This is a genomic window from Pseudomonas sp. IPO3747 (assembly GCF_013385245.1).
Classification (GTDB): domain Bacteria; phylum Pseudomonadota; class Gammaproteobacteria; order Pseudomonadales; family Pseudomonadaceae; genus Aquipseudomonas; species Aquipseudomonas edaphica.
Genome location: NZ_JACAQL010000022.1, coordinates 492,092 through 541,187, shown reverse-complemented (window position 1 = coordinate 541,187; position 49,096 = coordinate 492,092). Strand labels below are relative to the sequence as shown.

Here is a 49,096-nt window from a genome sequence, read left to right as displayed (position 1 = left end):
CACAGATCAAAAGACCGCTGACTTCGTCATCGAAAAGGATGTAAGGGCCACTGCAACAGCAAAGCCATACTCGGACTAATGTGGGAGCTGGCTTGTCGAATCGTCGCACCGCTGCGATGCCATCAACTCTGTGTACCTGACACACCGAGGTGTCTGCATCGCAGGCAAGCCAGCTCCCACATTAACCAGCTCCCACATTGATGTGTGGGAGCCTGCTCAATGCATCAGTTGATGCGCGGCCCACCACCGCCCGGCGGGTGCGGCTGCGGTTTGTCCGGTGGCGCATCGCTGGGCAGGTTCTTTGGCGGTGTGTTTGGGTCTTCGTAGTGCTTGTGCAAATCCCCATCCAGCCGATTGCTCGAGGAGCCACCTTTGCTCGGCGTCTCCTCAAAGTGCTGCCATTCCGATTGCTGGAAGCGAAAGATGCTGTCATCGGTCGGCGTGTCGCGGCCGTGATAGTGGTGGATTTCGTAGTGGGCGTACTCGACCTTTTCCGCCCAGTCGTTTTGCAATAAACCGTCGTTGGCCAAGCCGCGATACCAATCGTTTTCCGCGTTGGTGGCCTTCTGCTTTTTGTTGTGGTCGACAAAGTAGCCGATGATCCCGCCCACCACCGCCAGCACCACGCCGACCAGAAACAGCGGCCCGGTCAATGCCGCTGCGGTGCCTGCGCCAAACAGTGCCGCCGCCCCGAGGACCCCGGCCGAGGCACCGAACGCGCCCCCGGCTACTTGCAGGCCACCGGCGGCCTGAGCCAGCGGGTCTTTGCTGTCGACGCCGCTCTTGATCGCCAAGGCGCCGAGCACGATATCGGCAAACCCTCCGACGATGTCCGTGGCCGGGCCGAGCACCTTGATCACGGAACCGGCGATTTTCGCAGACTTGGACGCGCCCAACTTGGCCGCACCGGCGGCAGCCAGGCCGTCATCCAGGTGCGTGGCCAGGCCATCGGTGGCTTGCTTGACCGCCGTATCGCCTTCGCCAAACAACTTGCCGATGCCGTCGTACTGACTGTCAGGCACCGCATCCAGCGCCGCGGAGATTTCCTTGCTGACCTTGGCGTCGATCTCGCCGCCGGGGCCAAAATCCAGCATTTTGCCGGTCACGCCTTCCTTGCCCCAGATTTCCGGCAAGGTTTTGTCCAGGCCCAGGAAGTCCACCAGGCCGCCCTTGCCCAGGGTCTCGCCGATCTTGTCACCCAGGCGCACGAAGTGGCTGGAACCACCGGCAAAACTCAGGAAGTCCTTGGCGATGCTCATGCGCTGCGCCGGGGTTTCGCCGAGTTTGCCGCCTTTGCCCACCAGTTGGTAAATCGCCGAAAACAGCGTCACACCCGCGCCAAGGGAGCCCAGGATGCCTTTGCTGTTAAGGGTGTTGAACACCTCACCGAGCATGCCGCGATCCGCTACCGCAATATAGGGTTTGCTCAGGGCCTTTTTGACGTCGGCTTCGCTGATGGTGCCGCTGTTCTTGTAGACCTCGCCGAGTTCTTCCAGGGCCTTGGTGACACCGGCCGATTTCTCCTTGCCTTGCAGCCCCTCGTTGAGGAACTTCTCCAGGGTTTCCTGGGTGCGGCGCGGCAGGTCGAGCAGGTTGCCCTTGAGCACGCCCTTGAGCAGGCCGAACAAGTCTTTGGTCGCCAGCTCCTTGTTGTCGTCGGAGATTTTGCTCGGGTCCGAGAGGATCGCATTAAGGTCGGTGGTCAAGCCGTCGGCCTGGATATTTTGCGCGGCCTTGCTGGCGGCTTCGGGGTCGAACAGCGACAGCGAGGTGAGGGTGTCACTCAAGTCCTTTTGCGCGTCGCTGGACTTGCCCTGGTTTTGCAGGTCTTTGAGGTACAGCACGTAGTCGGGGTTGGCGGTGAGATCGAGCAGCTTCTGCTTGACCTCATCCTTGTTGGGCAACTTGTTGAGCGCGTCGTCCATTTTCGACTTGTAGTCAGCCTGGATGGTCGGGTCGTTGAACAGCTCGCCGATCTGCTTTTGCACGGCCTTGCCGTCGATGATGTCGTGCATGTCGGCCGCGCTCAGCTCGGTTTGCTTGTCATCCGACTCGCGCCAAGTAGTGTTGAACGGGCGTTTGGCTTCTTCATAGCCGGTGATACCATGGCCGTTCTGGTAGGCAGCCTGGGCTTCGAGGGCGCGCACCAGCTTGGCCCGTGGGTCATCCTTGGGGATCGAGCCGTCCTTGACGCCGGCGCGGTAGGTGTCGATCAGTTGGGTGGTGGCCAACTCACTGACGCTCATGGTCGGCGACTTGTCGTCCTTGGGGTCCGAATGCACGCCGGTGTCCATGTTCAACACATCCAGGTCACCGGCCTTGGGCAGGTTGTGCTTGGCGCGGGTGTCGTCGATGGAGCTGGCGCTGAAGGCTTCCCATTTGGCCAGCACGTCATCATAGAGCTGTGGGCTCAGTTCCTTGGAGACGATGACCTTGCCTTCGCTGGTTTCATAGCGGATCAGGCCGTCGCCCAGCTCATCGGGAGAGCCGAAAGTGATGTCGGTGTTTTTCAGGAAGTCATTCGGCCCGGCCAGTTTGTACCCGGCGTCTTCACTGGTGTGGATCTTGGCCCAGGTATCGTTCGCCGTGGCCACGCTTTTGAACAGCTCGGGGCTGACGTCGGCAGACACCACCACCTTGGTGCCATCCTGCAGTTCGTAGGTGAGGACGCTGTCTTTCTGGTCGTTGTTCCAGCTGAAGTTCTTGTAGTCGTTGAGCCCGGGCACGGGCGTGTTGGCGTCGGCCAGGGCTGCACCGTTGTTCAGTTCGCCTTCAATCACGGCTTTTTTGCCGGGGTCGGAGTACACCGTGTTAAGGCCCGCCAGGTAGTCGAACAACTTGGGGTTGTCTTCACGGGCGACGACGACTTTTTCGCCGTTGCTTTCGTAGCGGATCAGCCCGGGACCCACTTCGTCCACCGGGCCTACCGCAGTGCCGCCGTAGGGTGGCCATACTTCGTTGTCGGTGGCGCGACGGTAACCGGCATCTTCACTGCTGGAGAGGCCGGAGAAACTTTCATAAGCTTCCTTGGCCTTTTGGAAAGCCTCGGGGTTGTCACGCTGGCTGATCACGAACTTGCCGCCGTCCTGGGTCTCGTAGCGGATCACGCCAGGGCCGGTTTCATCGGGCGGGCCGAGGGCTTTGTAATCGGCCAATGCACCCGGCGCTGTGCCCTCGGCGCCCAGGCTCTGATAACCGGCGTTCTGGCTGGCGACCACGCCAGAGAGCGACTTGAAGTCCTGGCTGACCTGCTTGAACAGCTCCGGGCTGTCGTGCTCGCTGACGATGATCTTCTTGCCGTCCTGGGTTTCATAACGAATCAACCCAGGACCCACTTCATCGGGCGGGCCGATGGCCTTGTAGTCGGCCAGGGCAGCAGGCGGCGTGGCGTCTTTGGCCGCGAGTTCATAACCGTCTTTTTTGCTCGCATCGAGCCCCGATGGCGACTTGTCATGGGGTTCGACTTTTTTATGGGCGCTGTTCTTGAGCAGCACAGCAAATGCTTCGCCCGATGTTGATAGAGTGCGCGGAAGGCTTTTGGGCTCGGACGAGCGATCAAGCGGCTGGGTCGACATGCCATGGAACTCCTGCTGTTGCCGGTGGGACGGGTCGGCAAAAACAGTAACAGCAGGGGTTCGGCACTCGTTGCGAAACGTTGTGAAATGCGTTTTAGCGGTGACGCAGTGCACGTTCCATGCGCTGCAAACCCTCTTCGAGCATCGATCGTGGGCAACCGAAGTTCAGGCGCACGAATTGCTGGCTGTCATCGCCGAATTCGATGCCTGCGCTCAGGCCGACCCTGGCCTGCTCCAGGAAGAACTGCTGCGGGTCGGCAAGGCCCAGGGCGCTGCAATCCAGCCAGGCCAGGTAGGTGCCTTGTGGCGCGTGCATCACCACGCCGGGCAAACGGGTTTGCACGGCGTGCAGCAGGTAGTCGCGGTTGGCTTGCAGGTACTGCACCAGCGCATCCAGCCATTCGCTGCACTGGCTGTAGGCGGCGCGGGTGGCTTCCAGGCCCAACGGGCTGACGCTGTCGACCATGCCGCAGCGGGCATTGTTGAAGCGCTCGCGCACCTCGGCATTTTGCACCACGGCAAAGCAAGTCTTCAGGCCGGCGACGTTATAGGCCTTGCTCGCCGACATCAGGGTGATGGTGCGTTGGGCGATCTCGGGGCTGAGGCTGGCGGTGGGAATATGGCGACGGCCGTCAAAGCACAGCTCGGCGTGGATTTCGTCACTGATGATCAGTGCACCGTTCTCCACGCAGGCGTTGGCCACGGCCAACAGTTCTTCACGCGCAAAGACCTTGCCCACTGGGTTGTGCGGGTTGCTCAGCAGCAGCGCACCGGCACCCTTCAGCGCCTGGCGCATGGCGGGCATGGGCGTCATGTACTCGCCGTTGATCAACTCGAACGGCACTTCGATACGCGGCAGGTTCCAGTGGCCCGGTGCCAGGCGAATCGGCCGGTAGTTGGGGGTTTGCAGCACCACGGGCTGGCCCGGCTGTACGAACGCATGCAGGGCCATATTGAAACCAGGCTCGACACCGGGCAGGAACAGCAACTCTTCAGGCTGTACGCGCCAGGCGTACTTGGCCCACAGGTCCGCGATGATGGCTTCGCGCACATCCGCGCCAGCCACGCTGTAGCCGAGCACCTGCTGGTCGAGGCGTGCGTGCAGGGCTTGCAGGACGGCGGGTGGCGCGGCGATATCCATGTCGGCGATCCACATCGGCAGAACGTCTTGCGGGTAACGGTTCCACTTGGTGCTGCCGGTGCCTTGGCGGGGGTGGATCGTGTCGAAATCAAAGCTCATGGGTGGCTCGTATCAGGGAGGCAGGTGCAGGAATGGCGCTGATTCTAGCGCCATTAATTTTATAGGCCAGTGCTGATTGCCGCCGATAGCTGCAGGTGTGCCTGTTCCACGGCCCGAGCGACCGCTTCTTCACCGCGCACCATGGCGCCCAGGTAGACGAAATCCACCGAGTGGATGCCCACCGTAGACAGGATGGTGGTCATGTAAGGCGTGAGAAAGTCCGGTTCATGCCCCTTGCGCGCATTGCCGCTGCTGACCAGCACGAAGGTGCGGCGGTCCTTGAGCAGGCCGACTTTTTCGAACTGCGCATTGATGGTAAAGCTGCGATGGATGCGCACCACATGGTCGATCCAGACCTTGAGCGCCGCCGGTACGGTGAAGTTGTGCACCGGCGTGCAGACGATTAACAGGTCGCAGGCTTCCAGTTCGACGATCAGCTGTTCCGACAACGCCGTGGCGCTGCCACTCAAGCCGCCAGGCGTAGTGAGTGCATTCGCGTATTCACGGGTCAGCGGCGCCAGCGCCTGGCTGCCGTAGTCGCGTTCGATGACCTCTGCGCCAGGCACCAGGTCGTTGAGCAAGGCACGGGCCAGCTTGAAGGTCTGCGCGGCCTTGCCGTGGGGGCTGAAGCTAAGGAGCAGGGCGCGGGTCATTGGCTCAGGTCCTGGGAAAAGTGCATGCCTCGCGGCAGCAGGCCTTGGCGGAAATAGAAACGCTGGGCCAGGGCCATATGCAGGCCGGTGTCCAGCACCAGGTAACGATAACCGCGTGCGCGGGTTTCTTCGCGGACGCGGTCGAGCAACTGCTCGCCCAGGCGTCGGCGCTGCAAGGTGGCGTCTACCACCAGGTCATCGACGTAGATGAACTTGCCGTACAGGGTGTTTTCCGTCAGGCGGTAGCCGGCCAGGCCAATGACTTTGCCGTGTTCGCGTGCGGCCAGCAGATGATAGCCGTTCTGGCGCTGGCGTTGAACCTGCGCGGCGAAACTGGCGGCGTCGGTCAGGTGCGGGCGCAGTTGCTGCATCACGGCAAAGCTTGCGAGGCAGTCGGTCTCGGTTTCCATCAGGGCGAACTCAATGGGCTCATTGCTCATCAAGGTTCTCCAGATGGGCCTTGATCGCCTCCGGTACTTTACGAAAACTGATGGCCACGCGGTTCAAGGCGTTCATCAAGGAAATGGCCAGGGTCAGGTCGGCGACTGCCTTCTCGTTGAACACCGCTGCCACGGCGGCGTAGTCGGCATCCGGCACGTGGGTTTGCGCCACCTGGGTGACCACTTCGGCCCAGGCCAGGGCGGCTTGTTCACGCACAGTGAACAACGGCAAGGCTTCACGCCAGGCGGCCAGCAGCATGATCTTTTCCAGGCTTGCGCCTTGCTTGAGCAGGCCGCGGGAATGGGAGTCCAGGCAATAGGCGCAGCCGTTGAGCTGCGAAACCCGCAGGTACACCAGTTCAATCAGTTCTTTCTCCAGGCCACAGCCATGCACATAGCTGTGCACGGTGCCCAGGGCCTTGTAACCAGCGGGGGCGGCGTTGCCGTAATCGAGACGGTGTTTCATGGGTGATCCTTGGGTTGCGTTAAGAGATGCGCCATTTTCGGTGGTGGCCGGGTTGCTCGACAGGGGCATGATTGGACAAGTGGGTTGGGACATGATCAGACTCCACCTTGTCGTCCTGCCGAGCCCCCTTGTGATGTCGTCATTGCCCAAATATCAGGAAATCTACCGCCGCTTCCGGCTGGCCATCGACCAGGGCCAACTCGGCCCCGGTGATCGGGTGCCGTCGGTGCGCAGCCTGGCGCTGGAACTCAAGATCGCCCGCGGGACCGTGGAGGCGGCTTACCAGTTGCTGGTCAGTGAGGGGTTTTTTGAGGCGCGTGGGCAGGCGGGCACCGTGATTGCGCGGACATTGCCGCAGGTGGCGATGAAGCCCCAGCCCGTCGCACCACCGCCGACATCGGCGCCGCCAGCCTTGCAAATGGGCCAGCCGGCGCTGGATGCCTTCCCGCGCAAGCTATGGGCACGGCTGGTCACCCAGCAAGTGCGCCGCACCGACGCCGACAGCCTGGCCATGGGCGATGTGCGCGGCGCCCAGGCGTTACGCGTGGCGATTGCCAGCTATCTCGCGTTGTACCGAGGCGTGGAGTGTACGCCCCAGCAGGTATTTATCTGTTCGGGGTATGCCGGCTCCCTGACGCTGTTGTGCGATGCACTGCAAATGGCCGGGCAACGTTGCTGGTACGAAGACCCGGGCTATGTGCATGCGCGGCAGTTATTGAGGCATCAAGGGGTTGAGCTGGTGCCGGTACCGGTCGACCGTGAAGGGCTGGATGTTGAGCAGGGCATTCAGCGTGATCGGCAAGCACGGCTGGCGATTGTGACGCCGGCCCACCAGAGCCCGCTGGGTGTGGCGTTGAGCCTGACGCGCCGCCAGGCCTTGCTGGCCTGGGCGCAGAAGCAGGGCAGTTGGGTGCTGGAGGATGATTACGACAGCGAGTTTCGCTACCAGGGCCAGCCATTGGCGGCGCTCAAGAGCCAGGATGTGCACGACCGAGTGATCCATGCCGGGAGCTTCAGCAAAATGCTGTTTCCGGGCTTGCGCCTGGGATATCTGGTGGTGCCGGCAGCCTTGGTGGAGGTGTTTGGGCGCAGCGCCGAGGCCTTGCAGCAGCGCGGTGCGCAGTTGTTGCAACTGACCGCGGCGGATTTTCTCGAGCAGGGCCATTTCACCCGGCACTTGAAAAAGATGCGTCAGTTGTATGCGCTGCGAAGGGGCTTTTTGGTCGCCGCGTTACAGGCCCATTGCGCGGATTTTTTACGCGTGGATGAACAGGCCGGGGGGATTAACCTGTTGGCGCGGTTGCGGGTGCCTGTTCCGGATCAGGTAGTTGCCATGGCAGCCAATGAGGCGGGGTTGGCGGTTAACGCATTGTCAGCGTGGACCCTTGAGCCGGGAGGTGGGCAGGGGTTGTTGATGGGCTTTACCAATGTGGCGACGGCCGCACAGGCCAATGAACTGGCATTGAGGCTGCTGCAGATACTGCGGGCATGTCACCCGTAAAGTGTGGGAGCCGGCTTTTTTGGGGGCGCTTCGCACCCCAGCGCAAGCAAGCTTGCTCGCCACGGCAAGCCCGCCCACACATTTAGATCGTGTTCAGCTTTAAAACGTCAGGGTTTTACGGGTGTTGGCAAGGTTACAAGGTTGACGTAGCCATCCCAGAATTTTTGCTGGTCGACACCAAACACCACCTTGGCTTTTTGCGTGCCCACCGGCGCGCCTTTTTTGTAGCCCAGCGCCCGGCCGTAGTCGGCGCCAAACGTGGCGTCCACATCCACCCACAGGTCGCGAGACTCAGTGACAATCTCCGGGCTCACCAGAAACAGCGCCGGCAAGCTGTCCCAGGTAAAGCTGTGGTAGCTCGGGTCTTTGTCGAACAGCGGCCCGAACTCGTGCTTGTAGAGATCGGCAATCGCACCTTTGTGGGCTATCACGCGCTGGTACACCGACTTGTCGAAGGTGACTTTCTCACACACATCGTTGGGGAAAATCACGTGTTCGATGGGTGAGCGCAACACAATCTTCGCGGCCTCCGGGTCGAACCACCAGTTGAATTCCGCCGCCGGCGTGGTGTTGCCCGGAATCTCCAGGGCACCGCCCATGTACACGATGCGCTTGATCAGCGGCACGATATCCGGCGCCGAGCGAATCGCCAGGGCGATGTTGGTCAGCGGGCCGACGGCCAGAATGGTCACCTGGTGCGGGTTGGCCCGCACGCTTTGCACAATGAACTGCGCGGCGGTTTCACTGCGCAGCTGGGTGTGGGTGGCCAGGCCATCCGGTGGCGCGACCAGCTGCGCGGGTGAAGTCGGGCGCGGGTGTTTGAACGCGCCCGGCCAGCCCGAACCAAACAGGGCTTTTTCTGCCTCGTAGGTGGCGTAGTCATGCAGCAACGGGTAGGCGGCGCCGGAGTAGACGCCGACCTGTTTTTCCACGCCCATGCGCTCTACGGCCTTGAGGGCGTCGACCTGTTCCTGGTCGACCCAGGCATTGCCGCTGACCAGGGTCATGCCCAGCAGGTCGATGCGTTTTTGCGCGTGCAACTGCGCGAGCATGATAAAGGCCTGGCCGTCATCATTGAGCACGTTGAAGTCGGTGTCGAAGATGACTTTTTCAGGCGCGGTTTGCGCTGCCTGTGCCGTGCCGGCACACAGGCCGACGGCGACAAGCAACGCGCAGCTTTTAAGAAAACCTTGCATGGTGATTCATCCGCAAAAAATTGTTGTTATTAACGGTTCACCAGTTTCGCCGGCAAGGCGATGACCAGGAAGCTGCTGAGGATCAGGCAGCCGGCGAAAAACCACAAGGCACCCGCACTGCTGCCGGTGACGTCGATGGCAACTCCCATCAACGAGTTGCTCACTAAGCCTGCGATATTCGCCACCGAACAGGCCAGGGCAAAGCCGGTCGCCGCTGCGGTGCCTTTGAGGAAGGTTGCCGGCAGGCTGAAAAACACCGGCACGGCGCCGATGATCGCGGCTGAGGCAATGGCGAACAGCAACACGGTGGCGACCACGCTGTGGGTAAAGAACGTGCTGGTGGCCATGGCCGCCGCACCGATGAAGAACGGCACGATGATGTGCCAGCGGCGTTCGCGGTGTTTGTCGGAGCTGGCGCCGATCAGCAGCATGCCCAGCAGCGCCGCAACGCTGGGCAATGCAGTCAGCACGCCGATATGGAAGGTGTCGGTGACCCCGGCATTGCGGATGAAGGTCGGCATCCAGAACCCCATGGCATAGGCGCTGAGCAGGATCGAGAAGTCGATACCGCCGAGCATCCACACTTTGAGGTTGAAGAAGCCGTCACGGAAGCTGTGCTTGCTGCCGGTGGCGCCGGCTTCGTCCTTGCGCAGTTCGCTTTCCAGCAGGGCCTTTTCTTCGTCCGACAGCCATTTGGCCTGTTGGAAGGTGTTGGGCAGCGCCCAGAAAGTCAGCACGCCGAGCAATACGCTGGGCACCGCTTCGATCAGGAACAACCACTGCCAGCCACGCAGGCCGCCCATGTTGTCGAAGTGGCCCATGATCCAGCCCGACAGCGGGCCGCCGATGACGCTCGACAGCGGCAGGCCGATCATGAACAGCGCGATGATGCGCCCGCGTCGGTGCGTCGGGAACCAAGTGGTCAGGTAATACAAAACCCCCGGCAAAAAGCCGGCTTCGGCGGCGCCGAGCAGAAAGCGCAGGATGTAGAACTGGGTGGTGGAGGTGACCAGCATGGTGCAGGCCGAGAGCAGGCCCCAGGTGATCATGATGCGCGCGATCCAGATCTTCGCGCCCACTCGTTCAAGTACCAGGTTGCTGGGCACCTCAAAGATGATATAGCCGACGAAAAACAAGCCGGCACCGAGGCCGAACGCGGTTTCGCTGAAGTGTAACTGGTCGAGCATCTGCAACTTGGCGAAGCCGATGTTGATGCGGTCCAGGTAGGCGGCCAGGTAGCAGAAACACAGGAACGGAATCAGCTTCCAGGTGATCTTGTGGTAGAGCGTGGTAACGGGGTCGGCGACCGTGGTCGCGGGCGCTGCATTCGCAATGGGCATTGGGGTGTCTCCTGGCGGTGACTTATGGTTTTTATACAGCCGCTTTTTTCCAGCACTTCGGAGTGCTGTAAAAGCGACATCCAAAGGCAGTGTCAGAAGACTGAAAGCTGCACCGGCTTTTTAATGTGGGAGCTGGCTTGCCTGCGATAGCGGTGGATCAGCAACAATTATGCTGCATGACACTCCGTCATCGCAGGCAAGCCAGCTCCCACCGTTGGGCGGGGGCGGCTCACAGTTTTGTGCAAGACCGCGCTCTATGGCGCAGTTCTTCGTAACCTTTATTGCTCCCTGAACTTGCTCATCGCCTCCTGCTTGCTCACGACATCGCCATACTTGCTGTCGATGTCGAACAGGTTGGCTGCATGGGGCGCCGGGTGTCGGTCGCCGACGCATTCGCGCACGACAATGGTGCGAAACCCATGCTGCACCGCATCCACGGCCGTGGCGCGGATGCAGCCGCTGGTGGAACAGCCGGCCAGCACCACAGTGTCGATGCCCTGGGCGTGCAGCATCGGGGCCAGGCTGCTGCCGAAGAAGGCGCTGGCGTACTGTTTGGTGATCACCACTTCATCCGCCTGGGGCAATACCTCGAGGCAGAACGCTGCGAGCGGGTTGCCCTCGACCATGTCTTTCATCACCGGGGCTTTCTTAACCCAGATACCACCATCGGCGAAATGGCCGGGATGGTAGCGGATATTGGTGTGCACCACCGTAATTGCGTGCCGGCGAGCGGTGGCCAGCAATTCGACACTTTCAGCTACGGCCACCACCACTTCAGGGGCATACAGCGGCGCGCCTTCGGTGGTGTAGCCCTGCATGAAGTCAATCATGAGCAGCGCAGATTTTTTGCCGAAGCCGATGCGATTGCCCCAGACGCCCTGGTAGTTGGCGTCGGCGGATTGGTTGTTCATCTTCTCAACCCCTCATTTTTGTGTGGCGAGCGAGCTTGTTGTGGCGAGCGAGCTTATGTGGCGAGCGAGCTTGCTCGCGCTGGGCTGCGAAGCGGCCCCAAAAAAGCGGGAGCGCTGCGCACTCCAGCGCGAGCAAGCTCGCTCGCCACAACAAGCTCATTCGCCACATAAGCTCATTCACCACAAGTGTCAGTAAGCGCCGGACAGCAAGGCACCGGCACCGGGCACGATAGGTTCCAGGTCCAAGGCCTTGAGCATCGCGTAGGTGGTGGCGATGGCGGCGGTGAGCACCGGTTTGCCGGTTTGCGCTTCAACCTTGGCCACCACCGGCAGCGACTGCATCTGCACGCAGGCAGAGAGCACGATCACGTCCACCCCTTCCAGGTTCATGCCGGCGACGATGGCCGGCAGGTTGGCCGGGTCGTGGCGCGCCACTTCGAGGTTGTCGGGGATCTCCAGGGCGCGCCAGTCCACCACGTCAAAGCCTTCTTCGCGGATGTAGTTCACCACCAGTTCGGTCAGCGGCTTCATGTACGGCGCGACGATGGCAATGCGCTTGGCGCCCATCACTTTCAAGCCTTCGATCAAGGCGCCGGCGCTGGTGATCACCGGCGCGTTGGCGTCGTTATCGGCGGTGGCTTGACGCAGGCGCTGTTCGGAGTTGCGGTGATAACCCAGGCCCATGGCCATGATCGCCACCAGGCAGGCATAACCCAGCACGTCGACCTTGGCGTCGGACAGCTCGATGGCGCAGCGGTCGGACTCGCCGTCCATGGCCGCCAGTTCTTCCTTGCGCACCTGCTTCATGCGCATGCGGCTGGAGTGAAAGGTAAAGCGTTCGGGGCGGATCGCCTGGCGCGCGTTAAGCATCGCCGGGATCTCGGTTTCCATGGTGGTGTTCGAACTCGGCACGATCTGGCCGATACGGTAAGGCTTGAGCATGGTGGTTCCCTTATTCTTGTGTGAGGAAGCCGTCGAGGGCGGCAAAAAAGCCTTCAAGGTCATCCCACGGAATCATGTGCCCGGCGTTCGGTACACGGGCGACTTGGATAACGGGCTGCAGGTCCTGGATTTCGGCGATGTCTTCATCCAGGATCACGCCGCCGCGCCCGGCCACCATCAACAGGGCAGGGGCCTTGAGCTTGGGCAGGTGCTGGTGGAAGTCGACCGTGTGGAAGTCATCGAAAGCACGCACGATGGCGGGCTCATAACAGGTGTGCAGCCATTCGGCGCGCAGCTGCAGTTGCTCGACGGTCCAGGTGGCGCAGAAGGCGCGCATCGCGTCAGCGTCCATGCCGACCCGCGATTGGCGGATCGAGTCGACGTACCATGGCAACTTGCTCGGGTATTCACGGCGGCCAGGCCCGGACACTGGCGGGTCGATCAGCACCACGCGGTTTACACCCTGGGGGTGCATGACCGCGCTGTGCACGGCAAACCGCGCGCCCATGGAATGGCCAACCAGGTGGTAGCTATCCAGCTCAAGCGCATCGGCAAACGCGCCAATGTCCTCGGCGCAGGTGTCTGCGCTGTAGTCCAATTGCGGCCCTGTGGACGACAAGCCGCGCCCGCGCACATCCAGCACGTAAGTGTCGAACCGGGTGCCAAGACGCTCAGCCACAAAACCCCAGGTAATCGCCGGGCTGGTGATGCCCGGGATCAAAATCAGCGCCGGGCCTTTGCCGCCGTAGCGCAGGTAGTGCTGGCGAATACCATTGGCTTGCACATTGGCGCCATACAGGAAGGTACTCACGCGGCCACCCCCGATTTCAGTTCCTGGGCGTACAGGTCATAACCGTAGACCCAGGCCGGGTCTTCCTGGGTGCGCAGCCAGGTGTTGGCGTTGGACACCGCTTGTACGCGGGACGCACGTTCCTTGCGGTTGGCTTCGTAGAGCTGGAAGGCGGTGCGGTAGTCGCTGATACCGGTTTCCTGCAAGCAGCGGGTGAGCATGGCCGCGTCTTCGATGGCCATGCCGGCACCCTGGGCCATATGCGGTTTCATCGGGTGGCAGGCGTCACCCAGCAACACCAGGCGGCCACGGCTCCACAGCGGCAACGGGTTACGGTTGCGCAGCGGCCATTTGGTCACGCTTTCGGTGGACTCGATCAGCGCCTGCACGGTGGGGTGGTAGCCTTTGAAGGCGTCAAACATCTCTTCGCGGCTGCTGTCGACAAACGCGCCCTGGAAGTCCCATTCGGCATGGGGCACGCCGGTCACGTAGTAGTACTCGTCACGCTTGCCGGTGGTGTAGTAGACCATCATGTGGCGGTCCTCGGTCCACCACTTGATGCAGTCTTCGAACTTCAAGTCGTACTTGGCCAACTGGTCGCCACGGATCAGCGCACGGTGCGCGACCCAGCCGCTGTACAGCGGTTTTTCCACGCCGAGCAGCTCTTCACGGATTCTGGAGTTGATGCCGTCGGCGCCGATCACGATATCGGCGTAGGTCACTTCGCCGTCGGCAAAGGTCAGGCGCACTTGGGTATCGGTTTCTTCGAGGTTTTCCAGGCGCTTGTTGAAGTGCAGGGTGCCAGGTTTGAGGGTCGACATCTGCAGTGCATGCAAGTCGCCACGGTGCACGGTGATGTAGGAAGCGCCGTAGCCGGTGAGTGGAATACGCGAGAGGTAGTCACCGCTTTCGCCGCAACGGCTGAACCAGTGCTCGGGGTGCGAGCCCATCAGGTCCAGCTGTTTTTCAATGCCCATGCGGCGGAAGATTTTCATGATGTTAGGCCCCATGTGGATGCCTGCACCCAAGCGGGAAAACTCCGGCGCCTGTTCATAGATATCGACATCGAAACCGGCTTGCTGCAGCAGTGTTGCCGCCGCCGCGCCGCCCAGGCCGGCACCGACGATGGCGATTTTTTGTGTGCTTCCCATGGGGCGTGAACCTCTCTCTTTTTGATTTTTGGCGGCATCTGTCCGCAAGGTTTTTAAAGTGTATACGCTCATTTTTTGAAATGGGAAGCCCACGTTCATAATTTTATTTTTTGGCCGTATTTATCCTGTGTAACGGGTTTTGGCCTTTATTTGTAGTGGTTGTGTGGTTTGGTAACGTTTTGGTGCGCTACTTGCAGTTCGTCTTCAATTCGGGTCTTATCGTTATTAATTGGCGTATACGCTATAAAAATGCACTGGAGTGAAGCGCGGTGCTTGAACTTGGTGCAGCCCCACAGGAGACAGGAAAATGCCGGTAAGCGATTGCGAACTGACCCAGATGTTTGAACACGTGTTGAAACTCTCGAAGGTCGACCCGACCCAGAGCGTCGCCGTGCTCAAGAGCCATTACTCGGACCCGCGCACTGTGCGTGCTGCGATGGACGCGGCGCAGCGCCTGGGGGCCAAGGTGTATGCGGTGGAACTGCCGTCGTTCAACCATCCCAAAGCGATGGGCAACGACATGACCGCCTTCTGCGGCGACACCGCACTCACCGGCAATATCGCTGCCCAGCGCGCGTTGGAGGCCGCCGACCTGATCGTCGACACCATGATGCTGCTGCACTCGCCGGAGCAGGAGCAGATCCTCAAGACCGGCACGCGTATCCTGCTGGCGGTGGAACCGCCGGAAGTGCTGGCGCGCATGCTGCCCACCGAAGCCGACAAGGTGCGTGTGCTGGCGGCCGAGCAGTTGCTGAAGAAGGCGCGCTCGATCCACGTCAAATCCCGCGCAGGCAGTGATTTCCGTGCAGCGCTGGGCCAATACCCGTCGGTCACCGAGTACGGTTTTGCCGACGAGCCTGGGCGCTGGGACCACTGGCCGAGTGGTTTCCTGTTCTCCTGGCCCAACGAAGAAACCGCCGAAGGTGTGCTGGTGCTGGATATCGGTGACATCCTGCTGCCGTTCAAGACCTACACCCGCGAGAAGATCACCCTCGAGATCGAGAAGGGCTTTATCACCAAGATCCACGGCGGTTTCGAGGCCGAGTACCTGCGCGATTACATGAAGTATTTCAATGACCCGGAGGTGTATGGCATCTCTCATATCGGCTGGGGCTTGCAGCCAAAGGCGCAGTGGACGGCCATGGGCTTGCACGACAAAAACGATGGCATGTGCATGGATGCGCGGGCGTTCTACGGCAACTTCCTGTTCTCCACCGGGCCGAATACCGAAGTGGGCGGCACACGCAAGACGCCATGCCATATGGATATTCCGCTGCGTAATTGTGATGTGTACCTGAATGATGAGGCGGTGGTGATCGGCGGCGATGTCGTTGCACCGCAAGCCTCCCTGGCACGCTGAGTGTTCAAGTGTGGGAGCTGGCTTGCCTGCGATAGCGGTTTGGCAGGCACATCACGGCTGGCTGATCCGGCGCTATCGCAGGCAAGCCAGCTCCCACAGTTTGAGCGTGCTCCTTTAGTTTGAGGCTTGAGTCCGTTCACTATCCCCGCCATCATGCCGACCATCGCTAATCACCCACCGAGCCACGCCGTGCCTGATTCCTACGTTTTCTCTGAACAAGTTGGCCACCTGCTGCGCAAGGCCTACCAGCGCCACCTGGCGATTTTTCAGCAGAATGTCGGCGACTCACAACTCACCGCCGTGCAGTTCGTCACCCTGTGTGCGCTGCGCGATCACGGTGCAAGTTCCCTCACCGAACTGGTCAAGGCCACGGCCGTCGACCAGGCGACCATTCGCGGTATCGTCGAGCGGCTCAAGGCCAAGGCGCTGATTACCCTGGAACCAGACCCCCAGGACAAGCGCAAGGTGGTGGTTGACCTGTCGCCAGCCGGCGCCGAACTGGTCGCGCAAACCGCGCCGCGCGCCGCGCAGATCAGCGAGCTGACCATGAGCAACCTCAACCCCGCCGAGCGCGTGGCGGTGCTGTTTCTGCTGCGCAAGATGATCGACGACCCGCAGGAATAAACCGGCGCTGGCATCGTTTTTGCTCTGAGTTCATGTAGTAGTCACTTCACGTGCCAAGTGTGTCGCGAGGCCCCAACTCCGCGGCGCTTTTTTTTGGCTGTTTCGTGTAGTGATTGCTTCATCAACTGATACAGGCGAAGCGAATGATCAGCCCACCCATCACCGTTGCCCTCAAGGTCAACGGCCACATCCGCGAAGTCAGTGCGATGGCGGATACGCCGCTGCTGCTGGTGTTGCGCAATGACTTGCAGCTTAACGGCCCCAAGTACGGCTGCGGCCTGGGCGAGTGCGGTGCGTGCACCGTGATCATCGATGGTGTGGCGGCGCGCTCGTGCGTGTTTCCGCTGGCGGGTGCAACCGGGCGCGAGATTGTCACCCTTGAAGGGCTCGGCACACGCCAGGCGCCGCACCCCGTGCAGCAAGCCTTTATCGAGGAGCAGGCGGCACAATGCGGTTATTGCCTCAACGGCATGATCATGACGGCCAAGGCGTTGCTCGACCGCAACCCCAACCCCAGCGAAGCCCAGGTGCGCAATGAGTTGTCGGGCAACCTGTGCCGCTGCGGCACCCATATCGAAATCCTGCGCGCCGTACTGCGTGCAGCGCACCTCTTGAGCGTGGAAGGCCGACCATGACTGATATTTCCCGTGACCAATGGCTGGCCAAGTCGGGCGTCTTATTGATTGTCGATGATGTACTGCCACCTTCAGGCCCGGTGGCCAAGGGTGGCACACCGACCGTGAAACCCAAGGAGCTGGGGTTGTTCATCGCGGTAAACGATGACGGCCTGGTGTATGCCTTTAACGGCCATGTGGACCTGGGCACCGGCATTCGCACGTCGCTGGCGCAGATTGTGGCCGAAGAGCTGGACCTGAGCATGGAGCAGGTCAAGATGGTTCTGGGCGATACCGAGCGGGCGCCCAACCAGGGTGCAACCATCGCCAGCGCGACCTTGCAGATTTCGGCGATCCCGCTGCGTAACGCGGCCGCCGAAGCCCGGCGCTTTTTGCTCGCGCGCGCAGCGGGACGCTGGGGCGTGAGCACGGGCAGCCTCAAGGTTGAAGCCGGGGTTGTCCACGCTGCCGACGGGCGCACCACGACCTACGCAGAGTTGGTCAGCGGCCAGCATGACCAGTTGCGCATCAGCGGTGACGCGCCGTTAAAACCTGTTGAGGACTACCGCCTGGTCGGCAAGGGCGCCGCGCGCGTGGATATTCCCGGCAAGGCCACCGGCGAGTTGACCTATGTGCACGACATGCGCGTGCCGGACATGCTCCATGGCCGCGTGGTACGCCCGCCGTATGCGGGGCTCGACTGCGGTGAGTTTGTCGGCAACAGCCTGCTGAGTGTGGATGAGGCGTCCATCGCGCATATCCCCGGCATTGTCGCGGTGGTGGTGATTCGCGATTTTGTCGGTGTAGTGGCGATGCGCGAAGAACAGGCGATCAAGGCCGCCCACGAACTCCAGGTGCACTGGAAACCGTGGAACAACGCCTTGCCGGACATGAGCGATGTCGAGCAGGCCATCCGCGACAACCCACGGGTACGCCGCACGGTGCTCGATCAGGGCAACGTCGACGAAGCCTTGGCGGGCGCCAGCCAGCGCATGCCGCGCAGCTATTTGTGGCCGTACCAGATGCATGGTTCGATCGGGCCTTCGTGCGGCGTGGCGGACTATCAAGCAACCGGCAGCCGCGTGTGGTCGGGCAGCCAGAACCCGCACCTGCTGCGCGCAGACCTTGCGTGGTTGCTGGAATGCGACGAAGCGCTGATCGACGTGATCCGCATGGACGCCGCCGGCTGTTACGGGCGCAACTGTGCGGACGATGTGTGCGCCGATGCCTTGCTGCTGTCGCGCGCGGTGGGCAAGCCGGTGCGCGTGCAACTGACCCGCGAACAGGAACACCTGTGGGAACCCAAGGGCACCGCGCAGTTGATGGATGTTGACGGCGGGCTCAATGCCGACGGCAGCATTGCCGCCTATGACTTTGAAACCAGCTACCCGTCCAACGGCGCGCCGACCCTGGCGCTGTTGCTCACCGGCCGGGTGGAGCCGGTGGCGGCGATGTTCGAGATGGGCGACCGCACCTCGATCCCGCCCTACGCCATCGATAATATGCGCGTGACCATCAACGACATGGCACCCATCGTGCGCGCCTCGTGGATGCGCGGCGTATCGGCGTTGCCCAACACCTTTGCGCATGAATCCTACATCGACGAACTCGCGTTTGCCGCGGGCGTCGACCCGGTGGAATACCGCCTGCGTTACCTCAAGGACGAGCGCGCCATCGAGCTGGTCAAATCCACCGCCGAACGTGCCAACTGGTCACCGCGCACGGCGCCGATGCAAACCGCCAACGAGGACCACCTGTTACGCGGTCGCGGTTTTGCCTATGCGCGCTATATCCACAGCAAATTCCCCGGTTTCGGCGCGGCGTGGGCGGCGTGGGTGGCGGACGTGGCGATCGACAAGCACACCGGTGATGTGTCGGTGACGCGGGTGGTGATCGGCCATGACTCGGGGATGATGATCAACCCGGCGGGCGTGCAGCATCAGATCCACGGCAATGTGATCCAGTCCACCAGCCGTGTGCTCAAGGAGCGGGTGACCTTTGAGGAGTCGACGGTGGCGAGCAAGGAGTGGGGCGGCTACCCGATCCTGACCTTCCCCGAAGTGCCCAGGATCGACGTGCTGATGATGCCGCGCCAGGACCAGCCGCCCATGGGCGCCGGCGAGTCGGCTTCGGTGCCGAGTGCGGCGGCGATTGCCAATGCGATCTATGACGCCACCGGCATTCGTTTTCGCGAGCTGCCGATAACGCCCGAACGGGTATTGGCGGCGCTGAATGCAGGCAGCCTTGGCGAGCCTGCCAAGTCGCCGGAAAAACGTAGGAAGTGGTGGTTCGGTGCGCTGTTTGCCACCTTGGGCGCAGTGCTGGCCACCGCTTGGCCGTTTCACCCTGAAATCGCACCGATTGCGCCGCCCGGCGCGGGCACCTGGTCCAAGGCCACCCTGGAACGCGGGCGCTTGCTGGCGGCTGTCGGCGATTGCGCGGTTTGCCATACCGCGCCGGGTGGTGCGACCAATGCCGGCGGCCTGGCGATGCAAACGCCGTTCGGCACGCTGTACAGCAGCAATATCACCCCAGACGTGAAAACCGGCATCGGCGCCTGGTCCTACCCGGCATTCGAGCGGGCGATGCGTGACGGCATTGGCCGCGATGGACGCAACCTGTACCCGGCGTTTCCCTACACGGCGTTTCGCAATATCAATGATGCCGACCTGCAGGCGTTGTATGCCTACCTGATGTCCCAGGCGCCGGTCAGCCAGGCGCCGACGCCGAATGCCATGCGCTTTCCGTTCAATATCCGACCATTGATGGCCGGCTGGAATGCACTGAACCTGCGGCGGGGTGAAATCACCCCGCAGCCTGAGCGCAGCGAGCAATGGAATCGCGGCAATTACTTGGTCAATGGCCTCGGGCACTGCGCCGCGTGCCACTCGCCGCGCAACCTGATGGGTGCGCAGAAGGGCGGCAAATCCTTTCTGGCCGGGGGCATGGTCGATGGCTGGGAGGCGCCCGCATTGACGGGCTTGTCCAAGGCACCGACGCCGTGGACCGAGGACCAGTTGTTCAACTACCTGAGCACTGGCTATTCCGATGCCCATGGCGTGGCGGCGGGCCCGATGGGGCCGGTGGTGAGTGAGTTGTCAAAGCTGCCCAAGGCCGATATTCGTGCGATGGCGGTGTACCTGGCGTCACTTAATGGCGAGGCCAATGCCGAGGCGCAAACGGTGGCGACGGCGCCGCTGCCCAACCCCAATGGCCGACGTGTATTCGAAGGCTCATGCAAAGCCTGTCATGCCGATGGCCTGGGGCCGAAGCTGTTCGGGGTGAGCCCGTCATTGGCGAGCAATACCAATGTGTTCAGCGACCAGCCGGATAATTTGATCAAGGTGATTTTGCAAGGCATCAGCAGCCCGGCGACCCGGGACTTGGGGTATATGCCGGGCTTCAAGGACAGCCTGTCGAATGGCCAGGTGGCGGATCTGGTCGACTACCTGCGCGGGCAATTTGCGCCGAATGCGCCGGCGTGGAAAGGCCTGGAACAAAAGGTAGCGCACTTGCGCGCTAACCCCGGCACGCACTGACAGAACGCGGTTAAAACTGTGGGAGCTGGCTCTGCTGTTGCTGTTGATCTGGCCCTTGCATCCTTTTCGCCGGCGAAGTCAGCGGTCTTTTGATCTGCGTTTTTGATCTTGATCTGAAATCGTCCCCCCAAATCACTAAAAATAACCAGGCAAAAAAAAGCCCGCGGGAGAGCGGGCAGAAGGGATACTTCTTAAAAATGAGCCTGCCGACTATAGGTGCCAGGCGCCCCTTTTACAGTGAAACAAAATTCATGCACGCATCAGACAATCACCGGAGAGTGGTAGAGTCGCATTTTTTTCAAGGAAGCGATGGCATGCGAAAGCTGGTAATTGGCGCATTGACAGTGGCCGCACTGTCTGGCTGTGCGGGCTCGAAGATGAAGGACGCGCGCAGCGGCCAGCCCTACAAGACCCTGGCGTCGGACAAGGCCACATTGGTGGTTGCCCAATGCATCCAGTTCGGCTGGCAGGACGAGGCCGTGTTCGGCGTGGATGCCGGTGGTTTCAAAGAGCCGCTCGAAACAGGCGGTTTTACCGTCTACACCACGGGCGGTGACTACTTTGCCGATGTGCGCGTAGCCGGTGGCGGCTCCAGCGTCAAATACTATGCCGCCCAGGACACGATGCCGGCCAAGCGGCGGTTGGCCGCACTGGCCACCTGTCTGTAGGCTGTCTCCTTAGCATTTTTCGGAAATGCCCGGCGGGACAGCCGCCGGACATTGGCTTATTATTCCTCCCGCTCGCTCGACGCGATGGCTCTTTACCAGTACACGGACGTCGAGGCCTGATCGTCGAGCGGGCCTCGTTTCCTTCCTATCGCGGCATGTAGCCCAAGTGCCAGCGCCGGGGAATCTTCAGTGACACCAGCCCCAGCACGGCGGCCAATGCGCCACTCACCAGCAGCGCCTTGAGCCCGAGCTGGTGCTCCAGCACCGCGCCGATCACGGCGCCCACGAACATGCCGACCCACGGCACCAGTTGCACCCGCCAACCGTTACGCCGCTCCCCCAGTATCCAGCGCCCCAACCCGCGACCAAAACGTGAGAGCGCGCCGGTCACATAGGTCAGGCCCACCGGCAACCCGTTGACCTCTTCCACGGCCGCATTGAGCATGCCCATGGCCAGGATCGCCGCCAGCAGCGCCGGCAACGTATCGTCGAAGGGCCACAGCGCCGCGCCGCACAACAAGGCGGCGATGCACAGCAGCAAAGGCAGCGCATGCCGGCGGCTGAAGCGGCTGACCACCACCCCCAAGGCGTTGCCCAGCACAAATACCGCCACCAGCAACAGCAGGCGCCCGGTCAGGCCCAGGTCACCGGCGCTGATTGCCACCGCCAGGCGCGTGGTGTTGCCGCTCATGAATGAAACAAAATCCCCGCTGGCCATAAAGCCAATCGCATCGGTCATGCCCGCCAGCACCGACAGGCTGGCCACCAGCATCAATCCGACCCGCCCGCGCCAGCGTTGGCGATGGGCAAGCGCTGCATTGGCATAAAGCCTTTGGGACGAAGGCAACATAGGATCGGGCTCCGCGGTGAGATTATTCGGCCACTACCGTAGGACGCTTTGGCGGTGCATGCAATGACCTCAGGCACTTTCCAGTCGCCAGCCGGTGTGCTGCCAGATCAAATGATGGGTCGGCCGGATCGCGTTAATGAACGCCTCGTCATGGGACACCGCAACAATGGCCCCGCTAAACCCGCGCAGCGCCTGTTCAAAGGCCAGTACCGATTCCAGGTCCAAATGGTTGGTGGGCTCGTCCAGCAATAGCAGTTGCGCCGGGGCATCGCGCCACAAGGCGATCGCCATGGCGGCTTTCAAGCGTTCGCCACCGCTCAGTTGGCCGGTGGGCTGGGTGACGCGCAGGGCGTCCAGTTGCAACAAGGCCAGGCGCGTGCGCAGCTCGGCTTCGGCCAGGGGCGTGTCGAGCAGGTTGAGTTGTTCGACGATGGAGCGCTCATCCATCAGCAGCGCCAGGTGCTGATCGATATACGCGGCGGGTATCGACACCGTGCAGACGCCGCTGACCGCTTGCCATTGGCCGGCCAGCAGCTTGAGCAGCGTGGACTTGCCGCAACCGTTTGGCCCACGCACGGCCACGCGTACCGGGCCGTTCAAGTTGAGCGTCAGGTAAGTGGCTGGCTGGTGTGGATCGAGCCACGGCAGTTGGGCATTTTCCAGGGTGAGTACGTGGCGGCCGTTGGGCAAGGCCGAGCCGGGCAGGGCGAGCAACGTGGGGGTTTCATCGACGACACGCGCATAGGCTTGGCGCACCTGCCCATCCAGCTCATTTTTATAGGCGTGGTGAGCGCTGCGCACCGTGCTGACGATTTCCGTGGCTGCGCCTTTCCAGCGGGCTTTGGTAAAGCGATCAACGTTGGCGGTTTCGGCATGCTTGCGTGAGCGTGCGGCATTGCGTTGCAGGCTGTCGTGATCCTTTTGCAGGCGCTTGCGCTCGCGGCTGCGTTGCAGGCGAGCATGCTCAAGTGCCATGGCGGCAGCGTGTTGTTCGGTATCGCGCTGCTGGCGATAGGCAGCGTAATTGCCGCCATACACACGCATGCCAAGGGGCGACAGTTCGACGATACGCGCCAGGGTATTGAGCAGCTGTCGATCATGGCTGACCACCACCAAGCCGCCGCGCCAGTTGCTCAAAACCCGCAGCAGCCACTCGCGCCCATGGCTGTCGAGGTGGTTGGTGGGCTCATCCAGTACCAGCAGATCCGGCGCGGCCAATAGCGCACCGATTACGACAACCCTGGCCAGTTGGCCGCCACTCAGTTGAGTGGCTGGGGCTTCAAAACCGAGTGCGTGTAAACCCGCGTCATCAAGTGCGGCACGCAAGCGTTCGGCAAGGTCCCAGCGATCGTCAATCAGCTCAAGGTCACCGGCCCAGGCCTCGCCTCGGGCCATGCGCTCAAGCGCGGCCAATGCCTGGGCAGTACCGGTGATCTGCGCAAGGCTTGCTCCCGGTTGCAGCGTCAGGCTCTGTGCGACGTAGGCTACGCGGGCCTTGCCATCGAGCGTCCCGCAAGAGGGCGCAAGTACGCCGGCCAGCAAGCGCGCCAGGATACTTTTGCCGCGACCATTACGGCCGACAATCCCGGTGGGTGTGTAATCAATGGACAGGGTGAGGTCGTCCAGCAAGGTTTCGCCATTGGCGAACTGGAACGACACGTGTTGCAGGGAAACCAATACGGGCAGGCGTTTGACGTCAGTCATCAGCACCTCCAAAAAAATGTCGAACAGGCCAACAAGCGCGCCAGGCGGCTCGTTGCAAATACATTTCGGAAGGCTTAGTTGTTCACGTCGGCGCTCATCCCGTGAGTCAGAAGGGACCCGCAGGCTAACTCAGCTAGGCGTGCTTGGGCAAGTCGGCGGCCAATTGCTCCAGGAACATCGCCAGCGCGACTTCTTCGGCTTTAAGGCCTTTGCGCATCCGTGGCTTGGGCAGCTTGGACAGCTCGCCCAGGCTGAAATGCTCCAACACCGCCGGGTGGATATAGCACTTGCGGCACACTGCTGGCGTATTGCCCAACTGCTTGGCAACATCCTTGACCATCGCCACCACATGCCGCTTGGCATCGGATTCGGGCTGCCATTCCAATTCGCGCAACACCGCCAGGGCCATCGCCGTGCCGGCCCAGGTACGGTAGTCCTTGGCGGTAAAATCGGCGCCGGTGAGGCTGTGCAAATAGGCATTCACGTCGTGGGAACTGACGGTGTGGCGCTCGCCGTCTTCGTCCAGGTACTGAAACAGATTCTGGCCCGGGAGTTCAAGGCAACGCTTGACCACCGTGGCCAGGCGCCGGTCCTTGACGCTGACCTGGTGCTCGACGCCACTCTTGCCGCGAAACTGGAACTGGATTTCGCTGCCCTTGATGTCCACATGGCGGTTGCGCAGGGTGGTCAGCCCGTAGGATTTGTTGTCGCGGGCATATTGGGTGTTGCCGACGCGGATCAATGTGGCGTCCAGCAGCATCACCACGGTGGCCAGGACTTTTTCACGGGTGAACCCAGGCGCGGCGATTTGCGCTTCCAATTGTTTGCGTAATTTGGGCAAGGCCTTGCCGAACTCTTGCAGGCGCGAGTATTTATCGGTGTCGCGCACTTCGCGCCAGCGGCTGTGATAGCGGTACTGCTTGCGGCCCCGCGCATCACGGCCGGTGGCTTGCAGGTGGCCGCGCGGGTCGGCGCAGATCCACACGTCGGTGTAGGCCGGTGGTACGGCCAACGCATTCAGGCGCTTGATTTCATCGGCATCGGTGATGCGCTGGCCTTTGGGGTCGACATACTGAAACGTGCCGCGCAGTTTTTTACGGCGGATGCCGGGTTGGGTGTCGTCAACATAATGCAGGTCGCGGGGCAGGTCGGCAGGCAGCGCAGAGTCGGGCATGGTGCAAGTTCCTTGGCAACAGATCAGGCCGGTATACCTGATTGACCACAGGGTTTTGCGCGCGTGCCAAATACTTACGCCAGTACCGCCACCGCCTTGATTTGCGCCCACAACACCTGGCCCGGATGCAGGTGCAGTTGGTCGCGGGAAAATCGGGTAATCCTCGCCAGCAGTGGCGTACCGCCGGCATCCAGGCGCACCAGCACGTGGGCGCTGTTGTCCGCCGCTATTTCCTGGGTGACCGTCACCGGCAAGCGGTTGAGGATGCTGCTGGCTTCTTCGGCGTGCAGGCTGAGGCTGACGTCGCGTGCTTGCACCTTGACCCGCAACGGTTTGCCCAACGCCAGCGGTGCATGAGCCACACGCATTTGCAACGGGCTGTCGGGCAATTGCAGGGTGAGCAGTTGATAGTGTTCATCGTAGGCAATCACGCTGCCATTGATGACCACGCCGGCGTCATCGCCGAGTGCCATCGGCAAGTCCAGGCGAGCCAGGGTTTCGCCAATGGGGCCGCTGGCCAGCGCCTTGCCGTCGCTTAATAGCACGATGTGATCGGCCAGGCGCGCCACTTCATCCTGGGCATGGCTGACGTACAGCACCGGAATATCCAACTCATCGTGCAGGCGTTCGAGGTAGGGCAGGATCTCGCTTTTGCGCTTGCTGTCCAGGGCCGCGAGCGGCTCATCCATCAACAACAACTGCGGGCTGGTGAGCAATGCGCGGGCGATGCCGACGCGCTGGCGTTCGCCGCCGGACAAGTGCTGCGGGTGGCGTTCAAGCAAGTGGCCGATGCCCAGCAGTTCGGCGGCCTGGGCCATGTCCACACGGCGAAGCGGGCGGGCAATACGCTTGAGGCCGAACTCCAGGTTGGCACGCACCGACAGGTGGGGAAACAGACTCGCTTCCTGGAACACATACCCCAGTGCGCGCTTATGCGGCGGCACAAACACGCCGTTACGGCTGTCTTGCCAGACCTCTTCGTTGACCTGGATAAACCCGTCTTCAGCGCGCTCAAGCCCGGCGATACAGCGCAGGCAAGTGGTCTTGCCTGAGCCGGAATGCCCGTAGAACGCGGTCACGCCACGGCCGGGCAGGTGCAGGTCCACGTCCAGGGCGAAGCCTGGGTACTTCACGTTCAGGCGTACATCAATCATGGCGGTCAGCTCCAGCCCATCTTGGTTTTACGGCTGGAATAGAGCGCCAGCAATACGAGAAAAGCGAACACCACCATGGAGCCGGCCAGCCAGTGAGCCTGGGCATATTCCATGGCTTCGACGTGATCGTAGATCTGCACTGAGACCACGCGGGTTTTGTTGGGGATATTGCCGCCGATCATCAGCACCACGCCGAACTCACCGACGGTGTGGGCAAAGCCAAGAATCGAGGCGGTGATAAAGCAGGGGCGGGCCAGGGGCAGGATCACCGTGAAAAACGTGTCCCATGGGTTGGCACGCAGCGTCGCCGCCACTTCCAATGGGCGCGTGCCGATGGCGGAGAAGGCGTTTTGCAACGGCTGCACCACAAACGGCATGGAATAGATCACCGAGCCGATCACCAGCCCGGCGAAGCTGAAGGTCAGGGTGCCCAGGCCCAGCCATTGGGTCAACTGGCCGAAGTAGCCGTTGGGACCCATGGTCAGCAGCAGGTAAAAGCCGATGACCGTCGGTGGCAACACCAACGGCAACGCGACAATCGCACCTATGGGGCCGCGCCACCAGGAGCGGGTGCGCGACAGCCACAGGGCGATCGGAGTGCCGATGATCAGCAGGATCACAGTCGTCAATGACGCCAGTTTGATGGTCAACCAGATGGCGGAAAAATCGGCACTCGACAGCGGCATATTCAGTTAGCCAGCTCGTAGCCGTAGGACTTGATCACGGCAGCGGCTTTTGGCCCCTTGAGGTATTCAACCAAGGCTTTGGCGGCAGCGCTGTCCTTGCCCTTGTTGAGGATGACCGCGTCTTGTTTGATCGGGTCGTGCATGGCCGCCGGCACGATCCACGCCGAACCGCTGGTGACCTTGCCGTCCTTGTAGATCTGCGACAGCGCCACAAAGCCCAGCTCGGCGTTGCCGGTGGACACGAACTGATACGCCTGGGTGATGTTCTGGCCTTCGACCAGCTTGTCCTTGACCTGCTCGGTCAAGCCTTCTTTAGCCAGCACTTGAGTGGCCGCCAGGCCGTAAGGCGCCGCTTTCGGGTTGGCGATGGACAGGTGTTTGAAGTCGTTTTTCTTCAGCACCTCGCCCTTGGCATCCACGTAACCTTCTTTGGCCGACCACAGCGCCAGGGTGCCGACTGCGTAGGTGAAGCGCGAACCTTTGACCGTATCGCCTTCGGTTTCAAGTTTTTGCGGGGTGGTGTCATCGGCGCTGAGGAACACTTCGAACGGCGCACCGTTCTTGATCTGGGTATAGAACTGGCCGGTAGCGCCGTAGGCGGCTACCAATTTGTGGCCGGTGTCTTTTTCGAAATCGGCAGCAATCGCCTGGATCGGCGCGGTGAAGTTGGCGGCGACAGCCACCTGGACTTCATCGGCGTGGGCTGAGCCAAAAGTAAAAGCGGCAATCAGGGTGGCCAGGGCAGTAGGGGCCAGGCGTGAGGCGCGGATCGTCATGAAGCAGCTCCTTGGGGGTTGTACGGCTTGTTATAGGTAGAAGGCTTTACCGCTATGTATGGGAATATATAGCGGTTGGCCATTGCCGGTACAGTGCAAAGTTGCCCCAAGTGTCAGTGGCGCTTGAGCTTGGCCAGCACCTGTTCGGCCAACTGGCGGGTCAAGTCATACGTAGAAATATCTCTACCCAGACGCAGCGCCTGGCCTGCCCACAGGTTGCTGAAGCCGGCTTCATCCTTGGCCTTGAGCGGCATCAAGGCGCCGCCGGCAGTGGGGAATGCGGGGGCAGACGGGTTGATCGCACCGAGTTCGCGCATCACCCGGTTGACGATGCCGCGCGCCGGGCGGCCGGTGAACAGGTTGGTCAGCGCGGTTTCGCTGGCCTGGGCATGGCGCAAGGCATAGTGGTGGGACACGCTGACATTGGCTTCGGGAGTAAACAGGTACGCAGTGCCGATTTGCACGGCCGAGGCACCCAGGGCCAATGCCGCGACGATGCCGCGTGCATCGCCAACGCCGCCTGCGGCGATCACCGGCACCTTCACCGCGTCGACAATTTGCGGCACCAGCGCCATCAAGCCGATTTGGGTGTCGAGGTCGTCACTGAGGAAAATCCCTCGGTGCCCACCGGCTTCAATGCCCATCGCGATGATTGCATCGCAGCCATGCTGTTCGAGCCAAATGGCTTCTTCAACGGTGGTGGCCGAGGACAGCACCTTGGCGCCGGTGGCTTTTACCCGGTCGAGCAAGGCTTTTTCCGGTAGCCCAAAGTGAAAACTCACCACCTCGGGGCGAAATTCTTCGACGACTTTGCAGGCGGCTTCGTCGAACGGCGCACGGTTGGACACCGGTGTTGGTGCATCAAAATCAGCGCCCAGCTCGCGGTAGTAGGGCTCCAGCAACGTTTTCCAACGGTGGTCACGCGCGTTATCAGCTGCTGGCGGTTGATGGCAGAAGAAATTGACGTTGATCGGGCTCGCGCTGGCCTGGCGAATGGTGTTCAAGGCGTCGCGCAGTTGCTCGATGCTCAGCGCTGCGGCGGGCATCGAGCCCAAGGCGCCGGCTTGATTGGCGGCGATGACCATCGCTGTGGTGGTGGCGCCGGCCATCGGGGCCTGGATGATAGGCACGTCGATGCCCAGCAGGTCGAGAATTCGGGTGTCTGGCCAGGTGCTCATGGGATGCGTCTCCAGCGTGAATAAGACTTTGCGCTGTTTTAACAGGGCCATTGGCACCCGGCCAGTCTGTTTTATTCACTGGACGAGGGGGTAATTTCGTGCGCTGCCATGAGTCGATGGCGTGCCCCAACACCGCATGGATGCGCCCGGCGTTCGCGTTGTCGCCTGCGTGGCCTTGAAAAAACGCCTGGAACGCCGGGTACAGCGTGAGGTTGTCTTTGTGACTGACATTCGAAATGTATCAGGATGACGATGTGGCGCTGGTGTGTATCGGTGTTCGCAAGCGTTTCACCGACTGTTCGCGCTCCAGCAGTTGCCGCTTGCGCTCTACGCCCCAGCGGTAGCCCGACAACGCCCCGTCACTGCGCACCACGCGGTGGCAGGGAATCGCCACCGCCAGGCTGTTGGCGCCACAGGCCTGGGCCACCGCGCGAAACGATTTGGGCGCGCCGATCTGCACAGCAATCTGCGCGTAGCTGGCGGTGCTGCCCACCGGGATGTCGCGCAGTGCCTGCCACACCCGTTCCTGAAAGGCGGTGCCGCGCAGGTCCAGGGGTAAATTCAACCCCAGGGCAGGGGCTTCGATAAAACCCACGACCTGGGCGATCAACTGTTCGAACTCATGATCTGCGCCGACCAGTTCGGCTTTGGGGAACTGGTCCTGCAGGTCGCGCAGTAAGGTGTCCGGGTCATCGCCCAATAAAATCGCACACACGCCGCGTTGGCTTTGCGCCACCAGAATCGCCCCAAGTGAACATTGGCCCACGGCAAACAAAATCGTGCTGTTGGTGCCGCCGGCTTTGTAGTCGCTGGGCTTCATGCCGAGCAGTCGGTTGGCTGATTCATAAAAGCGGCTGTTGGAATTAAAGCCCGCGTCATACAACGCATCGGTCACTGAGTGCTCGCCCTTGAGGCCGTGGCGAACTTTGCGCGAACGCAGGGCACTGGCATATCCCTTGGGCGTCAGGCCGGTCACCGCTTTGAATATGCGATGAAAATGGAATGAACTCAGCCCGGCGCCACTGGCGAGTGCTTCCAGGCTGGGCGCGGTTTCGGCCTGCTCGATCTGTCGGCACGCCTCGGCCACCCGTTGGGCGTGGAGGGCCGCCAATTGAGTCTGGTCGCCGGCCGCGCGTTTGCTTGGGCGATAACCCGCCGCTTCAGCCTGGGCAGGGGTGTCGAAGAATTCGATGTTCTCCGGGCGTGGCAATCGCGAGGCGCTGCTGGGGCGGCAATACACGCCGGTGGTTTTAACGCCGTAGACAAACACGGCGTCAGCCTTGGCATCACGGGCGACGATGGCGGCCCAGCGGGGGTCTTGTTCGGTGGTCATGGCCTGCACTCTTGACGGATCACGGCCAGATTAACCGCGTTGCAGATGGCCGGCACTCTGAAGCTTGCGGTCAAATTAGCCAGCGGTGCGAAAGGTCAGGTTGATGCGCTGCGGGCCCATGACCGGATGCACGCCCTCTTTAATCGGCATCACCCCATGAAAACGCAAGCGATCAACGCCGCCCCAGACCACCACGTCGCCGTGGAACAGTGAAACTTTTTGAGTTTTGCTGCTGCGCTCATGGCCGCCAAACAGGAAGATCGCCGGCAGGCCCAGGGAGACTGAAACCACAGGGGCGCTATAGGCGCGTTCGTTTTTATCCTGATGCAGGGACATCTTGGCGCCCGGCACATAGCGGTTGATCAGGCAGGCATCCGGGGCAAATGCGCTGAAGCCAGCTTCGGCTGCGGCAAGCGTGGCCAGTTCACGCAAAGTCTCGGGCATAGCCGGCCAGGGCTGCTGATTGCGGGGGTCAATCGGGCTGTAGCGGTAGCCGGTGCTGTCGGTGGTCCAACCCAATGTGCCGCAACTGCTGAGAGCGGCCGACATGGTGAAGCCGCCGGGTGTGACCATTTGTCGAAACGGCGATTGGGCCAACACCCGTCGCAGTTCAGGCAGCAGGCGTTCAATCCAGGGCAGGGCGAAGCCCCTGAGTACGTAGGACTCTTCGCCAATCTGCTCGCGCCCCGCCGGTTGCTGCAAGGCATCCTCAGCGAACAGATCAGTCGTCGGGCCTGGCATGGGTTACAGGGCCTTGCTCACGGTGATGTCGGTGATTTCATCGGTGGCATCGTGGATTTTTGCCAGGGCTTCTTTGGCTTCTTCAACGCTTCCCGATTGCAGCAGGGCGAATTCAAAGCGACGTTCGCCATTGAGCTTGTACTTCATAACGTATTTAGTCACAGCGGTTTTCCTGTCGAGGGTTCGGCTCAGCTCAGTTTGGTGCTGGTGCGGCGAACAATGCGAATCTTGTGGGACAACGCAGGTTTGCGGGTCACGCTGATGGCGCGGCGCGTGACCACATCCAGGGTAATGTTCCAGAACCCGGTGCTGGGTGCGGTGATTTTTGCCGGGAATTTGTCGAACGCGCCGCCGTGGTAAGTGTGGCGACCACCGTTCTTGAAACTGCGGAAATTGGCATCGCTCATCAGGCGAATGTTGCAGGTCTGCGAGCATTCGATGACAACGATGTCGCCCTCGTTGAGGTGCTCGCGCTGGTGGATGAATTTCATGGGGGTGTCTCCAGAAGGGCTTTTTCTGAAAAATCAGAATGATACGTAGGTTAAGATAGAGTTTATCAGCCCTGACGCGATTATTATCGGGTCGTCGTCGACGACTTCGACAATTTAAAACAGTTATTTCCCAAGTTTTCAGAGATAAATCCCACATGGGCGGGAGAAATTTCCTCTCTTCGCGGTCGTAGGGTCTTTATCGGAGGTTTAAGTATGAAGTGGAGTGTGTTGGTTCTGGCCTTGGCGTTAGGTGGATGTGCTTCGGTTGCAGATATCAAGCAGACCCCGCCAACCCTGGTGGTTATTTCAGGCAAAAAACCGCCTGAATATGCTGCCTGTGTGGTCCGAAAACTGGAGGCGACGCGTCGGCCGCCGCAGATTGAGCCGCATAAGGACGGTGTACAGGTGATTGTTCCGCAGAAATTCTCGGCCGACCCTTCGGCGATCTTCGAGATCGAAGAGCGCTCCAGCGGCAGCAGTATCAAGCTCTATGAAAGTATGTCAAATGTGCCGATTCGCCCAGGCGACATCAAGAAAGCCGGGGAGGATTGCATCTCCGGCTGAGCCTTTGGTTTATCCGCGTACTGAACCCGATAAAAAAGCCTGACCCTGCCGTTGCAGCGTCAGGCTTTTTTTTGCGTTTATTCGGGTGTTGTCGCCTGTAGAGGGAGTGCTGATCGGGCAGGGCATCCGTTAAACTGTCGGCCATTCAATGCAAAGATGCCGCTCAAACTTTGAGTTTGCGCGGCATTAGTCCTTCCTGGAAAGCCCGTCATGAAACGAGAACACGTCAAAGCCCGACATGCCGAAGGCCAAATATCGGCCACCCATGTTATCCAGAACCCCGCCGACCTGGGCGAGTGGATCGTATTTTTCAAGAAGAGCGGCGGCCGCAGTTACTTTCTGGTCGACGATCAGGATGAGGTTGAGTCATTCCCGCGCCTGGATGACCTGATCGAGACCTTGCGTGGCCTGGGGCTCAAGTTCGCCGAGGTTCATCTGTAGTACGCAGTATTACTTGCACACCACGACGACGCTGCGGCTCTTGAAGTTGCCTACGTCTTTGCCCAGGGTCTTGTCGCTCTCCTTGAGTGCCGGCGTACCTTCGGTGCCGACGATGCGGTAACCGGTGCCCGCACACGAAGCGTCAGCTTTTTCGTAGCAACTGGCCCATGAATTGGCCTCGCCCGAGCAGTCGATGGTCAGGCCTTGCTCGCCGTTTTTCAGGTAGGTGTCGGACGTGGTGGTGCAGCCGGTCATCAGCGCCAGGGCCGCAGTCAGTGCCAGAATCTTGTTCATGTGTTGGGTCGTCGTCGAGGGTGTAGGAGGGGCGCAGACACTGTCGTGGGGCGTTCGTAGCAAGATTATAGCGAACGGCCATCAAGGTACAGACAAACACAAAAAAGCCCCGTTGACCGGGGCTTTGTGCGCAAGCAATGACGCTTACTTTTTGTCCTTGGGGCGCTTGCTCGATGCGTGGCCGGCTTCGTCCACAAACACTTCAGCCACCGCAACGGCCATGCTTTCGCTCGCGAATACCCCGGCGACGCTGTCGCCGTGGAAGTTGATCAGGTGCCAGCCGTCCGCACGCTTGGTGATCAGGTAGCCGTTTACGCCTTTTGGTTCTGACATCTATCAATCTCGTAGTCTGGTTCAAGCCAGTAATGATAGCGCCAATTGGCCCCGAGGCGCGCAAGTTGTTGCAGGTCAGTGCCCTGCCGCGAAAAGCGTGCTAAAACCATTGAGGCGCTCGTAAGCAAAGGGGCGATGGCTGGTTATGTCGCGCCCTGAGTGAATGCTCTTCGTAGGATCAGCGGAACTTACGCGCACATTTTTTCTCTATGTTGACATCGCAACGCCAGCAGGACCCATTGTAAGGTGACTGCGGCCTGATTAGACTGCGCCGAATTCCGTACGCACAGCCCTTTGTAAGGACTTATATGATCAAGAAATGCTTGTTCCCAGCAGCCGGTTACGGCACTCGCTTCTTGCCAGCGACCAAAGCCATGCCCAAAGAGATGCTGCCGGTGGTGAACAAGCCACTGATTCAGTACGGCGTCGAAGAGGCACTGGATGCCGGCTTGAACGAAATTTCCATTGTTACCGGCCGCGGTAAGCGCGCGCTGGAAGACCACTTCGATATCAGCTACGAGCTGGAAAACCAGATCAAGGGCACCGACAAGGAAAAATACCTGGTCGGCATCCGTAAACTGCTCGACGAGTGCTCGTTTTCCTACACCCGTCAAACCCAGATGAAAGGCCTTGGCCACGCCATCCTCACTGGCCGCCCGCTGATCGGTGACGAACCGTTCGCCGTGGTGCTGGCTGATGACCTGTGCGTCAACCTGGAAGGCGACGGCGTACTGACCCAGATGGTCAAGCTGTACCAGAAATACCGCTGCACCATCGTTGCGGTTCAAGAGGTCGACCCTCAGGAAACCAACAAGTACGGCGTGATCGCCGGCGACGATATTGGTGATGGCCTGATTCGCGTGCGTGACATGGTTGAAAAACCAGCGCCGGAAGATGCGCCGTCGAACCTGGCGATTATCGGTCGTTACATCCTGACGCCGGACATCTTCAAGCTGATCGAAGAAACCGAGCCAGGCAAAGGCGGCGAGATTCAAATCACTGACGCCCTGCTCAAGCAAGCCAAAGATGGCTGCGTGATCGCCTACAAATTCAAAGGCCGTCGCTTCGACTGTGGTGGCGCTGAAGGCTACATTGAGGCCACCAACTTCTGCTACGAGCACTTCTACAAGACCGGTAAGGCTTACTGATTCACGGTAGCCCGCCCAAAAAGCCACCTTCGGGTGGCTTTTTCGTTTTTCAGCCCCATGTAAGTCGGTATGCTGGTGCCCTGCCGAGGAGAGTGAAATGGCCTACGATTTTGATCTGTATGTAATTGGCGCCGGTTCCGGCGGTGTTCGCGCGGCGCGCTTTGCCGCAGGCTTTGGCGCTAAAGTGGCGGTAGCTGAAAGCCGTTACCTGGGCGGTACCTGCGTGAACGTTGGCTGCGTGCCGAAAAAACTGCTGGTGTACGGCGCGCATTTCGCCGAAGACTTTGAGCAGGCCAGCGGTTTCGGCTGGTCGTTGGGTGAAGCGAACTTTGACTGGGCGACCCTGATCGCCAACAAAGACCGCGAAATCAACCGCCTCAATGGCATCTACCGCAACCTGCTGGTTAACAGTGGCGTGACCCTGCACGAAGGGCACGCGCGTTTGGTTGATCCGCACCAGGTGGAGATCAATGGCGAGCGCTTTACGGCCAGGCACATCCTGATCGCGACGGGCGGCTGGCCGCAGATCCCGGAAATCCCGGGCCGTGAGCACGCCATAGGCTCCAACGAGGCGTTCTTCCTCAAAGAGCTGCCCAAGCGCGTGCTGGTAGTGGGCGGCGGCTACATCGCCGTCGAGTTTGCGGGCATCTTCCATGGCTTGGGCGCACAGACAGCCTTGCTGTATCGCGGCGACCTGTTTCTGCGCGGGTTTGACGGCGCAGTGCGCACGCACCTGAAGGAAGAGCTGACCAAGCGCGGCCTCGACCTGCAATTCAATGCCGATATCGAGCGCATCGACAAACAGGCTGACGGCAGCCTCAAGGCCACCCTCAAAGACGGCCGCGTGCTCGAAGCCGATTGCGTGTTCTACGCCACCGGCCGCCGCCCGATGCTCGACAACCTGGGGCTGGAAAACACCGGCGTCAAATTGGATGAGCGTGGCTTTGTCGAAGTCGACGACCTGTACCAGACCGCCGAAGCCTCGATCCTGGCGATTGGCGATGTGATCGGGCGCGTGCAATTGACGCCCGTCGCGCTGGCCGAAGGCATGGCGGTTGCTCGTCGCCTGTTCAAGCCCGAGCAATACCGTCCGGTCGATTACGCGATGATCCCGACCGCGGTGTTCAGTCTGCCGAATATCGGCACCGTGGGCCTGAGTGAGGAAGAGGCAAAGAAGAACGGCCATAACGTGCAAATCTTCGAAAGCCGCTTCCGGCCGATGAAGCTGACGTTGACCGATTGCCAGGAAAAAACCCTGATGAAGCTGGTGGTCGACGCCGACACCGACAAAGTCCTGGGTTGCCACATGGTCGGGCCGGATGCGGGTGAGATCGTCCAGGGCCTGGCGATCGCGCTCAAGGCGGGCGCGACCAAGCAGCATTTCGATGAAACCATCGGCGTGCACCCTACGGCGGCGGAAGAGTTCGTCACCATGCGCACGCCTGTAGCGGGCTGATCAGGCGTCGGCGGTTGCCTCTGGCGGCGTTGCAACGACGGCCGCCAGGCGCAATGCCTCGATACTGGCCTGGGCCTTGATCAGGTCCAGTTCCAGGGTTTTGCTCACCTGCTGTTGCTCACTCAGCGCTGCCTGGCGCGCTTGACTTTCCTCTACCGCAACCCGCAAGCGCTCCTGAAGCAGGGTGCGTTCGCTTTCCATGCGGCCAAGCTGTTCGCTGAGTGCTTGCTGCTGCGCCTGTTCCTTGCGTGCTTGCTCCTGCAGGGCGGTCAGTTCCTTGCTGGTCACGCGGTGCTCGATCAGTAGCCGCTCATTATCGCGATGCAGCTGGGTGATCTCATCCTGGCGCACCATGGCGCTTTGTTGCGCCTGGCGCAGCTCGGCCTGCACCTGCTGCAGCTGGCCTTCATGGCGCCGTTGCTCTTGCTCGCGTTGCTCCTTCACCGCATTGCGGTAGTGCTCAAGCGCGTCGCGGGCGTGCAAGTGTTTGTCTTCCAGCGAGCGAATCTGCTCGTCCTTGTCATTCATGCGCAACTCGTAATCGCTGCACGCCTGGCTGAGCCCCGCATTGCGAGTTTGTTCGGTTTGCAGGCTGGTGCTGGCGGTCTGCAAGGCGGCGCTTTCTTCGGCCAGTGCGGCGGCCTGGATATCCAATTGCTGCTTGAGCTGGCCGTGGGCTTCTTCAAGCGTTTGCACCTGGGCGAGCAGGGCGGCTTTTTGCTGTTCGAACTGCGCCAGTGCCGCGTCAATCGGCTCCTGGGCCTTGTCTTTAAGGCGTTGAGCCAGCCGTGCTACCAACTCGCCCAGTTCATCGTCGATGGGCGCCTGGGTAATGGTCAGCCGGGTTTCGCTGTCATCGAGTTCCTTCAAATAGCGATGAATCGTGGTTTTCGAGCCGGTATTGCCCATCTCGATGCGCACCGCGTCGATGCTCGGGTTTTCGCCACGGGCCAGGATCGCCAGGCGTGCCGTTTGAACCACTGCTTTGTTTATGCCGCCGCGCGCCATGAAGTCTCCGTCGATTTAGTACTGTGGTACATGGTATGTAGATACATACTTTATCACGAATAAAAAACCGTTTAAATTCATGATTTAACAGATGGGATATTGGCGTATTATCCCGTGTCATAGCCGTTTTAACCGTTAATACACCCGCCAGCAGTACGAATAGGCCTTTCATGAGCGACCTGGACCGTTACCTCAACGCCGCCACCCGCGATAACACGCGGCGCAGCTATCGCGCAGCCATCGAGCATTTCGAAGTGAGTTGGGGCGGGTTCCTGCCAGCCACCAGCGACAGCGTGGCGCGCTACCTGGTGGCCCATGCCGGGGTGCTGGCGGTCAACACCTTGAAGCTGCGGCTCTCGGCGCTGGCGCAGTGGCACACCAGCCAGGGTTTCCCGGACCCGACCAAGGCGCCGGTGGTGCGCAAGGTGCTCAAGGGCATTCGGGCGATGCACCCGGCACGGGAGAAGCAGGCCGAACCTTTGCAGCTCAAGCACCTTGAACAGGTGGTGGCATCACTTGAGGTTGAAGCCAGGCAGGCCATTGAAGCGCGGGATCAGCCGCGCTTGCTGCGCGCCAAGCGCGACACTGCGTTGATCCTGCTGGGCTTCTGGCGCGGCTTTCGCAGCGACGAGTTATGTCGCCTGAGCATCGAACACGTGCAAGCGGTGCCCGGCGCCGGCATCAGCCTGTACCTGCCGCGCGGCAAAAGTGACCGCGACAACCTCGGCAAAACCTACCAGACGCCGGCGTTGCTGCGCTTGTGCCCGGTGCAGGCCTACAGCGACTGGCTAAGCGCTTCGGCCCTGGTGCGGGGGCCAGTGTTTCGGGGGATTGATCGCTGGGGCAACCTGGGCGAGGAGGGGCTGCACCCCAACAGCGTGATCCCGCTGCTGCGCCAGGCTCTGGAGCGCGCGGGCATTCCGGCTGATCAATACACCAGTCACTCGCTGCGCCGCGGTTTCGCCACCTGGGCCCATCGCAGTGGCTGGGACATCAAGTCGCTGATGAGTTACGTCGGCTGGAGCGACATGAAATCCGCCATGCGCTATGTTGAAGCGACACCCTTTTTGGGCATGACCTTGGCGACTCCACCGCTGCTTTGAGATTTCTTCTATTAATACAGATACCTGATAGGGAAAACCAATCGTCAGCATCAGGTTTGCCAATGAGCCACCGACGGAAAGAGTGAGTAGGATTCATCTCATCAACTTTTCAACCACTGACGGAGAGTCACCGATGCCTATCATCAACAGCCAAGTAAAACCGTTCAAAGCGACCGCCTACAAAAACGGCAACTTCGTAGACGTGTCGGACGCTGACCTGAAAGGCAAATGGTCCGTAGTCTTCTTCTACCCAGCCGACTTCACCTTCGTTTGCCCAACCGAACTGGAAGACCTGGCTGACAACTACGCCGAATTCCAGAAACTGGGCGTCGAAATCTACAGCGTGTCCACCGACACCCACTTTGCCCACGCTGCCTGGCACAACACTTCGCCAGCCATCGGCAAAATCCAGTACACCATGATCGGCGACCCAACCCTGACCATCTCGCGCAACTTCGACGTACTGATCGAAGAAGCTGGCCTGGCAGACCGCGGCACCTTCGTGATCAACCCGGAAGGTCAGATCAAGATCGTTGAACTGAACGACGGCGGTGTTGGCCGTGACGCCTCCGAGCTGCTGCGCAAAATCAAGGCCGCTCAGTACGTCGCTGCTCACCCAGGCGAAGTCTGCCCAGCCAAGTGGAAAGAAGGCGAGGCTACTCTGGCTCCGTCCCTGGACCTGGTCGGCAAGATCTAAGTCTGTGAAACATCAAGGGCGGGTTGCCGCACCTTAAGTAAGCTGCACCGCCCTCAAAACGCCCGGGCGAGATTCGCTCGGGCGTTTTTTTGTCTGCAATAAACCGAATTAACAGGAAATCGCCCGTATGTTGGACGCCAATCTTAAAGCTCAGTTGAAGTCATACCTGGAACGGGTCACCCAGCCGATCGAGATCGTCGCCTCCCTCGACGACGGCGCGAAATCCCAGGAAATGCTTGCCCTGTTGCAGGACGTAACCAGCCTCACCACGCTGATTACCCTCAAAACCGATGGCAATGATGCGCGCAAGCCGTCGTTCTCTATCAACCGCCCGGGTGCCGATATCAGCCTGCGTTTTGCCGGCATCCCCATGGGCCATGAATTCACTTCGCTGGTGCTGGCCCTGCTGCAAGTCGGTGGCCACCCGTCGAAGGCCAGTGTCGAAGTGATTGAACAGATTCGTGCCTTGAAAGGCGAGTTCAGCTTCGAGACCTACTTCTCGCTGTCGTGCCAGAACTGCCCTGACGTGGTTCAGGCGCTGAACCTGATGGCCGTGCTTAACCCGAACATCCACCACGTCGCCATCGACGGCGCGCTGTTCCAGGCTGAGGTCGATGAACGCCAGGTCATGGCAGTGCCCAGTGTGTACCTCAATGGTGTGAACTTTGGCCAGGGCCGCATGGGCCTGGAAGAGATCCTCGCCAAGCTCGACACCAGCGGTATCGAAAAGGCCGCCGAGAAAATCAGCGCCAAAGAGGCCTTTGATGTGTTGGTGGTCGGTGGTGGCCCAGCCGGTTCTGCCGCAGCTATCTACGCCGCACGCAAAGGTATTCGCACCGGCGTGGCAGCTGAGCGTTTCGGCGGCCAGGTGCTGGACACTATGTCCATCGAGAACTTCATCTCCGTGCAGGAGACCGAAGGGCCGAAACTGGCCAGCGCCCTGGAGGCGCATGTGCGTCAGTACGACGTGGACATCATGAACCTGCAGCGTGCCAGCCGCCTGATCCCGGCAAAAAATGCCGGTGACTTGCACGAAATTCGCTTTGAAAGCGGTGCGACCCTCAAGTCCAAAACCGTGATTCTGGCCACCGGTGCCCGCTGGCGCGAGATGGGTGTGCCGGGCGAGCAGGAATACAAGGCCCGCGGCGTGTGCTTCTGCCCGCATTGCGACGGCCCGTTGTTCAAAGGCAAGCGTGTGGCAGTGATCGGCGGTGGTAACTCCGGCGTTGAAGCAGCCATTGACCTGGCCGGTATCGTCAGCCACGTGACCTTGCTCGAGTTCGACAGCAAGTTGCGCGCCGATGCCGTGTTGCAGCGCAAGCTCTACAGCCTGCCGAACGTGGACGTGATCACCAGCGCATTGACCAGTGAAGTCAAAGGCGATGGCCAGAAGGTCACCGGTCTGGCGTACAAGGATCGTGACAGCGGCGAGTTCAAGACCATCGACCTGGAAGGCATCTTTGTTCAGATCGGCTTGTTGCCCAACACCGACTGGCTCAAGGGCACGGTGGAATTGACCCCGCGCGGCGAGATCATCGTCGATGCGCGTGGCGAAACTTCACTGCCGGGCGTGTTTGCTGCCGGTGACGTGACGACCGTGCCGTACAAGCAGATCGTGATTGCGGTAGGCGAGGGCGCGAAGGCTTCGCTGAGTGCTTTTGATCACCTGATCCGTACCTCGGCACCCGCTTAAATCCGGCTGCGAAAATAAAAAACCCCATGAGTGATCATGGGGTTTTCTCGTTCCCACGTTCTACGTGGGAATGCATCCGGTGACGCTCCGCGTCACGCAGAACGCTTACAGCGGCGCCGGCTGAATAATCTCAACCCAGTAAGCATCCGGGTCTTTGATGAACGCCAGGCTTTTCATGCGGCCATCGCTCAGGCGCTTCTGGAAATCACAGCCCAAGGCTTCAAAACGCTCGCAAGCGGCGACAATATCCGGCACCGAAATGCAGATATGGCCAAAGCCACGCGGGTCAGTATTGCCGTTGTGGTAAGCAAAGTCGGCGTCGTTTTCGGTGCCGTGGTTGTGGGTCAGTTCGAGGATGCCAGGGATCGACTTCATCCACTGCGTGCGCGCGGCGGCGTCGGCTGGAATCTGGGCCTTGTCCACCAGGGCCAGAAAGTAGAGGCTGAATTCGGCTTCCGGGAAGTCACGCTTTTCAACCAGGGAAAAGCCCAATACGCGGGTGTAGAAGTCCAGCGATTTGGTGATGTCCTTGACCCGCAGCATGGTGTGGTTGAACACGAAGTTCGACGTGGCGGTGTCAGGTTGGGCGGTGACGCCCGGGAAAGTGTTCAGATCGTGCAGGCTCATGGGCCCTCCAGAAAAAATGGGGCAAACGCGACTCGTGACTTGAGTGGTCCCTTGGCTTGCGGCCGGCATCCGTGCCGCACCGCCATGATACGCAAGCGTTGCCGGCCGAGCCAAATGAAAAAGGTTACTCAGCCCTTGCGAGCCAAGGGTGTCAGGCTCAAACTTCGACGCTTGAACCTTGGGTGTTTTCTTGATGATTGAATTTCGTAAGCCGTTGTTGAGCGCTGTATGTGTGTTGCTGGGCAGCCCCTTTGTGTTGGCGGCCGACCCGGAAATTCATTGGCCCAGCGGCTGGCAAGTCGAGGAAGTAGTGCCCGACGACGAAGCGCCGGTAAAACCTCAGGCGGTGTCCCGCCAACGCGCAATCAAGAATGATGAAAACGGCAACACCTTGATGGTCATGGAGTTGACCGGTACACCGATTGAGGCGGGCTATAAAGTTAATCTTCAAGGCGTACTGCTGGAAATGCGCAAATCCATCCAGAAGGATTTTGCCGGCAGCGGTTATCAAAGCGTGTGCACCAAAATGCACACCAGCACATTGAGCCGTCTTGAAGCGCTGGAAACTACTTGCTTGATTACCGAGAACGGTCGGCACATATTGTCACAAACATTGGTCGGCGCAGTTGATAGCGATAAAGCCTATGTCTTTTCCTTCGCCGGTCAGGCCGAGGCCTATGAAGCCAGTAAGGCTGAAGTCAGTTCAGTGCGTGATAGCCTTAAACTTTGAACGGGTTATCTCACTCGTTTTTGAACAAAGTGAACACTTGATTAAGTTCGTTTTCGAAGCAAAAAAAAACCCCGCATCAGCGGGGTTTTTGCAGCGTCTTTTGATCAGCCGCGCAACCAGGAATCTACTGTGGCAGCGCCATACTGTTCTTTCCAGGCTTTCAGGCCGCGGTGGTTGCCGCCTTTGGTTTCGATCAGTTCGCCGGTGTGTGGGTTGTGGTAAACCTTGACCACACGTGCGCGGCGCTGTTTTGGTGCGGCGGCAGCAGCGCTGGCTTTGCCAGGGTTAGGATCAAGGATCGAGATGATGTCGCGCAGGCTTTTGCCGTAGTGCTTCATCAGCCCTTGCAGCTTTTCTTCGAATTCGATTTCTTTTTTCAGGCCGGCGTCGTTCTTCAAGGATTCCAGCTGAGCCAGCTGTTCTTGAAGGGCTTTTTCTGCTGCGCGAAATTCGGCGAGTCTGGACAAAATCTGTACTCCAATAGTGTAGTTGGCTGATATCAACTGCAGATAAAGCGTGTAAGCCAGGAGCTTTAAGGTAACTCAAAGAAAGAGGCCTTTCTGCGAGTTCAGCACAGGCAGGAAAAATTGTAGTAGTTAATGCCGCGCGAGTAAATCACGGCGTTACCTAAATAAGATTATTTCATCCAGCGCACTAGATGGCTATTCAATGGCTGCTCAGCGACTTAATGAATTCCTCACAGGGCAACGGCCGGCCGAACAGGTAGCCCTGCAGGAAATCCACACCTTGGGCCGCCAGGTATTCGCATTGCTCTGCTGTTTCCACGCCCTCGGCGACAATACCCAGGTCCAGCTTGCCGCTGAGTTCTATGATGCTGTCCAGAATATGCCGTGAGAGTGCATCGGCGCCAATCATGGCGACAAAACTTTGATCGATTTTCAAGTAGTCGACGTTGAAGTTGCGTAAGTAACCCAGGCTGGAGTGGCCGGTTCCGAAGTCATCAATCGCGATCATCACCCCCAGTTGATGCAGGGCGTCGAACAGGCGGGCGGTGGTGTCGGTAGGCTGAATCAGTTCACGTTCGGTCAACTCCAGTACCAGCGTCACCTGGCCGGGGGCGAACGCAGCGAGAAACTCCCGGCAGTCCTGCACCAGGTCGAGGTCCTGGCAGTGACTGGCGGTGATGTTCACGCCGATATGGAAGCCCGGGGTGAAGCGCCCGGCATGCGGGGCCAGTTGCGCAGCGGTCTGGCGTAGCAACGAGCGGGTCATCGGCACGATCAGGCCAGAATGTTCGGCCAACGGTATAAACAGGTCAGGGCGAACCAGGCCTTCCTTCGGGTGCCGCCAGCGCATCAATACTTCACAGCCGGCCCATTCGCGGGTGTCGCCACGCACCACTGGCTGGAAATACGGAATGAATTCATTGGCCCCCAATGCCCGCTGCAACTCATGGGTCGGCGCGGACGAGCGCTTTTGCAGCCAGTGCGCCAACACGCCCGCCAGCACACCAAAGAACACCAGCAGACTGAACAGCGCCGGGTAGCGCGCCTCCATGTACCGCCAGACCTCACCGACAGGCATGCCGGCATCGACGCTGTACGGGTAACGCTCAGAGTTCAGGTGCTGATGGGCCACTGCAAACTGCGGCATTGCAGTGGTGTGCACCTTGCCGTCAGCGTCCAGCCAGTTGGCTCCCACTTGCAGGATCAGGTGTGCGTAGCGGCTGATCAGGCGCAAGGCGTTGGTCAGGTGATAGCCGTCAACCGAGGCAAACGCGGCTTTATCGCCATCGACCAGGCGGTAAACCAACAACGCGGTATCGGGCGTTACCGGGTTGCCGTTCATCAACCACAGCGTGCCCGCTACGTAATCGTCCGGGTTGACCGGTGACTGGTAGCTGCCGCCGAACAACGAGCTGCAATAGATGTTTTTTTGCCAGGACAAGGTCGTTGCCCGCACAAAGGGGCGCCGCGTGACCTGTTCGCGCAGTGCCAGTTGCGCGCCGTTGTCGCACGGTTGGCCGGCCAGCGGCAGCAATGCCTGGGCGGCGAGGGCGGTGTTGTCGAGCATTAAATCGAATTGGCGCACAGCCTCCAGCGCGGTTTGGGCGGTGCTTTGCTCAAGGGTGCGTTCGGCTTGCCAATGAAGAATCACAACCCCCAATAAAACGGGAACCAGGCCGCAGACACTGCTGATGAGCGCGCGTGCAGTTCGGCTTCGGGGGCCTTTGGCAGTGAGGGGCATAGAGGCAGCCAATAACAGAATAAAAAGACGGGTGTGTGCCGATGATAGTTGGCATTGCGTAGTGCCGCTCACTTGTTTGGCGCGAATTGACCTAGCCGTTCGGTCAGTTGTTGCGATTGTCTCAACTTGGCAAGATAAACATCGTTGCAAAAAGTAAGAGACTTCGGAGCACCGACCCTTCCAGCCTCTCTCTCAGCCGTTTCAGCCCACTTCTGGCGGGACGGTCGACCCTCGTCTTTCAATTGTTGAAATTCGTTTCGTAACCCGTTAACGCTACTTGATAAGGAATTACCTGCAATGAACAACATCCGATTGGCCGCTGCTTTCCTGGCTGCTACCGGCGTCGTCGCGCTGCCTGCTTTTGCCGCAGACGGTACCATCAGCCTGACCGGTGAAATCACCGGCACCACCTGCAGTATCAGTGGCGGGGCAGGCTCCGCGCCTGGCGCCAGCCCGAACTTCGCCGTTGTGCTCAACAAGGTCCAGGCCAGCGCGCTCAAGGCAAAAGGCCAGACGGCCGGCACCACCCCATTTGTTGTGCGTGTGGGTGCGTGCCCCAAGGATACGACGGTGGCGGTGTTGTTCGAGAGCAGCAGCCCGGCGATCAACCCGGCTACCGGCAACTTGAAGAATCAAGCGCCGGCCAAACCAGTGCCTGCCAGCCTGGTTGAGGTGCAGATTGTCGACGGCACTACCCAAAAGCCTATGGACCTGCGCCTGGCACTCAATTCGAGCAGTGCAAAAGTCCCCGACAACGGTGAGGTGTCGCTGCCGTTCGCCGCGCAGTACTTCGCCACCGGCGCCGCAACCCCAGGCCCGGTAAGTACGCAGGTGCTGTATTCCGTCACGTTTCCCTGAACAAGGCCCGGAGCCTGGCGGTTCGCCAGGCACTGGACAGCGCCTTGGAGGACCGCCCCATGCTTGCCCGACTCATGTTCGCAATTGCCTTGCTGCTCGCCATTTCGATGGTTAGCGGATGGCCATCCGTTGCCCATGCCGGTGTAGTGATCGATGGCACGCGGCACATTTACCCGCAACAGCGTCGCGAAATCACCTTGCGCCTGACCAACGACGACGAACGGGCTCCGCGCCTGGTCCAGGTATGGCTGGATCAGGGTGACCCGGCGTCAGACCCTTCTAACAGCGAGGTGCCTTTCAGCCTTTCGCCGCCGGTGTTTCGCCTGAACCCGCAGAAAAGCCAGGCCGTGCGCCTGGTCTACACCCAAGAGCCACTGCCGGCTGATCGGGAATCGTTGTTTTGGCTGAATGCGCTGGAGATCCCGCCCAAGGTCAACACCGAGGCCGATGCAGAGGTTGGCCCGGCGAATCACCTGCAATTCGCCTTTCGTATCCGTACCAAAGTGTTTTTTCGCCCCGCCGATCTGCCTGGCAGCCCGAACGAAGCGCACACGCAATTACGCTGGTCCTTGCGCCGCAGTACCCAGGGGACGCTGCTGGACGTGCACAACCCATCGGCCTATCACGTGACATTCAACGAGGTGGCGTTGGCCATGGGCCCGCAGCAAGACGCGCCGCTGCTGCCGGCGGAAGAGGGCATGGTGCCGCCAGGCGGCAACCTGACCCTGAGGGTGCACAAGGCCGTGCGGCCCATCCCTGCGGATGCCCGGGTGCATTTCAAATACATCAATGACTACGGCACGTTTTCCGCGCCGCAGCGTGCTCCTCTGAAGTTCTGACTATGCCTGCCTTGTTGCCATTCACGTTTTGCCAAGGCACTGCCTGGCTGTTTTCCCACCCTCGGCTGGTGCTGTTGTTCGGCCTGCTGAGCACGCTCGTGTTATCGGCCGAGGCTGCCCCGTTATTGTTTGACCTGGAGGCCTTTACCAGCGGTGTGTCCAGCCCGGCGGATCTCTCACGCTTCAATACCAGCAATGTGTTGACGCCAGGGGTTTATCGCGTTGACGTGATACTCAACGGGCAATCGCTGGGCCGTCGCCCGATCACCTTCGTAAACCTGGACAAACAGGACGCTGCGCAACCCTGTGTGAGCGCGCAACAACTGGCCGAACTCGGAGTAGTACTGCGCAAGTTCGAGGCAGGCGCCGAGGGGGATTGTCGCGATTTCGCCGCATGGATGCCCATGGCCAGCAGCCATGTCGATGTCGAGTCCCTGACCCTGGATGTCAGCATCCCGCAGGTCTACATCAATGGCTCCGCACGCGACTACATTGACCCCGCCCAATGGGACGCGGGCGTTGATGCCGCACTGCTCAATTACACCTACAGCGCCGCTGCGGTGACATCAGGTGCGGGTGAAGACCGCAGTTATCTTGGCCTCGACGGCGGGGTCAACCTGGGTGACTGGCGGTTGCGCCACCAGGGCGGGCAAGCCTGGGCTTCGCGAAGCAGCCACTTGCCTTATCAAGCCACGGCCACCTACTTGCAACGCGCCGTTTCAGCCTGGCAGTCGCAACTGACCGTAGGTGACAGTTTCAGCAGCGGTCAGATCCTTGATGGCGTGCGCGTGCGTGGCGTTACGCTGGCCACGGATAACCGTATGCTTGCGCCGTCGCAACAAGGCTATGCGCCTCAGGTGCGCGGCGTTGCCGACAGCAATGCCACGGTGACGGTGCGCCAGAACGGCTACACCCTTTACGAAACCACTGTGGTGCCTGGGCCTTTTGTGATCGATGATCTCTACCCCACGGGATACGGAGGCGACCTCGACGTCAGTGTCACCGAGGTAGACGGGCGACGCAGCACCTTTGTCGTGCCTTATTCGGTGGCCCCGCAACTGTTGCGTTACCGCGCCACACACTACAGCGCAACGGTGGGCCGGCTGCAGCAGCATGGTGTGAGTGATGCCAACGCTTCAGTGTTTCAAGGCACGCTGCAACATGGGCTAGTCGATAACCTCACCGTTTATGGCGGCGCCACGCTTTCCCAGGGCTATAGCCAAGGCAAGGCGGGCCTGGCGATGAGTACGCCTGTTGGTGCATTCGCCTTGGACACTACCCACTCGCGCACACAGGTGCAGGGGCAAGCCCTGGCCCACGGACAAAGCCTTGGCCTGGCCTACAACAAGAATGTGCCGTTTTCGGGAACGCATTTTGCACTCGGCGCCTATCGCTTCTCGACCGATGGCTACCTGAACCTGCCGGACGCATTGAATGTGCGCGACCTGGGCCGTCATGGTGGGAATCTGGACAGCTATGCCCGGCAAAAGAGCCGCCTGGACCTGACGATCAGCCAGCAGCTGGGGGAGGGCACCCTGAGTTTGTATGGCAGCTCCACTGACTACTGGGCCGGGCAGCAAGGGCGCCAGACGTCGTTCACCGCCAGTTATGGGGCCAGTTGGAAGTCGCTGAGTTGGAACCTCTCGGCGCAGCGTTCGAGAGTCAGCGAGCTGTATCGGGCGAGCGACCGCGAACGCGGTGAGGATATTTTCTTCGGCCGCTCGACGCGAACCGAACGCGTTGAGAATCACTGGGTGCTGAGCCTCTCCATGCCATTGGGCGAGGGCACGCGCGCACCGACCCTGAGCAGTTCACTGTCGCGGGATGCAGGTGAGTCGCGCGGCAGTCAGCAACAAGTCGGCATCAATGGTTTGTTGGGGGATACGGCGCACACCCATTACGGGTTGGTCGGCAGTCGCGGCACCGGCGATCACGGCGGCTCAAGCTTCAACGCTTACGCGGGCTATCGCAGTAACGCAGCCAACCTGCGCGGCGGTTATGGCCAGCGCCAGGGCAATGCGCAAGTGTCCATGAGCGTCGACGGCGGCCTGATCGCCCACAGCGGTGGCGTCACCCTGGCGCAAAACCTCGGTGAAGCTTCGGCGCTGGTGTATGCGCCGGATGCCCAGGGAGCGCAGCTCGGCGGTTCCGGGGTGCGTATCGACAAGCAGGGTTATGGGGTCATGCCTTCTTTGCGGGCGTACCAGCCCAACGCCGTGGACATCGACCCGCAAGGCATGCCCATGGACGTGGAATTAAAGGAGTCGAACCGTTCCGTGGTACCGACCCTGGGCGCAATATCGCTGGTCAAATTCGAGACCGTCAGCGGCCGGGCGGTAGTGATCAAAGCCACCCACCCGAACGGCAGACCCCTGCCGTTCGCAGCCCAGGTATTTGACGAGCAGGGCAACGAAGTCGGGGTGGTTGGCCAGGCGGGCAAGGCTTTTGTACGCGGGGTTGCCGACCACGGCAGGCTGACCGTGCAGTGGGCTGAGGCGGCGGGCGAGCGGTGTTTCATTCGTTACCATCTACCTGCCCGTGAACCCGGTCGCCGCCAGGAAAATACAGATCAATTGGTCAGCCAGTGTCGCTATGAGGAGAACACCTGATGAGTCACACGATGAACGGTGCTCAACGCTTCACGATCAGGTTTTCCGGCGTCGTCGCACTGCTGAGCGGCTGGGCTTTCGCAATGCCTGCCCAAGCGCACTTTGGTAATGCTGGCGATTGTTCGCCCCAGGCAAACCTGAATGTCTCGATTGCGCCCATCACCTTGCAGGGCCACGTACAGATCGGGCAGGCCCTGGGCGCGGCAAACGGCTACGACTTCGATAGTGGCAATGGCTATGTAATGCGCTGTCAATACAAGGATTGGCCTATCGAACAACCCGTGACAGCGAACATAAGCATAGTCAATTCGCCGGCTACGGGGATCACGTTCAGTGCGTCCGGCCTCTCGATGCCGGTCTACGCCACCAACCTGCCCGGAGTGGGATTCGCGGTGATGGCCAGGGACCCCGGCCAGCCTTTTCACCCACTCCATCACGGCACCACGGCGTTATTAACCGTCAAACACAACAGGCCCAATGGGTGGGGGCTCCAGGGGCGGATCTACCTGGTGGCCACCGGTCCTGTCTCGGCCGGCACGATCACTGCGCGAACGTTTGCCAACTACACGCTGACCAATGTCACGACCTCAGGCCCGGGCTACGCTTCGGTAAGCCTGAGCAACGCGGTCATAGCGCCGCCGCTGCGGCCTACCTGCCATGTTTCGACACCTTCGGTTGTCATGCCGATGGGGCCTGTGGCCAGCCGTGATTTCACGGGCGTAGGCAGCTACGCCGCAAGCGTGAGCCATAACATCAGGCTGGACTGTGCCGGGGGAACCGGTGGTAGCCTGGATATCTGGGTCACGGTGACCGACCAGACTAACCCCGCAAATCGCGGCAATCAGTTGTCGCTGACGCGTACTTCGACAGCCAAGGGTGTGGCAATACAGCTGTTGAGTGGCCCCTCAGTGCTCAACTATGGCGCCGACTCTTCAGCCGTCGACAACCTGAACCAATGGCGGGTGACAAGTACGAGCAACGGCACTATCACGATCCCTTTGACTGCTCGTTATGTGCAAACCGAAAAAATGATCCGACCCGGTACGGCCAACGGGTTGGCTTCGTTCACCATGAGTTATCGGTGAGTGCCGGTGTGTTGCAGCCCTTGCGCGAGTGTGAGGAACGCAAGGGCAGCAGGTGAGGCCTGGCGCCGGTCCAACACCGCCAGGCCGATCCGGCGCGGCACCGGCGGTGATAATGGCCGTGCCACATAACGACTGTCGACACGTTCGGGCAACGATGCCTGCGCCACGATGCTCAACCCGTCGCCACGGCTGACGGCTTCCAGCGTACTGAGCAATTGGGCACAGCGATACCGCACGTTGGGCCGCAAACGCGCGTCGCTGAACAAGCGCATCACCAGCTCTGATGAGCCGGCTTCGGTGAGAATG

At 60.6% G+C, this 49,096-nt stretch carries 47 protein-coding genes (1 of these 47 only partly in view); 18 read left to right on the top strand and 29 right to left on the bottom strand.

Going from position 1 to position 49,096, the window contains the following annotated elements:
* Positions 1 to 224: 224 nt before the first annotated feature.
* The 5 genes from HX790_RS23885 to HX790_RS23865 all read right to left on the bottom strand — a co-directional run bounded on the left by HX790_RS23885 (position 225) and on the right by HX790_RS23865 (position 6,374).
* Positions 225 to 3,575 carry a hypothetical protein gene (locus HX790_RS23885; RefSeq protein WP_176992276.1) on the bottom strand — a complete coding sequence of 1,117 codons (3,351 nt, stop codon included), beginning with the start codon at positions 3,573 to 3,575 and terminating at the stop codon, positions 225 to 227.
* 94 nt (positions 3,576 to 3,669) lie between these two features.
* Entirely contained in the window at positions 3,670 to 4,815 is a 1,146-nt protein-coding gene (locus HX790_RS23880; protein ID WP_169985881.1) for a MalY/PatB family protein, read from the bottom strand.
* Between the two features lie 59 nt (positions 4,816 to 4,874).
* Complete coding sequence (locus HX790_RS23875) at positions 4,875 to 5,468, bottom strand: FMN-dependent NADH-azoreductase (RefSeq protein WP_017135465.1); 594 nt, start codon at positions 5,466 to 5,468, stop codon at positions 4,875 to 4,877.
* A complete protein-coding gene (locus tag HX790_RS23870; protein ID WP_138453358.1) occupies positions 5,465 to 5,908 on the bottom strand; it encodes a GNAT family N-acetyltransferase in 444 nt (147 codons plus the stop codon). The genes HX790_RS23875 and HX790_RS23870 overlap by 4 nt, the downstream gene beginning before the upstream one ends.
* The gene (locus tag HX790_RS23865; protein ID WP_099549884.1) at positions 5,898 to 6,374 is read right to left on the bottom strand and encodes a carboxymuconolactone decarboxylase family protein; all 477 of its coding nucleotides are present in this window, start codon (positions 6,372 to 6,374) and stop codon (positions 5,898 to 5,900) included. Before HX790_RS23865 ends, HX790_RS23870 begins: the two co-directional genes overlap by 11 nt.
* A gap of 133 nt (positions 6,375 to 6,507) precedes the next feature.
* On the opposite strand from HX790_RS23865, the gene HX790_RS23860 reads away from it, so the two are divergent.
* Positions 6,508 to 7,875, top strand: a complete 1,368-nt coding sequence (locus tag HX790_RS23860; protein ID WP_176992275.1) for a PLP-dependent aminotransferase family protein — start codon at positions 6,508 to 6,510, stop codon at positions 7,873 to 7,875.
* A gap of 107 nt (positions 7,876 to 7,982) precedes the next feature.
* Here the strand turns inward: HX790_RS23860 and HX790_RS23855 are convergent, their stop codons facing one another.
* From HX790_RS23855 to HX790_RS23830, 6 genes are all read right to left on the bottom strand, one after another.
* A complete protein-coding gene (locus HX790_RS23855; RefSeq protein ID WP_017135469.1) occupies positions 7,983 to 9,071 on the bottom strand; it encodes a nucleoside hydrolase in 1,089 nt (362 codons plus the stop codon).
* Positions 9,072 to 9,100: 29 nt separating this feature from the next.
* Complete coding sequence (locus tag HX790_RS23850; protein ID WP_017135470.1) at positions 9,101 to 10,411, bottom strand: MFS transporter; 1,311 nt, start codon at positions 10,409 to 10,411, stop codon at positions 9,101 to 9,103.
* Positions 10,412 to 10,689: 278 nt separating this feature from the next.
* Complete coding sequence (locus HX790_RS23845) at positions 10,690 to 11,322, bottom strand: N-carbamoylsarcosine amidohydrolase (RefSeq protein WP_138454287.1); 633 nt, start codon at positions 11,320 to 11,322, stop codon at positions 10,690 to 10,692.
* Positions 11,323 to 11,511: 189 nt separating this feature from the next.
* On the bottom strand, positions 11,512 to 12,264 hold the full coding sequence (locus HX790_RS23840) for an Asp/Glu racemase (protein ID WP_169985885.1): 753 nt from the start codon (positions 12,262 to 12,264) through the stop codon (positions 11,512 to 11,514).
* Positions 12,265 to 12,274: 10 nt separating this feature from the next.
* The gene (locus HX790_RS23835; RefSeq protein WP_176992274.1) at positions 12,275 to 13,075 is read right to left on the bottom strand and encodes an alpha/beta fold hydrolase; all 801 of its coding nucleotides are present in this window, start codon (positions 13,073 to 13,075) and stop codon (positions 12,275 to 12,277) included.
* Entirely contained in the window at positions 13,072 to 14,205 is a 1,134-nt protein-coding gene (locus HX790_RS23830; protein WP_017135474.1) for an FAD-dependent monooxygenase, read from the bottom strand. Before HX790_RS23830 ends, HX790_RS23835 begins: the two co-directional genes overlap by 4 nt.
* Positions 14,206 to 14,512: 307 nt before the next feature.
* Here HX790_RS23830 and HX790_RS23825 point away from each other — a divergent pair, with 307 nt between their 5' ends.
* The 5 genes from HX790_RS23825 (at position 14,513) to HX790_RS23805 (ending at position 21,010) form a co-directional block, all read left to right on the top strand.
* Positions 14,513 to 15,565, top strand: coding sequence for a 2,5-dihydroxypyridine 5,6-dioxygenase (locus HX790_RS23825; RefSeq protein WP_017135475.1), 1,053 nt, complete (start codon positions 14,513 to 14,515; stop codon positions 15,563 to 15,565).
* A 189-nt stretch (positions 15,566 to 15,754) separates the two neighbouring features.
* The gene (locus tag HX790_RS23820) at positions 15,755 to 16,189 is read left to right on the top strand and encodes a MarR family winged helix-turn-helix transcriptional regulator (RefSeq protein ID WP_026013564.1); all 435 of its coding nucleotides are present in this window, start codon (positions 15,755 to 15,757) and stop codon (positions 16,187 to 16,189) included.
* A gap of 143 nt (positions 16,190 to 16,332) precedes the next feature.
* The gene (locus HX790_RS23815; RefSeq protein WP_017135477.1) at positions 16,333 to 16,824 is read left to right on the top strand and encodes a (2Fe-2S)-binding protein; all 492 of its coding nucleotides are present in this window, start codon (positions 16,333 to 16,335) and stop codon (positions 16,822 to 16,824) included.
* Positions 16,821 to 20,342, top strand: coding sequence for a molybdopterin cofactor-binding domain-containing protein (locus HX790_RS23810; protein ID WP_176992273.1), 3,522 nt, complete (start codon positions 16,821 to 16,823; stop codon positions 20,340 to 20,342). The genes HX790_RS23815 and HX790_RS23810 overlap by 4 nt, the downstream gene beginning before the upstream one ends.
* A 314-nt stretch (positions 20,343 to 20,656) precedes the next feature.
* Positions 20,657 to 21,010 carry a hypothetical protein gene (locus tag HX790_RS23805; RefSeq protein WP_017135479.1) on the top strand — a complete coding sequence of 118 codons (354 nt, stop codon included), beginning with the start codon at positions 20,657 to 20,659 and terminating at the stop codon, positions 21,008 to 21,010.
* A gap of 145 nt (positions 21,011 to 21,155) precedes the next feature.
* Here HX790_RS23805 and HX790_RS23800 read toward each other — a convergent pair whose 3' ends face one another.
* From HX790_RS23800 to HX790_RS23750, 11 genes are all read right to left on the bottom strand, one after another.
* Entirely contained in the window at positions 21,156 to 21,860 is a 705-nt protein-coding gene (locus HX790_RS23800; protein WP_099549874.1) for a YoaK family protein, read from the bottom strand.
* A 69-nt stretch (positions 21,861 to 21,929) separates the two neighbouring features.
* A complete protein-coding gene (locus HX790_RS23795) occupies positions 21,930 to 23,564 on the bottom strand; it encodes an ABC-F family ATP-binding cassette domain-containing protein (RefSeq protein WP_176992272.1) in 1,635 nt (544 codons plus the stop codon).
* 133 nt (positions 23,565 to 23,697) lie between these two features.
* The gene (locus HX790_RS23790; protein ID WP_099549872.1) at positions 23,698 to 24,738 is read right to left on the bottom strand and encodes a DNA topoisomerase IB; all 1,041 of its coding nucleotides are present in this window, start codon (positions 24,736 to 24,738) and stop codon (positions 23,698 to 23,700) included.
* 74 nt (positions 24,739 to 24,812) lie between these two features.
* The gene (modC, locus tag HX790_RS23785) at positions 24,813 to 25,892 is read right to left on the bottom strand and encodes a molybdenum ABC transporter ATP-binding protein (RefSeq protein ID WP_176992271.1); all 1,080 of its coding nucleotides are present in this window, start codon (positions 25,890 to 25,892) and stop codon (positions 24,813 to 24,815) included.
* 5 nt (positions 25,893 to 25,897) lie between these two features.
* Positions 25,898 to 26,584, bottom strand: a complete 687-nt coding sequence (gene modB / locus HX790_RS23780; protein WP_176992316.1) for a molybdate ABC transporter permease subunit — start codon at positions 26,582 to 26,584, stop codon at positions 25,898 to 25,900.
* On the bottom strand, positions 26,581 to 27,354 hold the full coding sequence (modA, locus tag HX790_RS23775; protein ID WP_256349331.1) for a molybdate ABC transporter substrate-binding protein: 774 nt from the start codon (positions 27,352 to 27,354) through the stop codon (positions 26,581 to 26,583). Before modA ends, modB begins: the two co-directional genes overlap by 4 nt.
* A gap of 113 nt (positions 27,355 to 27,467) precedes the next feature.
* A complete protein-coding gene (locus HX790_RS23770) occupies positions 27,468 to 28,532 on the bottom strand; it encodes a nitronate monooxygenase family protein (protein WP_176992270.1) in 1,065 nt (354 codons plus the stop codon).
* 241 nt (positions 28,533 to 28,773) lie between these two features.
* The gene (gene ada / locus HX790_RS23765) at positions 28,774 to 29,865 is read right to left on the bottom strand and encodes a bifunctional DNA-binding transcriptional regulator/O6-methylguanine-DNA methyltransferase Ada (RefSeq protein WP_176992269.1); all 1,092 of its coding nucleotides are present in this window, start codon (positions 29,863 to 29,865) and stop codon (positions 28,774 to 28,776) included.
* Between the two features lie 75 nt (positions 29,866 to 29,940).
* Positions 29,941 to 30,606 (bottom strand): DNA oxidative demethylase AlkB, encoded by a 666-nt coding sequence (gene alkB / locus HX790_RS23760; protein WP_176992268.1) that lies wholly within the window; start codon positions 30,604 to 30,606, stop codon positions 29,941 to 29,943.
* Positions 30,607 to 30,609: 3 nt separating this feature from the next.
* A complete protein-coding gene (locus HX790_RS23755) occupies positions 30,610 to 30,768 on the bottom strand; it encodes a hypothetical protein (protein WP_017135489.1) in 159 nt (52 codons plus the stop codon).
* A 26-nt stretch (positions 30,769 to 30,794) separates the two neighbouring features.
* Entirely contained in the window at positions 30,795 to 31,097 is a 303-nt protein-coding gene (locus tag HX790_RS23750; protein ID WP_003173824.1) for a DUF1883 domain-containing protein, read from the bottom strand.
* 213 nt (positions 31,098 to 31,310) lie between these two features.
* On the opposite strand from HX790_RS23750, the gene HX790_RS23745 reads away from it, so the two are divergent.
* Both HX790_RS23745 and HX790_RS23740 read left to right on the top strand, forming a co-directional pair.
* A complete protein-coding gene (locus HX790_RS23745) occupies positions 31,311 to 31,661 on the top strand; it encodes a hypothetical protein (RefSeq protein ID WP_065929976.1) in 351 nt (116 codons plus the stop codon).
* A 210-nt stretch (positions 31,662 to 31,871) separates the two neighbouring features.
* Positions 31,872 to 32,102, top strand: a complete 231-nt coding sequence (locus tag HX790_RS23740) for a hypothetical protein (RefSeq protein WP_017135491.1) — start codon at positions 31,872 to 31,874, stop codon at positions 32,100 to 32,102.
* Positions 32,103 to 32,111: 9 nt separating this feature from the next.
* Here HX790_RS23740 and HX790_RS23735 read toward each other — a convergent pair whose 3' ends face one another.
* On the bottom strand, positions 32,112 to 32,396 hold the full coding sequence (locus HX790_RS23735; RefSeq protein WP_017135492.1) for a hypothetical protein: 285 nt from the start codon (positions 32,394 to 32,396) through the stop codon (positions 32,112 to 32,114).
* Between the two features lie 144 nt (positions 32,397 to 32,540).
* Positions 32,541 to 32,729: a hypothetical protein gene (locus HX790_RS23730; protein WP_017135493.1), complete on the bottom strand. Its 189-nt coding sequence runs from the start codon at positions 32,727 to 32,729 to the stop codon at positions 32,541 to 32,543.
* A gap of 308 nt (positions 32,730 to 33,037) precedes the next feature.
* Between HX790_RS23730 and galU the strand changes: the two genes are divergently transcribed.
* Together galU and gorA are read left to right on the top strand one after the other, a co-directional pair.
* Positions 33,038 to 33,877: a UTP--glucose-1-phosphate uridylyltransferase GalU gene (galU, locus tag HX790_RS23725; RefSeq protein WP_003212579.1), complete on the top strand. Its 840-nt coding sequence runs from the start codon at positions 33,038 to 33,040 to the stop codon at positions 33,875 to 33,877.
* Between the two features lie 97 nt (positions 33,878 to 33,974).
* Entirely contained in the window at positions 33,975 to 35,333 is a 1,359-nt protein-coding gene (gorA, locus tag HX790_RS23720) for a glutathione-disulfide reductase (protein WP_176992267.1), read from the top strand.
* Here the strand turns inward: gorA and HX790_RS23715 are convergent, their stop codons facing one another.
* Positions 35,334 to 36,341, bottom strand: coding sequence for a DNA-binding protein (locus tag HX790_RS23715; RefSeq protein WP_176992266.1), 1,008 nt, complete (start codon positions 36,339 to 36,341; stop codon positions 35,334 to 35,336).
* Positions 36,342 to 36,511: 170 nt separating this feature from the next.
* On the opposite strand from HX790_RS23715, the gene HX790_RS23710 reads away from it, so the two are divergent.
* The 3 genes from HX790_RS23710 to ahpF all read left to right on the top strand — a co-directional run bounded on the left by HX790_RS23710 (position 36,512) and on the right by ahpF (position 39,834).
* Positions 36,512 to 37,444, top strand: a complete 933-nt coding sequence (locus HX790_RS23710) for a site-specific integrase (protein ID WP_176992265.1) — start codon at positions 36,512 to 36,514, stop codon at positions 37,442 to 37,444.
* 133 nt (positions 37,445 to 37,577) lie between these two features.
* Entirely contained in the window at positions 37,578 to 38,141 is a 564-nt protein-coding gene (gene ahpC / locus HX790_RS23705) for an alkyl hydroperoxide reductase subunit C (protein ID WP_010210361.1), read from the top strand.
* Between the two features lie 127 nt (positions 38,142 to 38,268).
* Positions 38,269 to 39,834: an alkyl hydroperoxide reductase subunit F gene (gene ahpF / locus HX790_RS23700; protein ID WP_099549863.1), complete on the top strand. Its 1,566-nt coding sequence runs from the start codon at positions 38,269 to 38,271 to the stop codon at positions 39,832 to 39,834.
* 105 nt (positions 39,835 to 39,939) lie between these two features.
* On the opposite strand, the gene gloA is transcribed toward ahpF, so the two are convergent.
* Entirely contained in the window at positions 39,940 to 40,461 is a 522-nt protein-coding gene (gloA, locus tag HX790_RS23695; RefSeq protein WP_017135498.1) for a lactoylglutathione lyase, read from the bottom strand.
* Positions 40,462 to 40,654: 193 nt separating this feature from the next.
* Here gloA and HX790_RS23690 point away from each other — a divergent pair, with 193 nt between their 5' ends.
* Complete coding sequence (locus tag HX790_RS23690; RefSeq protein WP_176992314.1) at positions 40,655 to 41,191, top strand: DUF4946 domain-containing protein; 537 nt, start codon at positions 40,655 to 40,657, stop codon at positions 41,189 to 41,191.
* A 104-nt stretch (positions 41,192 to 41,295) separates the two neighbouring features.
* On the opposite strand, the gene HX790_RS23685 is transcribed toward HX790_RS23690, so the two are convergent.
* On the bottom strand, positions 41,296 to 41,658 hold the full coding sequence (locus HX790_RS23685) for a histone-like nucleoid-structuring protein, MvaT/MvaU family (RefSeq protein WP_017135500.1): 363 nt from the start codon (positions 41,656 to 41,658) through the stop codon (positions 41,296 to 41,298).
* Between the two features lie 199 nt (positions 41,659 to 41,857).
* Entirely contained in the window at positions 41,858 to 43,399 is a 1,542-nt protein-coding gene (locus HX790_RS23680; RefSeq protein ID WP_017135501.1) for an EAL domain-containing protein, read from the bottom strand.
* A gap of 297 nt (positions 43,400 to 43,696) precedes the next feature.
* Here HX790_RS23680 and HX790_RS23675 point away from each other — a divergent pair, with 297 nt between their 5' ends.
* Genes HX790_RS23675 through HX790_RS23660 form a run of 4 tightly spaced genes read left to right on the top strand, consistent with a single transcriptional unit; the run spans position 43,697 to position 48,790 of the window.
* Positions 43,697 to 44,257: a fimbrial protein gene (locus HX790_RS23675; RefSeq protein WP_017135502.1), complete on the top strand. Its 561-nt coding sequence runs from the start codon at positions 43,697 to 43,699 to the stop codon at positions 44,255 to 44,257.
* Between the two features lie 59 nt (positions 44,258 to 44,316).
* Complete coding sequence (locus HX790_RS23670) at positions 44,317 to 45,096, top strand: molecular chaperone (protein WP_017135503.1); 780 nt, start codon at positions 44,317 to 44,319, stop codon at positions 45,094 to 45,096.
* A 2-nt stretch (positions 45,097 to 45,098) separates the two neighbouring features.
* On the top strand, positions 45,099 to 47,705 hold the full coding sequence (locus HX790_RS23665) for a fimbria/pilus outer membrane usher protein (RefSeq protein ID WP_176992264.1): 2,607 nt from the start codon (positions 45,099 to 45,101) through the stop codon (positions 47,703 to 47,705).
* Positions 47,705 to 48,790 carry a fimbrial protein gene (locus HX790_RS23660; RefSeq protein ID WP_099549860.1) on the top strand — a complete coding sequence of 362 codons (1,086 nt, stop codon included), beginning with the start codon at positions 47,705 to 47,707 and terminating at the stop codon, positions 48,788 to 48,790. Before HX790_RS23665 ends, HX790_RS23660 begins: the two co-directional genes overlap by 1 nt.
* Here HX790_RS23660 and HX790_RS23655 read toward each other — a convergent pair.
* Positions 48,781 to 49,096 carry the end of a LysR family transcriptional regulator gene (locus HX790_RS23655; protein ID WP_017135506.1) on the bottom strand. The gene runs 584 nt beyond the window's last position, so 316 of the gene's 900 nt are visible here — the last part of the coding sequence; the start codon falls outside the window, past its right edge; it ends in the stop codon at positions 48,781 to 48,783. The genes HX790_RS23660 and HX790_RS23655 overlap by 10 nt on opposite strands.

What these genes read in the sequence shown, in the direction of transcription:
- HX790_RS23885 (WP_176992276.1), bottom strand. Translation starts at nt 3,575, where the DNA reads ATGTCGACCCAGCCGCTTGATCGCTCGTCCGAGCCCAAAAGCCTTCCG.
- HX790_RS23880 (WP_169985881.1), bottom strand. Translation starts at nt 4,815, where the DNA reads ATGAGCTTTGATTTCGACACGATCCACCCCCGCCAAGGCACCGGCAGC.
- HX790_RS23875 (WP_017135465.1), bottom strand. Translation starts at nt 5,468, where the DNA reads ATGACCCGCGCCCTGCTCCTTAGCTTCAGCCCCCACGGCAAGGCCGCG.
- HX790_RS23870 (WP_138453358.1), bottom strand. Translation starts at nt 5,908, where the DNA reads ATGAGCAATGAGCCCATTGAGTTCGCCCTGATGGAAACCGAGACCGAC.
- HX790_RS23865 (WP_099549884.1), bottom strand. Translation starts at nt 6,374, where the DNA reads ATGAAACACCGTCTCGATTACGGCAACGCCGCCCCCGCTGGTTACAAG.
- HX790_RS23860 (WP_176992275.1), top strand. Translation starts at nt 6,508, where the DNA reads ATGTCGTCATTGCCCAAATATCAGGAAATCTACCGCCGCTTCCGGCTG.
- HX790_RS23855 (WP_017135469.1), bottom strand. Translation starts at nt 9,071, where the DNA reads ATGCAAGGTTTTCTTAAAAGCTGCGCGTTGCTTGTCGCCGTCGGCCTG.
- HX790_RS23850 (WP_017135470.1), bottom strand. Translation starts at nt 10,411, where the DNA reads ATGCCCATTGCGAATGCAGCGCCCGCGACCACGGTCGCCGACCCCGTT.
- HX790_RS23845 (WP_138454287.1), bottom strand. Translation starts at nt 11,322, where the DNA reads ATGAACAACCAATCCGCCGACGCCAACTACCAGGGCGTCTGGGGCAAT.
- HX790_RS23840 (WP_169985885.1), bottom strand. Translation starts at nt 12,264, where the DNA reads ATGCTCAAGCCTTACCGTATCGGCCAGATCGTGCCGAGTTCGAACACC.
- HX790_RS23830 (WP_017135474.1), bottom strand. Translation starts at nt 14,205, where the DNA reads ATGGGAAGCACACAAAAAATCGCCATCGTCGGTGCCGGCCTGGGCGGC.
- HX790_RS23825 (WP_017135475.1), top strand. Translation starts at nt 14,513, where the DNA reads ATGCCGGTAAGCGATTGCGAACTGACCCAGATGTTTGAACACGTGTTG.
- HX790_RS23815 (WP_017135477.1), top strand. Translation starts at nt 16,333, where the DNA reads ATGATCAGCCCACCCATCACCGTTGCCCTCAAGGTCAACGGCCACATC.
- HX790_RS23810 (WP_176992273.1), top strand. Translation starts at nt 16,821, where the DNA reads ATGACTGATATTTCCCGTGACCAATGGCTGGCCAAGTCGGGCGTCTTA.
- HX790_RS23805 (WP_017135479.1), top strand. Translation starts at nt 20,657, where the DNA reads ATGCGAAAGCTGGTAATTGGCGCATTGACAGTGGCCGCACTGTCTGGC.
- HX790_RS23800 (WP_099549874.1), bottom strand. Translation starts at nt 21,860, where the DNA reads ATGTTGCCTTCGTCCCAAAGGCTTTATGCCAATGCAGCGCTTGCCCAT.
- HX790_RS23795 (WP_176992272.1), bottom strand. Translation starts at nt 23,564, where the DNA reads ATGACTGACGTCAAACGCCTGCCCGTATTGGTTTCCCTGCAACACGTG.
- HX790_RS23790 (WP_099549872.1), bottom strand. Translation starts at nt 24,738, where the DNA reads ATGCCCGACTCTGCGCTGCCTGCCGACCTGCCCCGCGACCTGCATTAT.
- modC (WP_176992271.1), bottom strand. Translation starts at nt 25,892, where the DNA reads ATGATTGATGTACGCCTGAACGTGAAGTACCCAGGCTTCGCCCTGGAC.
- modA (WP_256349331.1), bottom strand. Translation starts at nt 27,354, where the DNA reads ATGACGATCCGCGCCTCACGCCTGGCCCCTACTGCCCTGGCCACCCTG.
- HX790_RS23770 (WP_176992270.1), bottom strand. Translation starts at nt 28,532, where the DNA reads ATGAGCACCTGGCCAGACACCCGAATTCTCGACCTGCTGGGCATCGAC.
- ada (WP_176992269.1), bottom strand. Translation starts at nt 29,865, where the DNA reads ATGACCACCGAACAAGACCCCCGCTGGGCCGCCATCGTCGCCCGTGAT.
- alkB (WP_176992268.1), bottom strand. Translation starts at nt 30,606, where the DNA reads ATGCCAGGCCCGACGACTGATCTGTTCGCTGAGGATGCCTTGCAGCAA.
- HX790_RS23750 (WP_003173824.1), bottom strand. Translation starts at nt 31,097, where the DNA reads ATGAAATTCATCCACCAGCGCGAGCACCTCAACGAGGGCGACATCGTT.
- HX790_RS23745 (WP_065929976.1), top strand. Translation starts at nt 31,311, where the DNA reads ATGAAGTGGAGTGTGTTGGTTCTGGCCTTGGCGTTAGGTGGATGTGCT.
- HX790_RS23740 (WP_017135491.1), top strand. Translation starts at nt 31,872, where the DNA reads ATGAAACGAGAACACGTCAAAGCCCGACATGCCGAAGGCCAAATATCG.
- HX790_RS23735 (WP_017135492.1), bottom strand. Translation starts at nt 32,396, where the DNA reads ATGAACAAGATTCTGGCACTGACTGCGGCCCTGGCGCTGATGACCGGC.
- HX790_RS23730 (WP_017135493.1), bottom strand. Translation starts at nt 32,729, where the DNA reads ATGTCAGAACCAAAAGGCGTAAACGGCTACCTGATCACCAAGCGTGCG.
- galU (WP_003212579.1), top strand. Translation starts at nt 33,038, where the DNA reads ATGATCAAGAAATGCTTGTTCCCAGCAGCCGGTTACGGCACTCGCTTC.
- gorA (WP_176992267.1), top strand. Translation starts at nt 33,975, where the DNA reads ATGGCCTACGATTTTGATCTGTATGTAATTGGCGCCGGTTCCGGCGGT.
- HX790_RS23715 (WP_176992266.1), bottom strand. Translation starts at nt 36,341, where the DNA reads ATGGCGCGCGGCGGCATAAACAAAGCAGTGGTTCAAACGGCACGCCTG.
- HX790_RS23710 (WP_176992265.1), top strand. Translation starts at nt 36,512, where the DNA reads ATGAGCGACCTGGACCGTTACCTCAACGCCGCCACCCGCGATAACACG.
- ahpC (WP_010210361.1), top strand. Translation starts at nt 37,578, where the DNA reads ATGCCTATCATCAACAGCCAAGTAAAACCGTTCAAAGCGACCGCCTAC.
- ahpF (WP_099549863.1), top strand. Translation starts at nt 38,269, where the DNA reads ATGTTGGACGCCAATCTTAAAGCTCAGTTGAAGTCATACCTGGAACGG.
- gloA (WP_017135498.1), bottom strand. Translation starts at nt 40,461, where the DNA reads ATGAGCCTGCACGATCTGAACACTTTCCCGGGCGTCACCGCCCAACCT.
- HX790_RS23690 (WP_176992314.1), top strand. Translation starts at nt 40,655, where the DNA reads ATGATTGAATTTCGTAAGCCGTTGTTGAGCGCTGTATGTGTGTTGCTG.
- HX790_RS23680 (WP_017135501.1), bottom strand. Translation starts at nt 43,399, where the DNA reads ATGCCCCTCACTGCCAAAGGCCCCCGAAGCCGAACTGCACGCGCGCTC.
- HX790_RS23675 (WP_017135502.1), top strand. Translation starts at nt 43,697, where the DNA reads ATGAACAACATCCGATTGGCCGCTGCTTTCCTGGCTGCTACCGGCGTC.
- HX790_RS23670 (WP_017135503.1), top strand. Translation starts at nt 44,317, where the DNA reads ATGCTTGCCCGACTCATGTTCGCAATTGCCTTGCTGCTCGCCATTTCG.
- HX790_RS23665 (WP_176992264.1), top strand. Translation starts at nt 45,099, where the DNA reads ATGCCTGCCTTGTTGCCATTCACGTTTTGCCAAGGCACTGCCTGGCTG.
- HX790_RS23660 (WP_099549860.1), top strand. Translation starts at nt 47,705, where the DNA reads ATGAGTCACACGATGAACGGTGCTCAACGCTTCACGATCAGGTTTTCC.